Raw genomic sequence first — 57,082 nt, 5'->3', positions numbered from 1 at the left:
TGCACATCGAAGGAGCCGATGTAGATGACGGCAATCAGCGCGATGTTCAAGACGATGTTGACGAGCGGCAGCAGACAGGCAATGAGCAGGAGGACGCGCAGCTGCGCCGCCGCGAGGTCCTCGTTGGCCGCGCCGAAGCGCTCGTTCTCGCGCGCCTCCTGCCCGTATCCCTTGATGACGCGCGCTCCCTGGATGTCCTCCTGCATGACGTTGTTGAGCCCGTCAATTTTCTGCTGCACGAGCAGGAAGAGCGGGCTGCTGCGCCAGACGACGACAGCGACCTCGATGAGGATGACCGGCACGGCAAGCGCCGCGATCATGCTGAAGTGGATGTCGAGCGTCAAGAGTGCCGCCGTGCCCGCTATGAGGAAGGTCAGGCTGCGCACGACGCCGCGCAGCGCCGCACTGACCATCGTCTGGACCTGCGTCGTGTCGCTCGTGATGCGCGTGATCAAAGAGCCCGTGCGTAACGCATCGATCTGCTCCATCGACAGATGCATGATGCGCTGGAAGCAGTCCTTGCGGATGTCGTTGCCGAAATTCTGCGCGCAGAAATTGACACAGATGGCTCCCATGACGCCACAGAAGCCGCCGAGCAGGACAATCAGGATCATCGAGAGGCCTGTCTGCGCCACGAGTGGGAGGTCCGGCACGCCACCGTGATTCAGGCCCAGCACACCTTCATTGACGATGGACTCCATCAGGCGCGGCTGATAGAGGTCGACGAGGACCTCGCCGATCATGAAGGCGATCGTCATTACCGCGTAGATGCGGTACGGCTTGATGTATTGCAGCATAGCTCTCCCTCAGTATAGTCTCTCAAAAAAATCCTGCCGCCCGCAAGGGCTGACAGGATTTCCTTGCATCTCTCGTCACACGGTCATCTAGAAGTCTCACATGCTCGGCGGCAGGATCTCGATCCAGTAGCCATCCGGATCGCTGATGAAATAGATGCCCATCTCTTCATTCTCGAAGCAGATGCAGCCCATCGCCTTGTGCTTCTCATGAGCAGCCTCGAAGTCGTCCGTGCGCACCGCGAGATGGAATTCATTTTCGCCGAGATTGTACGGTTCCTTGCGGCCGTGGATCCAAGTGAGCTCGAGCTCGTGCTGTGTCTGGCCGCCATCGGAAAGATAGGCGAGCGTAAAGCCTGGCCCCTCGAGCTTGCGGGCCGACTTGAAGCCGAGTGCCTCTTCATAGAATTTCAGGCTGCGCTCGAGATCGAGCACATTGAAGTTGTTGTGGGCAAACTGGAATTTCATGGTCGTGTTCCTTTCTGTCAATACCCCAGATTTTCGCGGATCAGGATCAGCTCACATCGCTCTACCTGCATGGGCTTCTCCCAGATGATGTTGAGCGTGCAGCAGATGCGCTCCGGACTCTTGCAGTCATAGCAGCGGTCTGCCTTGACGGCACACGGCGTCTTGCGATGCAGGCGCTGCGCATTGAGCGGACTCGCTACATTGCGCGCACGATGGATGGCACTGTGGAGATCCGGGGCCATCTTGTTCTCACCGACGACGAAATAGACACACTCGTGTTTCGTCAGCGTGGCAGCGACGCGGTTGCCGCTGCCGTCAATGTTGACGAGCTCGCCCGTCTCTGCGACACCGTTGAGCGACGTGATGTAGACATCTGCCGTATACGCTTTCGCCTTCGCCTCGTCGCCCGTCATCTCCTGGCGCCAGTGCCAGTAAAGCGTGTTCGCCGGCTTGAGTTTCTCATAGAGGCCCATCTCCTCCAGCGTCATCGAGCCGCCAAAACCGACGGTCTTGCCCTTGATTGCCTGCGTCAGGTACGAAGCCGCCTCCTCCTTCGTATCGAACACCTTGAGCACAATGCCGCGCTTCCTGAGATTTGCCTCAAACGCTTCCGTATCCATAATACCCCTCCTATCGTACACACTGTCCATATCTCTTTCCTCTCCAGTATAGCAGATTTATGCCATCAGACAAGTGCGCACTTTTTCCTCTCCATGGCCCGCGCGCCGTGACTTTTCAGATGAACACTTTGCGCGTATAATGAAGACGCAATAACGACACAAGAAAACGAGGGATTCATCATGGAAAAGCATTTTGATATCAACGAGCAGGGGCTCAGCATCCGCTGCAAGCTCATCTGCAGCGCAAGCGACAAGACGGCGCGGTCCTTCGACCACATCGCCATCGTCACGCATGGCTTCGGCAGCAACAAGGAAACGGCCGGCACGGCGAACTTCGGCGAGCACCTGACTTCCAAGTACAAGGGCTGGGGCGTCATCGCCTTTGACTGGCCCTGCCACGGCATGGACGCGCGCAAGAAATTGACGGTCGGCGAATGCCTGACCTACTTGACCATCGTCACCGAATACGCCAAGCGCGAGCTGCAGGCAAAAGACGTCTGCATCTACTCGACGAGCCTCGGCGGCTACCTGACGCTGCGCTACCTCATCGAAGTCGGCAACCCCTTCCGCAAGATTGCGCTGCGCTGCCCGGCCATCCACATGTATGAGACGATGTACAGCCGCATCCCAGACGCCGACAAGACAAAGCTCGCGAAGGGCAAGGAAGTCCAGGTCGGCTTCGAGCGCAAGATGAAAGTCGACCAGGCCTTCTTCGACGACCTCAAGTCCTTCTGCCCGCTCGACCACGAGTACTTCGACTTCGCCGACGATATGCTGATCCTGCACGGCACGAAAGACGAGATGGTCCCCTTCGAAGACGCCAAAACGTTCGCCGAGAACAACGTCATCGAGTTCATCCCCGTCGAGGGAGCCAATCACCCGTTCCAGAACCCCAACCACATGGCACTCGCCATCCACAAGATCATCGAGTTCTTCCACGAAGACTGAACTGCCCGCTAGAAGTCATACAAGTGGTTTCTCCCCCAGCCGTTCGAGCAGCAGATTCGCATCAATGACATTAAGATGATGCTCTAAGGCATACCAGATGATACTATCAAAGGAGTTGCGGGCGTAAAGTGCCTCACAGCCTGCATAGTACAGCAGATGCTGTGCTTCCTTGACTGTCAATCCCATTGCCAAGGCCAACAGCAGGACCTTGCTGCGCGCCGGATGCTTCTTGTGCCCGTCAAAGATATGATAACCGTACGTCGGCTCCATCCCCGTCCGGCGGATTACATCGGCTTTCTTGAGCTGTTTCTCCTCGAGCAATCCCTGCAAGAACACTGCCAGCGACATATCCCGAAGCTCATGCCGGTTCTCCTCCAGATAATGCTCGACCGCCTTCGCCTTCTCAATCTCATGTTCCAGTTCCTCGGTATCTTTTTTTATCATCACAATCTCCCCTTGCAGAAGTGAATTTTTCTCTCTATACTCAAAACTATAGAGGATTTACAGAGAATCGGCAAGGGGGGTGACATCGATGGCAATGGAAAAGACAGAGGAAGCAGGAAAGCGGGCCAGTCAGCTCGTTGCAGACTACTTAGCGAGCCGTTACCATACGCTGCGCATCATCAAGGAATCCCCGCATGGCACGATTTCTCTCGTCGAAGATACGATGGCAGACCAATCGCACGGCAGGCCCATCTTTGTCAAGAAGAGCCTCCAAGCCATGGGGCTTCCCTACAAAGAACTGCAGGACATCGGTTGCGAGGTCTTCCCCAAGGTATTCTACACGGCAGAACTGCCGCCTGCCGGCACGACCATTGTCATCGAAGAATTCATTGCCGGAGAACCGCTGTCCAACCGGCTCGAGCAGAAGCATTACCTGACGCCTCAAGAGGCCACTCGCCTGATCTTGACCTTATGCAGCGGCCTGACACTCCTGCACCAGCACGGCATCCTCCATCGCGACATCAAGCCATCGAACATCATGGAGCCGCCCGGCGCGAGCTCAAGCGGCCTCTACCGGCTCATCGACTTCGATGCCGCGCGGACCGTAAAAGAAGGACACGAAGAAGACACGCGGCTGCTCGGCACAAAAGGCTATGCGCCGCCGGAGCAGTATGGCAGCGCCCAGACCGATGCGCGCAGTGATTTATACGCACTCGGCGTCACCGTCCGCGAACTTCTGGGCCCCGGCTACCACGGTCCGCTGCGCCCCATCCTTGCAAAATGCACGGAACAGGACCCCGCTCGCCGCTACCAGAGCGCCGCCAAGCTCGCCCGCGCCGTGCGCCACGCGAAGCTCTTTTACTATGGCAGGCGCGCACTCATCCTGGCAGGCATCGCATTCTGCTCTCTTGCCGCCATCCTGCTCTGGCATCGCTTCCGCTATCCCGAACAGCCTCTGCCCGGTCATGACGAACTGAAAAATTTCAGCCATGAGGTAAAAAAAGCCGTCAAGAACAAAGAGCAGTCTCTCAAAAATAGCGTCGAACAGGCAAAAAAACAGCTCGATCCACCTGCAAAACTGCCGGCTTCATCCGCACCAGCAAAAGACAGCACGGCTACAGCCCCACAAGCAGCACCCACATCCCAAGCTGCGCCAACTGCAACAAGATCTGCCACCACAGGCGAAGAGGCCCCAGCTCCCAACCGCGTGCGCGTCCGCCTCTACTGCAACGGCGACCGCCTCAACGCCTGGATGGACCAATGGGACACCCCTATCTCAAATGGTGGTGCCATGCAGATTGTCCCCGCCGCCGTCTGGCAGAGCGGCTCACTGTCCGCCTACAGTATCACAGCCAAGATAACGAATGAAAGCGACGAGATCTTTGCCTCCCCCATCCTTACCGTCTCCGACGGCAGCAATCAGGAGACTACCACCGCCGGTGCCATTGTCCCCGGCGCCACAGCCGAGCTCACCATCCCGCTCGGCAGCTTCCCCACACGCGGCGGCGGCACCCATCTCACCGTCACCACCACCGGCATGGGGCCACAGGTCATCTCCACCCCGACCTTCGCACTTGACTTCCGCGCAAAATGATACCGTTCCAGTAAGACAAAATGTCCCCGCAGGACAACAAATCCTGCGGGGACATTTGTATAATGAAAAAAGGAGTCAATGTCTGTCTGTCGGTGCTTCGCCTGCAACAGTCGGACTCTTTGGAGCAGCCGCCGTATTCTTCACACGCGGGCGGCTGCTTTCAGTCGACGATACATCATTGCTCTCACGTGCATATACTGCATCAAGCGTGATGTCTACGATATCCTTTCCTTCGTCGCTCAGATTCAGGTACTTGCGGAGATGACTGCTCGTCCGCGCATCCGCTTCGCGCAGCTTCTCCGCCAGTGCATCCTCCTCCCCGAGGATGTAATCCGTCGAGACATGATAGAGCTGAGCGAGTTCGCGCAACTTTCGCGACGGCGCGCTCGCGCCACTCTCGTACTTGTTGTAAGCCGTCCTCGTGATGCCGAGAATCCTCGCGACCTCCGTCTGCGATAGTCCTTCCCGCTTGCGCAGCGCACGCAGCCGTTGAGCCGTCAGGTTCATCCTGCCCCCTCCTTTCCTACCATATAGTATAGGTAGAAAGAAAGACTCACAAAAGCCGTGAATTTTTTTTGACATAATTAGCAGGAATTTAGAACAATATGTAGAAATAGTGAGTTATAATCACTGATAGTGTGTTTCTCTCTACTGAAGTACATAATATCCATCAAAGGAGGTTCGCGTATGCAATACATAGAAAAGGCAATATGTTTTCAGAAAATAGAGAGTAAACAGTCACTCTTACCTATCAAAAAATAGAAAGAAGGCATTGATATGGGATGGTTCAAAAAATAAAAAAATCTAGGAGCGATATCCTGCATGATATATCTGCTCCTATTCGTCGTCCTCGCCGGCGGGTGTTCTAAAAAAGACAAATACGTCCAAACTTTCAAGAAAGATCACATGAATATATTTTCCGATCGATACATCGGCAAAGCATTGGAAAATTTCTTTGTCGACCTGAAATAGAAGTCTTTTGAAGCCGACAACGGTCAACGCATCGTTGAATTTATGAGCATCAATGATAATCCCATGACCATAATCGAGTCAGCCACTATTATGAAAAATTATGGATAAAGATTCATCATTTTCTTAAGTACAATATTTCAGGAATTTAGAACAAAATTAGCTTAGAAGATAGTATCTAGATAATATGATACCATCTGAGTTAAGCAAAATGAAACAAACTATATTCTTTTTTACACATTTAGGAGGTATTATTATGAGTTATTGTAAAAATTGTGGTACAAAATTAGATTATAACGAGAAATTTTGTCCAAAATGTGGTGCTTCATTAGACACAGAGGAAGTAGGAAGTATACCTCAAAAACCTGCTTCGATAGTAAACCAGACAGAATCTATAGTTCCATCATCCAATCAACCGATTATGCAAAATCAGACCTATGGCAATCCGTCAGCCTCCTTCATTTCTCCTGATGTACAGAATACCGTTTATGTGGCTCAACTTGAAAAAATGAGTTTACTCTCTCTCATTCTTCTATCGATAGTCACACTAGGCCTTTATGGTCTTTATTATCCCATTCGTTTAGAAAAAGATGTATCCAGTATGTTGGGACGACACACGACCTCCAGCGGCTTCCAGATTGTACTATTTTCTATTTTTTCCTTCGGAATATATCCGATTTGGTTCTTTAATAAGATGGCTGCTGCTCTCGATGAAGCAATGGACAAGCGACATATGATTGGTGACCGCATCGGGTCTGGAGCTGGTTTTGTTATCATGCTCCTAATTCCTTTCGTGGGGCTTTTAGCATTATACAAAATCATTAATGCACATAACTCTATCATTGATTTCGACAGATATGCGCTGATGGCAAACCAGAGCAAATAAACTATATTGATGAGCAACTTACAGCAACTGTACAGAAGGGAGGATTATCTATGTTTTGTACAAACTGTGGCAAAGAACTCAGTCCAGAAGAAAATTTTTACACCAGATGCGGGCATAAAGCACCTGTACTTGCAAGTCAGTCATCTGATTCCATAGCTGCTCAGAAAGAGCTGACAACAGCCCAGAGCATGATGGCTGCAGTAAACTTGCCAGACTTGCAAGCTGTCTATGCCCATTTGGACAAAGCTGCCAAATGCCAAGACCAAGCGCTTTTGCAACAATTGAAGGCTCTAGCTGATAAATATGCAGATATTGCAAATTTATCTAAGAATCTGTCCATGGCAACGACGCAGACAGTCAGTATGAATCCTTATCTAAAAACTGCTGCTGTCGGTGCTGTTGGCGCGGGAATCGGCACTATGGCCGCTGGTGCCATGAACGGAAGCGCTGGCGTAGCAACAGCTGAAGCTGCATCTTCGGTCGGCAGTTCCATACTTTCATCCAATGTAGGCGCTCAGTTAGCAGATCATCTCATTCGTGATAATCACGACACACTATCGGACGCTGCCAGCAACATTGCCGATACGGCAAGTGATGTTGCAGATGCAGCTAGCGATACTGTCGGTGACGTCATTGACTTTCTATCAGATATTTTGTAACCCAATTTCACATATCGACTAGTATATAGAATAACATAGAAAGAAGGAATAAATATGTCTATCTTCCCTAAAAAGAAAAAATGGAGATTTTTATTAGGTGCCATCATCATAGCTGTCATAGCTATCTTTGCTACCAGCAATGGTTCATCACCTCTTAATAAAAATATACAAATTGTTCAAAATGGCTACTTAGAGGCCATCCCTAATCAAAAAATTGGCCCAGCATTCAAAGAATTTTTCGGTGAGCCGAAATGGACCTCTTTTACGTCGACTGACAATAAAGAAGTTGTAGAGTTCACTGGTAAATGCAGATGGAATGGTGAGCCTGCCGATTTCAAAATGCAATTCATTATGCTAAAAGATGGAAACTTCCGAGTTGGTGCTATGAAAATCAATGATGAATCAATGAATATACTCGAATCCGCTGCAATAATGAAAAAAATCATTTCTGAAAAAGCATCATCGGGTTCGTAATTATATTTTATCTAGTCAGATAGAGTTCACTTTTAATCATGTATTGATAAATTTAAACGGCGAATTGTCAAGCTAAGTGCAACACCTTTGCTGCGTGGATAGCGCGGTAGATCGTCGGAACATTGACGAGACGGCAGCCATGCTCCAACTGGATCCGTCCGACAATCTCCTCTGGCGACCAGTGGTACTCCACGACACAGGTTTGGATGTAAGCGCGTGCAGTGGCGCATAGGCCAAGCGTTTATGAGGGCGACAGGCTTCTCTGCGTTGCTTGTAGAGTGCTTGTGCAGTCAACGGGCAGTACGACATAGGTTGGGCAGCTGGAGCCGCATTGCGGCGAAACTCACGCGAGATGGTCGACTTGCTCCGGTTCAGCAGATGGGCAATCTCCGTGATAGATTTGCCCTCAGCAAGAAAAAAAGTATCTTTATCTCGCTCAAATGGTGTAAGATGTGTGTAGTGGCACATAGGTCATCCTTTGCTGTAGGTAGTTCTTTTCAAACACCATTATAGCAGAGAGGTCTATGTGTCATTTTAATTTGGTTGTCTAGGAGCTGTTGCACTTAGATTGTAAATCCATCGATGAACAGCGTATAATGAATACGCAATAACCACACAAGAAAACGAGGGATTCAATCAGGGAAAAGCATTTTGATATCAACGAGCAGGGGCTCAGCATCCGCTGCAAGCTCATCTGCAGCGCAAGCGACTTTCCAGAACCCCAACCACATGGCGCTCGCCATCCACAAGATCATCGAGTTCTTCCACGAGGACTGAGATCCAAATGATACATGCGGGCGGCTGTTCGCCGTCCGCATGTATCATTTTTTATCTTCCCATGGTTTCTCAGGCCTTCCGGACCGCGATGGGTCAACAAACGCATACCTTTTGGGTTCTTTCCCAATCGTTCTAAAATAGGCCTTGATGTCTGCCTCGTGGCCGATATCATTCGGCTCATATATCCGTTCTTCACGAATCGCATCAGGAAGATACTGCTGCTCCACCCAGTGATTCGGATAATTATGCGCATACTTGTAACCAATACCCCGTCCGAGCTTTTTGGCACCTTTATAACTAGAGTCCTGCAGGTAGGAAGGAATCGGGAGATTGCCCGTCTTCCGGACAATTGACAAGGCCTTCTCAATGCCAAGATAAGCAGAATTGGATTTTGGGGCGGAAGCGATATAGGCGGCCGCCTGTGCCAAAATGATTCTCCCCTCCGGCATGCCAACGCGCTCTACACCGATTGCCGCCGATGCTGCAACACAGATTGCCATCGGGTCGGCATTACCAACTTCTTCAGATGCAGCTACCAGCATTCTGCGTGCAATATACTTCACATCCTCGCCCGCTTCCAGCATCCGAGCCAGATAATAGAGGGCCGCATCCGGATCCGAACCGCACATGGACTCAATAAATGCAGCGATTGTATCGTAATGATGATCCCCGGTCTTATCGTAGCGGATTGCCTTCTTCTGTATGCATTCCTCTGCCACTTCCAGTGTGACATGTATCGTTCCATCACTTCCCGGATCTGTCGTAAGCACAGCAAGTTCTATAGCGTTTAGCGCGGCGCGGGCATCGCCATCTGCGATATCGGCCAGAAAATCTGCCGCATCCTCCGTGATATCAGCATGATATGTTTTTAGTCCCCGTTCCGAAGCGAACGCTCTGTGGATCAAAGTCAGGACATTCTGCTTCGAGAGCGGCTTCAGTTCAAAAATTCTCGATCTCGAAAGAAGCGCACCATTCACTTCAAAATACGGATTCTCTGTTGTTGCACCAATCAGAATCACCGTGCCGTCTTCCACATATGGCAGCAAATAGTCCTGCTGTGCCTTATTGAACCGATGGATCTCATCAATAAAAAGAATCGTTTTTCTTCCGTAACCGCCCAGATTCTCTTTAGCTCTTGCGACAACTTCCTCAAGATCTTTCTTTCCTGCAATCGTTGCGTTCACCTGATGAAAATCAGCGGACGTAGTACCAGCGATCACACGTGCGAGGGTTGTTTTCCCCACGCCAGGCGGTCCATAAAAGATAACCGAGCTGATCCGGTCCGCTTTAATCGCACGGTAAAGAAGCTTTCCCTTCCCTACAATGTTCTCCTGACCAACCACCTCTTCTAAAGTCTGCGGACGCATCCTGGCAGCAAGGGGAGCCTCCTTTTCTTTCCGGCGCTCAGCCGCATATTCAAAAAGATCCATCTGCTGTTATACCACCTTTACCTATCTTCCGTATCACAATGCCGCCTGGACGCACAGGCGCTGTGATACATGTTTTCAAATGTTGACAAACGATCTTCCAGCAATCTTATAACGCTCCGGAGTACCTTTGACCTCGAAACTCCTGACTGAAAATCGTCAAGCCCCGCCCTTTGGAATAATTGCTAATTCATCGCGACATGGGCTTTCATAATTCCGTACTTCATATTCCGGACAAAAGAAGGGCCTGCTCAAAGCGAGCAGGCCCTTCCTTTGATACTGATATGGCTCTTATTCGAATTCGATCGTTGCGGGCGGTTTGCCGGTGCAGTCGTAGAGCACGCGGTTGACGCCCTTGACTTCGTTGACAATGCGGCTCGTGGTCTTCTGCAGGACTTCCCACGGCAGCTGGGCGCTCTCGGCCGTCATGAAGTCGCTCGTCATGACAGCGCGCAGGGCGATGGCGTAGTCGTAGGTGCGGCCATCGCCCATGACGCCGACGCTGCGCATGTTCGTCAGCGCGGCGAAGTACTGGCCGAGGCCCTCGACGCCAGCCTTGGCGACTTCCTCGCGGTAAATGGCGTCTGCTTCCTGGACGATCTTGACCTTCTCGGCCGTGACCTCGCCGATGATGCGGATGCCGAGGCCCGGGCCCGGGAACGGCTGGCGGTTCACGAGGTACTCAGGCAGGCCGAGCTCGCGGCCGGCAGCGCGCACTTCATCCTTGAAGAGCAGGCGCAGCGGCTCGACGATCTCCTTGAAATCGACGAAGTCGGGCAGGCCGCCGACATTGTGGTGGCTCTTGATGACGGCCGACTTGCCGAGGCCGCTCTCGATGACATCCGGGTAAATCGTGCCCTGGACGAGGTAGTCGACAGCACCGATCTTCTTGGCCTCTTCCTCGAAGACGCGGATGAATTCCTCGCCGATGATCTTGCGCTTCTTCTCCGGCTCCGTCACGCCCTTGAGCTTCTCGTAGAAGCGGTCCTTCGCATTGACGCGGATGAAGTTGAGGTCGTACGGGCCTTCCGGGCCGAAGACGGCTTCGACCTGGTCGCCCTCGTCCTTGCGCAGCAGGCCGTGGTCGACAAAGACGCAGGTCAGCTGCTTGCCGATGGCCTTGGAGAGCAGCACGGCTGCGACGGACGAGTCGACGCCGCCCGACAGCGCGCAGAGTGCCTTGCCCTTGCCGATCTTGGCCTTGAGCTCCTCGATGGTCGTCTTGACGAAGGAGTCCATCTTCCAGTCGCCCTTGCACGCACAGACATTGTAGACGAAGTTGTGGAGCATCTCCTTGCCCTGTTCCGTGTGCATGACTTCCGGATGGAACTGCGTCGCGTAGAGGCGGCGCTCGGCGTTCTCCATCGCGGCGACCGGGCAGACCGACGTGAAGGCCGTGACCGTGAAGCCCTCCGGTGCCTTGGCGATGTAGTCCGTGTGACTCATCCAGCAGATGCTCTTCTCGCGCACGCCTGCAAAGAGCTTCGATGCCTTGCCCGCCTCATTGAGCGTGACTTCCGTCTTGCCGTATTCGCTCGTCGGTGCCGTCTCGACCTTGCCGCCGAGAAGATGGGCCATGAGCTGGGAGCCGTAGCAGATACCGAGCACGGGGATGCCGAGCTTGAAGATCTCCGGGCTGCAGGTCACAGCGTCTTCCGTGTAGACGCTGTTCGGGCCGCCCGTCAGGATGATGCCCTTCGGCGCCATCTCGCGGATCTTCTCCAGCGAAAGCGACTGCGGATGGACTTCGCAGTAGACATGGTTTTCACGCACGCGGCGCGCGATGAGCTGATTGTACTGGCCACCGAAGTCCAGTACGAGAATCATTTCATTTACAGGCTTACTCAATTTTGTTCCTCCCAAATCAAAAACCTACTTTTTCAAATTATATCATAGATATCATGGCAGAGCAAAAAGAAACGCCGCAGATGCGGCGTTTCCTGGTTCACTTGATTCATCTCTTCTGCAGCGGATCATCACCGTACTGGTTTGGGCCGCGCTTGCCGCGGATCATCATGAGGCAGACGATCAGCAGCATCGTGAAGAGGTTGAGCCCCTGCACGACCTGTGCCTCCATGCTGTCATCAGGAAGCTCTGCGATCAGGCGGAAGAAGAACGGCTGCAGGATGGCGATGACGAGGTAGAGGACGGCCAGCGGCTGTCCCATGCCGAGGTCGTGGAGCCGGCGCACGACGAGTGTGTAGATGGCGACGACCTCGACGATGGAGATGACGATAGCCGCGCCGTCGGCGACCTGCTTGCTGCCGAGCAGACTGTAGAAGAGCGTGTAGAAGATCATCGCCACGATCGTGGAGACGACTATGACGCCGAACAGCCGCATGATGAACGGCTTGCGGTTCAATCTGCCCCGGCAATTGAAAAATTTCTCGCGCAGTTCCTGCGCATCAAGACGAACGTTGAATCGTTCCATGAAATCCCTCATTTCTTATCGTATCCGCACGTCATGAGCAGTGCGGCAGTGGAAGCATGTCCGTGTCAGGCCTCTCCATCTCCGGCGCCCTGACTCCTGTATAGTTCGACAGCATCCCTTGCCGTTCCTGCTTCAAATCCCTTCTGGTAGAGATTGGCCATCATCTTCTGGCGGTCCGCATTGTGGGGGTACTTGAGGGCGAGCACGCGCAGGGCGGCCTGCTTCTCGCGCTCATAGGTGTCCTTTGGCTTGCAGGCGTCGATGTCCCCTTTGGTAAAGCCCCGCTGGCGGAGCTTGAGACAGATCTGGCGCACGGAATTGCGGCTCTCCGTGTAGAGAAAGGCGAACTGGCGCGCACACGCTTCGGCGTCGTTGAGGTAGCGGCGCTCCTTGAGGCGCGCGATGGCGCCTTCGATCTCTTCGTCACGGTAGCCCTTGCGCGCGAGTTTCTCATAAAGCTTTGCTTCGCTGTACTCCTGGCGCGCGAGGATGTCGACGGCAGCTATGAGGGCCGTCTTCGCCGGTTTTGCCGGGGCTGCGGAAGCCTCCCCCTCCGTTATGCCCTCTGCCCGTCTCGTGCAATTGCGGCGGGCGCGGCGGCGCGGGCGCGGCGTCTCCTCATCCGAGGCGCCTGAGCCTGCGTGGTAGCTGCGGTACATCATGCTTCGTCATCGGCCGGAGCGCCCTCATTTGCCCGCTCGGCCTCTGCCTCCGCCTGCTTGAGCGAATCACCCGCCTCGGGATTCTCAAGCAGCTTGGCACGGATCTTGGCCTCGATCTCCTCGCAGATGGCCGGCTGATCGCGCAGGGACTGCTTGGCATTCTCCTTGCCCTGGCCGAGGCGCGTGCCGTTGTAGGAGAACCAGGCGCCGCTCTTGTCGACGATGTCGAGGTCGACGCCCATGTCGATGATGCTCGAGAGGCGCGAGACGCCCTCGCCGTACATGATATCGAACTCTGCCGTGCGGAACGGCGGCGCGACCTTGTTCTTGACGACCTTGATGCGCGTGCGGTTGCCGATGACGTCCTGGCCCTGCTTGAGCGTGTCGATCTTGCGGACGTCGAGGCGGACGGACGAGTAGAACTTCAGCGCGCGGCCGCCCGTCGTCGTCTCGGGGTTGCCGAACATAACGCCGACCTTCTCGCGGATCTGGTTGATGAAGATGGCCGCCGTGCGGGACTTCGCGATGATGCCCGTGAGCTTGCGCATGGCCTGGCTCATGAGACGAGCCTGCAAACCGACGTGACTATCGCCCATGTCGCCCTCAATCTCGGCCTTCGGCACGAGTGCGGCGACGGAGTCGACAACGATGATGTCGATGGCGCCGCTGCGCACAAGTGCATCGACGATGTCGAGTGCCTGCTCGCCCGTATCTGGCTGGGAGATCAGGAGATCATCGATGTTGACGCCGAGCTTGGCGGCATAGACCGGGTCGAGCGCGTGCTCGGCATCGATGAAGGCCGCGATGCCGCCGTTCTTCTGTGCTTCGGCGATCATGTGCAGCGTGACCGTCGTCTTACCGGAAGACTCCGGGCCGTAGACCTCGATGATGCGGCCGCGCGGAATGCCGCCGACGCCGAGTGCGATGTCGAGCGGCAGGATGCCCGTCGGGATGACCTCGATGTCCATGTGTGCCTTGGCATCGCCGAGGCGCATAATCGAACCCTTGCCGAAGTCCTTCTCGATCTTCTTCAGCGCATTCTCGAGCGCTTCCTGTTTACTTGCTGCTTCTTTCTTATCTGCTGCCATGTAGTTCTCTCCTTTCATGACAATCCATCGTGATTGACGCATCTATGTTGACTCATTCGATTTCAGCGCATAGGGGTCAGTATATTCTTAGTATACCAAAAAAGGCACCCTCCTGACAAGGAAGGTGCCTTTCTATGGATAGCACATCGACTCTGCGATGGCATTCTGGATCACATGTAATCGGCCGAGGATTTCTTACGCTCCTGCTTGACGAGGCCGAGCTTGGCGGCAATCCACTCCATGCCGACGAAGAACACGGGGATCAGGAAGATACCCATGGCCGTCGCGAAGAGCATGCCGCCGACGACGGCGACGCCCATGCCGTTACGCGCTGCAGCACCGGCACCCGTGGCGATGGCCAGCGGGATACAGCCGATGATGAAGGCAAACGAGGTCATGAGGATTGGGCGCAGGCGCAGGCCGGCCGCCTCGATTGCTGCCTTGACAGGCTCCATGCCGCGGTCGACGCGGACCTTCGCGAACTCGACGATCAGGATGGCGTTCTTGGCTGCAAGACCGATGATCGCGATGATACCGATCTGCATGTAGACGCTGTCCTGGAGGCCGGCGTTCTGATGGCCAAGCATCGCCTCGAGGATGGAGAGGCCGTACTCAGATGCCACCGCTCCGAAGATGCCTGTCGGCACCGTCAGAAGGACGGCGAACGGGACGCTCCAGCTCTCGTAGAGGGCTGCAAGGCAGAGGAAGACGAAGACGAGCGAGAGCACGAGGACCTGCATCGTCGAACTCGAAGCCTTGGCCTCCTCACGGCTCTGGCCAGACCACTCGATGTTGAAGCCCGTGCCAGCGTTCTGCTGGACGACTTCCTTGATGGCATTCATGGCCTGGCCAGAGGAATAGCCATTGCCCGTCTGGCCCGTGATCTGGATGGAACGCGTGCCGTTGAAGCGGGAGATGCTCGACGGGCCCGACGTGAGTTTCGGACGCAGCAGCGTGTCGAGCGGGACCATCGTGCCCTTGCTCGACTTGACAAAGATGAACTTCATCTGGTCAGTCGAGCTGCGGTAGTCGTTGTCGGCCTGCAGCATGACTTTGTAGCTGCGGCCGAAGCGGTTGAAGTCGTTGACCTGATAGCCGCCGTAGTTGACCTGCATTGCGGCAAAGACATCCGAGAGCTGGATGCCGAGGTTCTTGACCTTCTCGCGGTCGACCTCATACTGGACGACCGGCGAGCCGACAGAGTACGTCGAGCGCACACCGGCGAGCTCCGGTCGCTGGTTGGCCTCTGCGACAATCTTCTTGGTGATGTCGTTGAGTTCCGTCTCCGTGTGGCCCGTCATATCCTGCAGCTGGAGCGTCCAGCCGCCCGTCATGCCGAGGCCCGGCAGAGCCGGCGGGTTCATGGCGATGACCGTCGCCTCCGGCGCGACCTTGGCGCCAAGGCCAAATGTCGTGCGCACGGCCGCATTGATGGAAGAAGCTGCATCTTCACGCTGCGACCAGTCCTTCATGCCGACGACGATCATGCCGGCACTCGACGAGGAACCGCCAGAGAGCGGCGAGAAGCCTGTGATGGCCATCGTGCTCTGCAGGCCCTTGATATTTTCCATCATGGCCGCGTTGAGCTTGTCGACGACGGCCTGCGTGCGGTTGGCCGAAGTACCATCCGGCATCTCGACAGCTGCGAACATGTAGCCCTGGTCCTCGCTCGGGACGAAAGTCGACGGCAGGTTCTTGTAGATGATGCCGGCACAGCCCGAGACGATCAGCAGGAAGATGATGGCCAGGCGCGAGTGGCGGATGAAATTCGCCACGATGCCGACATAGCCGCGCTTCATGCGCTCGAACCAGTTGTTGAACTTGGCGAAGAAGCGGCCGAGCACGCCCTCGTCGTCCTTCTCCGTGTGCTGCTTGAGCATCATCGCGCAGAGCGCCGGCGTCAGCGTCAGGGCCACGAAGGCCGAGAGGCAGACCGAGACGGCGATCGTCAGGGCGAACTGCTTGTAAAGGACGCCCGTCATGCCGCCGAGGAAGGCGACCGGCACGAAGACGGCCGAGAGGACGATAGCGATGGCGATGACCGGGCCCTGGACTTCATCCATGGCGCGCTCCGTCGCATCGATAGGCGTCAAGCCCTCTTCCATGTGTTTCTCAACATTCTCGATGACGACGATAGCATCATCGACGACGAGGCCGATGGCAAGGACCATCGCGAAGAGCGTCAGCGTGTTGATCGTGAAGTCGAGCACAATGAAGGCGCCGAGCGTACCGATCAGGGAGACCGGCACGGCGAGCAGCGGGATGACCGTCGCGCGCCAGTTCTGCAGGAATACGAAGATGACGAAGACGACGAGCAGCAGGGCCTCGAAGAACGTCATGAGGACTTCTTCGATGGACGTGCTGATGTAGTTCGTCGAGTCGAAGATCGTCGACATCTGCATGCCCGGCGGCAGCGTCTCCTTCGCTTCATCGAAGACCTTGCGGACTTCGCTGATGGTCTTCATGGCATTGGCATCACTCGTCAGGTTGATGCCGAAGCCGACGGCCGGGTAGCCGTTGAACTTCGAGATGATGGCTTCCGACTGAGAGCCCGTCTCGATCTTCGCAACATCCTTGAGGCGGACGAACTGGCCGTCACCGTTCGACTTGATGATGACGTTGCCGAATTCCTCCGGCGTCGTCAGGCGGCCTTCGATCTTGCCGGACATCTGCTTTTCCTGGCCGTTGTTGACCGGCATGGCGCCGACCGTACCGGCCGGGGCCTGGACATTCTGCTCCTTGATGGCAGCCGAGACATCGGCGACCGTAAGGCCCAACTCTGCGAGCTTGTCTGGATTGAGCCAGACGCGCATCGCGTAGTCGGAGCCGAATACCTGGACATCGCCGACGCCGTTGATGCGCTTGAGCTTATCGAGCAGGTAGATCGTCGCGTAGTTCTTCATGAAGGCACGGTCATACGTGCCGTCCGGCGAATAGAATGACATCATGTACGCCATATCATTCGTCGATTTCTTGGTCGTGACACCGACCTGCTGGACCTCAGACGGTAGCTGGCTCGTCGCCGAAGCAACGTTGTTCTGCACCTTGACCGAGTCCATGTCGCCATCCGTGCCGACCTCGAACGTGACCGACAGGCTGTAGCGGCCCGTATCATCGGAGGTTGAGGACATGTAATCCATGCCCTGCGTGCCGTTGACCTGGTCCTCGACGATCTGCGCAACCGTCTGGTTGACGACGGCCGCACTCGCGCCCGTGTACGACGTGCTGACGCTGACCGTCGGCGGCGAGATCTGCGGATACTGCGCGATTGGCAGCTGCGTTGCCGCAATGGAGCCGGCGATGACGATGATCAGCGAGATGACGATGGCGAATATCGGGCGGTGGATAAAGAATTTAGACAAGACGCCGCCCCCTTAGCTGTTGCTGTCGCCGCTGTTTGCTTCCGAAGAAGTCATCGTGTCAAACGGCATCGTATCCTCATCGAACGAGAAGCCCATCTCCTCAGGCGTCACCATCGTGACGGCGAGGTCCTTGCCCTCCGTCAGACTCGAGAGGCCCTCGACGACGACCGTGTCACTGGCGGAGAGGCCGCTCTTGACGATGTAATAGCTGCCGATCTGCTGGCCGAGCTCAATACTGCGCGACTCCGACTTGCCATCAGCGCCGACGACCATGACAAACGTCTTGTCGAGCAGCTGCTGGACAGCGCGCTGCGGCACGAGGATGGCGTTCGGGATTGTCTCGCCCGTGAGCTTGACGCGCGCGAACATGCCCGGCAGCAGCAGGCCGTTCGGATTCGGGAAGAGAGCCTTGAACGTCAGCGTGCCCGTATTCTGGGCGAGCGCGCGGTCGGCCTGGACGATGCGTCCGTCCATCGGGTACGTCGAGCCGTCGGAGAGCTTGACCGTGACGTCAAGCGGATTGCCCGAACCGCTCTGCATGGACTGGATGTTGCGGAATTTCAGATACTCGGCCTCCGAGATACTGAACTGCACGAAGACAGGGTCGATCGTACCGATGGTCACGAGATTCGTGTTGCCGGCCGTGGCAAACGTGCCGACAGCGACATCGTCGACGGACACCTGCCCCGACATCGGCGCGTAGACGACCGTGTCATCGAGGTCCTGCTGTGCTTTCTGCACGAGCGCCTCGTTGGCGGCAGCCGCGGCCGAGTAGGCATTGACATTTGCCTGCTGCGTCGTCACCGTCTGCTCCGAGATGGCATCAGCGGCGAGCAGCGACTGGTCGCGGTAGAGATCGGTCTGCGCATTCGAGAGCGTCGCCTGTGACTGAGCAAGATTTGCCTGCGCCTGCAAGACTGCGGACTCATACTGGCGGGAGTCCAGGCGGTAGAGCGGCTGCCCGGCTTCTACATGGTCACCGCCATGGAAATACTTTTCGACAATCTTGCCGGACACCTTCGACTGGACCTTGACCTCATCCCGGCCGACAATCTGGCCAGCATACTCGCTGCTGACCGGCGCGTCCTGCTGCAGGACCTTCATGGCCTTGACCTGGGTTGCCCCCGCTGCCTGCTGCTGCTGCTTCGCGCCGCAGCCTGAGAGGAGCACCGTGGCCGAGAGCGCCAAGGTCAGCATGAGAGCCAGCGGTTTCTTGTTCTTCGCAAAAAACAAAGAGATAACCTCCTTTGACTTTGGTGATATCGGATGATACCTTCTTCACTGTTCGATTAGTAAATAAATGTTTACTATTAACGACTTTTATAGTATAGTATATCTATATAAAAGTCAAGAAAAACCGTCTTATATTTGTCTTTGAACCGTCTTATACCATTCTGATTGCAATTCTCTTATACGATTCTTAAAGGAGTGATGTCATGACGACGCCATCCCCGGAAGCCTCCACAGATATATCCTTCGCCTTCATCGAGACGCTCGTGCTCATCCACCGCAACTTCTACCGCAACCTGGCAACGCCGATACCGCTCAACCAGTTCGCGACGCTCATGACGCTACGCCTCGAGAAACAGGCCACCATCTCTGAGATTGGGCAACGCCTGAAGATCTCGAAGCAGCAGATGACGAACATCTGCGACAAGCTGATGCAGGCCGGACTCGTCACGAAGCAGCAGGACCGCGAGGACCGGCGCCGCATCCTCGTCTCGATGACATCCGCAGGCGAGAAGATGCTCGACGACCAGAATGAGATTGTGCGTCAGAAGTTCCTGAGCAGCTTGCAGGAATTCAGCGAGGAGGAGCGAGCAGAGCTTTACCACTCCATCACGGACCTCAATCACTACATCGAGAAGATGGGCCCGTCGCACAACGGCTGAACCAGCATCAAGTCGGCAGCCGCCAGGCAACAGCATACGACAGAAAAAGGAGAAGCATCATCCGCTTCTCCTTTTTTCATCCCCATTTCCCGTGTGACAGCCGCGCTCAGCCGAGATCGATCACGTCGAGATCGTCCGGCACGAAGACATTGCCGTGATAGTACTCTTTGGCCTCCGCTGTGTACGCCTGCTTGCGGCTCTCGATGCTCTTGTCCTCCGTGTGATAGAGCACGAGGTTCTTGACGCCGAGCGTCTCGGCGAGTTCGCTGGCCTCCTTGACCGTCGAGTGGTTCTTCTCATACGGCTTGAACTTATCGCGGTCGCCGTACTTGCAGAAAGCCTCGGCGAGCAGCCAGTCTGCACCCTTGGCGTAGACCTCGTCGTGCTCGTTGTAGGGCTCGTCACCTAGGCAGGTGAAGCGCATGTCATCAGGGAAGCGCAGCTCATAGCCGAACTGCTTCGCCTTTGTCGAGAGGATATCGAAGGCCGTGAGCTGGAGCCCCTCGAAGTTGACGACCGTGCCGTCCTTGACCTCGTGCAGGAAGATGCTCGTGCCCACGCGTGCGAAATCCTTCTTCTTTAGCGTCATCTTCGTCATCGCGAGCAGCATGTCGCGCACGACATCATGGCAGTAGATGTGGAACTCGCCCTCATACTTGCCCTTGTTCATGAGGTCCGCGACCTTGCGCATGACCCAGATGACGCCGAGCACGTGGTCCGTGTGGCCATGCGTCACGAACATATGATGGCACTTCTGGTAGTCGAAGCCCGCGAGCTCAAGCTGGCGCAGGATGCCGTTGCCGCCGCCTGCGTCCGTCAGGAACAGCGCACCATTCTCAAGCGTCACATAGAAGCATGTGTTGTAGCATTTCGTCACCATGGCATTGCCCGTGCCGAGCATCGTAAGTTTTCTCATGAAAACATCTCCCATCCACTATCTCATTTATCTCATTTGACTACAATTTAATTATAAAACAAAGGTGCCGACCTTGTCAGCACCCTTGCTCTATATTACAGCGCTGCTCAGCGCTTTTTCTGCGTATGCGGGGCGATTTTCTCGAGTGCAGCGCGGGCAGCGTGCTGCTCCGCTTCTTTCTTGCTGTGGCCTGTGCCCTCGCCCATGACTGTTCCCGTCACGCGCACGCGGAACGTGAACTCCTTGGCGTGGTCGGGGCCGGACTCGGAGACGAGCTCATACGTGATGCTCTGCCCGTCCTTGCGGAAGACAATCTCCTGCAGGATGGTCTTGTAGTCCTTGAGAATGGCACCGTGCTCGGCGTTCTCGAACTCGCCGCGTAGCTGGCGCACGACGTAAGCCTGCGCCGCCTCCCAGCCCTGGTCGAGGTAGACAGCACCGATGACGGCCTCGAAGACATCTTCGAGGTTCGTCTGGCGCGTGCGCCCGCCGCCCATCTCCTCACCGCGTCCCAGGAGCAGGTAGTCGCCGAGATGGAGTCCGGACGCGAGCTTGGCGAGCGTCGTCGAGCAGACAATGCTCGCACGCGTCTTCGTGAGCTCGCCTTCCGGCATCTCCGGGAAGTGCTCGTAGAGATAGGTGCTGGAGGCAAGCTCCAGCACAGCATCCCCCAAAAATTCGAGGCGTTCGTTATGGGGCGTGTTCCGCTTCGACTCATTGGCATACGAGGTATGCGTCAGAGCCTGGTCGAGGAGTGCGAGATCGTGGAAGGTCACGCCGAGGCGCTCCGAGAGCGCCAACAGCTGATCGCGGCGCTCTCCTCCTTCCTTCCGAACGTTTCTCATCGCATTACTCCGTGTACTTCTTCATGACGATGCACGCATTGTGACCGCCAAAGCCGAAGTTGTTCGAGATGGCCGCGCGTACTTTCTTCGCGCGCGCCTTGTTCGGCACGTAGTCGAGGTCGAGGCCCTCGTCCGGCGTCTCATAGTTGATCGTCGGCGGCATCATGTCGTTCTCGACCGTCAGCGCCGTGGCAACTGCCTCGATACCGCCGGCAGCGCCGAGCAGGTGGCCCGTCATCGACTTGATGGACGAGACGGAGACGTCCTTGGCATGCTCACCCCAGACGGCCTTGATGGCCAGCGACTCGCCCTCATCGTTGAGGTGCGTCGAGGTGCCGTGTGCATTGACGTAGTCGACGTCAGCGGCCTGCAGGCCAGCGTCGTCGATGGCGAGCTGCATGCACTTGGCCTGGTATTCGCCGCCCGGTGCCGGGCTCGTCATGTGGTAGGCATCCGAGTTTGCACCGTAGCCGGCGAGCTCTGCGTAGATGTGTGCGCCGCGCGCCTTGGCATGCTCGAGGCTCTCGAGGATGACGAGGCCAGCGCCTTCGCCCATGACGAAGCCGCTGCGGTTCTTGTCGAACGGGCGCGATGCGTGCTCCGGATCATCGTTGTGGTCCATGCAGAGTGCCTTCATCGCAGCAAAACCTGCGACAGCTGCCTGGCTGATGGCTGCTTCCGTGCCGCCAGCGACCATGACATCTGCCTTGCCTTCCTGGATGACGCGGAAGGCATCGCCGATGCAGTTCGTGCCCGTCGCGCAGGCCGTGACGACGCACGAAGACGGACCGTGGAGCTTGTAGGTGATGGCGACCTGGCCAGCGGCGAGGTTCGCGATCATCATCGGGATGAAGAACGGGCTGATGCGGTTCGGGCCCTTGTCAAAGAGCTTCTTGTACTGAGCGTGCATCGTCTCGATACCGCCGATGCCCGCGCCGATGTACGTGCCGATGCGGTCGCGGTCTTCCTTCTCGAGATCGAGACCTGCATCCTCGATTGCCAGCTTAGCCGCAGCGACAGCGAACTGTGCATAGCGGTCCATGCGCTTGGACTCCTTCTTGTCGATGTAGTCCGTCGGCTCGAAGCCCTTGACTTCGCCTGCAATCTGTGCACCGTATTCCGATGCATCGAAACGGGTGATCTTGCCGATGCCGTTCTTGCCTTCCATGAGGCCTTCCCAGAATGCGTCCTTGCCGATGCCAATTGGGGTGATGGCCCCCAGGCCCGTAATTACTACGCGTTTACTCAAAACAATGACTCCCCTCTAATATCTTGTATCTTGCTGTCCCCGTGCTCCCTGCGGCATCGGGGACTCAGTTGGCAGCTTCTGCTTCTTTCTTGAGCTGCTCGAAAATCTCGTGCACCGACATGATCTTGTCGATGCGCGGCATGTATTCGCCCGTGAAGACGAGGCCCGTCTCCACATCTCCCTGCTGCGCGCGGATCAGCGCGCGGATGATGCAGAAGTTATGCTTGCAGGCCTTGAGACATGCGTCGCACGTCTTCGGCGGCACAGGGCCCTCGAGGACGCGTGCCGAGAACGGCGTGCGCACGGCACGCCCTGGCAGCCCGACAGGGCTGTGGATGACGACGATGTCCTCCGGCTTTGATTTCAGGTAATATTCTTTGAGGGCCGGTGCCGCGTTGGATTCCTCCGAAGCCGCGAAGCGCGAGCCCATCTGGACGCCTGCTGCGCCCATCTTTATCAGATCAACGATGTCCTGGCCATGAAGGACGCCGCCGGCCGCGATGACCGGGACTTTGACTGCTGCACTGACATCCGAGATGAGATCACGTACCGACGTGTTCGTCCCGAGATGGCCGCCAGCTTCCTTGCCCTCCAGCACGATGGCTGCTGCGCCAAGACGCTCCGAGATTTTAGCTAATTTTACAGAGGAAACAATCGGAACGATCGGCGTTCCAGACTCCTTGCCAAGGCCAAACATATCGCGTGAAAAGCCTGCACCTGCTACAACGAGATCGATGCCCTCATCGATGGCCGTCTTGACAATGCCAGCAAAATCACGAGCTGCTACCATGATGTTGATGCCAATGATACCAGATGTGAGCGAACGTGCGAGCCTGATTTCATAACGCAGTTCGTCGTGGCTCATGCCAGATGCAGCAATGAGGCCGATACCGCCCTCGTTCGCAACGGCTGCGGCCAGACGGGCCGTTGACAAGCGGATTGCCATGCCGCCCTGCTGGATCGGTACACGCGCAATCTTGTTGCCAATCTTAAGCTCTGGAAGTTTCAATGTTACTCCTCCAATCATTTTACCTCTTAAGAAAATCCCGCGAAGCAACTTCACGGGATTCTCAAAAGGTAAGACGCTCAATCTTATTTGTCCTTGTGCTGGTCAATGTAGGTAACTACATCCTGAACAGTCTTGATCTTCTCAGCAGCCTCATCCGGAATCTCAATGTTGAATTCCTCTTCGAAAGCCATGATCAGCTCAACGATATCCAGGGAGTCAGCGCCCAAATCATCGATGAAGGTAGAATCGATTGCGACCTCGTCCGGCTCAACGCCCAGCTGCTCAACAACGATATCTCTAACTTTTTCAAAAGTCGACATGAAGTTTCACCTCCTTAAATTAGTATCCTATATAGTTATATCACATAACCATGCCGCCGTCTACATTGACGACCTGACCAGTGATATAGGATGAACAATCCGATGTGAGGAAAAGCACGGCATTGGCGACATCTTCCGGACGTCCCATCTTGCGCATGGGAATCTCCTGGACCATCGCTTCCTTGACTTTGTCCGAAAGGACTGCCGTCATATCCGTGTCGATAAAGCCCGGTGCAACCATGTTGACCGTGATGCCGCGTGCAGCGAGTTCCTTGGCTGCCGACTTCGAGAAGCCGAGCACGCCAGCCTTCGCTGCAGCGTAGTTCGTCTGGCCGGCATTGCCCATGAGACCAACGACCGAGCTCATGTTGACGATGCGGCCGCTGCGCTTCTTCATCATGATCTTCGCAGCTGCCTTCGTGCAGTAGAATACGCCCTTGAGGTTCGTATCGATGACCGCATCGAAATCTTCTTCTTTCATGCGAATCAGAAGTCCGTCACGCGTGATGCCGGCGTTGTTGACGAGGATGTCAACCGTGCCGAACGCCTCGACAACTTTTGCAAACATTTCTTCTACTGCAGCACTGTCTGCCACATTGGCCTTCACGAGGATTGCCTCGCCGCCATTCTTCTCGATCTCGCTCTTGACTTCCTCCGCTGCCTTCTGGTTGCCAGCGAAGTTGATGGCAATCTTGGCACCCTCAGAAGCGAGGCGGATAGCAATGGCACGGCCGATACCGCGCGACGCACCCGTTACGAGTGCGACCTTCCCATCTAAAAGCATATTAGCGAACCTCCTTCAAATAGTCAAGCGTTTTTTGCAAACTTTCAAGGTTTTCGACATTGAGACTCTTGATAGAACGGTCGATGCGGCGATTGAAACCGCAGAGCGTCTTGCCCGGACCGGCCTCGACGAACGTGTCAGCACCGAAGGCCTGCATCGTCTTGACGCAGGTGATCCAGCGGACCGGATGGTCAGCCTGTGCGACAAGGTTCGCCTTGATCTCCTCTGCTTTCGTCTCCAGTTCGCCCGTGTAATTCGAGACAACCGGGAAGGCAGCATCGTGGATTGCGACTTTCGCGAGCTCGTCTGCGAGCTTCTCGGCGGCCGGCTTCATGAGCGTCGAGTGGAACGGCGCAGAGACGGGCAGAATGACGGCCTTCTTGGCACCAGCTGCCTTGAGCTCCTCGACGGCCTTCTCCACGCCCTTCGTCGTGCCGGCGATGACCGTCTGGCCCGGGCAGTTGAAGTTGACGGGCTGGACCTCGCCAGCTTCCTTCGTCGCCTTCTCGCAGGCGGCGGCAATCGTCTCGTCGTCGAGGCCGATGATGGCGGCCATGCCGCCCTCACCGACGGGGACGGCCTCCTGCATGTACTGGCCGCGCTTGTGGACGAGCGCGACGGCATCCTTGAAAGAAAGGACGCCCGCTGCGACGAGAGCCGAGTACTCGCCGAGGCTGTGGCCGCCGGCGACATCCGGCTGTACGCCGTGTTCCTTGAGGATCTCGTTGACGATGACGCTGACCGTCAGGATAGCCGGCTGCGTGTTGGCCGTGAGCTTGAGGTCGTCTGCCGGCCCCTCGAAGCACATGTCCTTGATGGAATATCCAAGTGCCTCGTCGGCTTCGGCAAAGAGTCTCTTGGCGACGTCATACTGGTCGAAAAGGTCTTTGCCCATCCCGACAGCCTGTGCGCCCTGCCCCGGAAATACGAATGCGAGTTTATTCACCTTTCACTACCCCCTGTTCTAGATTCGCTCTTGCTTCTCTGTATTGCATGTATCTATGCTCTATTTATATATTAGATTTACTGTATTTATTTATGATAGCAACGTGCTTGACTTATCGTGATTATCTGCAGTCGTCCTGGATCGTCTCGATGACGCCTGGCAGGCCTGCGACGATGTCTTCGATGATTGCCTTGACCGGCTTGATGTCGTGAAGCATGCCCGAGATCTCGCCGATCATGACGGAACCGTTCTCGACATCGCCCTCATGCGTCGCGCGGTGCAGGGAGCCTACGCCGAGCTTCTCGAGCTCTTCTGCCGGAGCGCCTGCCGCCTCGAGTTCCTCATACTTGCGCGTGAGCTTGTTGTGGAGCACGCGTGCCGGATGGCCGAGCGTGCGGCCCGTGACGACCGTCGAGCGGTCTTTCGCCTTGAGGACCATCTTCTTGTAGTTCGGATGCGCGATGCACTCCTCACTCATGACAAAGCGGGAGCCCATCTGGACGGCCTGTGCGCCGAGCGCAAAGACAGCCGCCATGCCGCGCGAATCCGCGACGCCGCCCGCACCGATGACCGGCACGTCGACAGCGTCGACGATCTGCGGCACGAGTGCCATAGTCGTGATCTCGCCGATGTGGCCGCCCGACTCCGTGCCCTCTGCAATCAGGGCATCGACGCCAGAGCGCACGAGGCGCTTCGCGAGTGCGACCGATGCGACAACCGGGATGACCTTCGTGCCGATCTCCTTGAGGGCCGGCACGTATTCGCCCGGGTTGCCAGCGCCCGTCGTGACGACGGGGACCTTCTCCTCGAGCACGACCTGCATGACTTCCTTGACGTACGGGCTCATGAGCATGACATTGACGCCGAACGGCTTATCCGTCCAGCCCTTGCACTTCTGGATCTCTGCGCGCAGGATCTCCGGCGGCATGTGGCCGGCGCCGATGATGCCGAGGCCGCCGGCATTCGAGACGGCCGAAGCGAGCTCTGCCGTGCCGATCCAGGCCATGCCGCCCTGGAAGATCGGGTACTTTATGTTGAGTAACTTACAGATTGCATTGTTTTCAAACATCAGATTAGTCCTCCTTAGCCCATTTCATGATGCAGGATGCCCAGGTGAGTCCGGCACCAAAACCGGCCAGGGCAATGAGATCGCCTTTCTTGAAGCGGTGCGCCTGCACTGCCTCCGCCAGGGCAACCGGTATGGACGCCGCTGACATATTGCCATATTTCCCGATATCGACGATGACTTTCTCCGCCGGCAGTTCCAGGCGCTTCGCCGCTGCATCGATGATGCGCGTGTTGGCCTGATGCGGGACGAGCCAGTCAATCTCCGTCTTCTCGATGCCTGCGCGCTCCAGCGACTTCTCGACCGTCTCGCCTAGGATCTTGACTGCGAAGCGGAAGACCGCCCTGCCGTCCATGTGGATGCAGTTCTCGTGCATCAGCAGGGATTCTGCCGTCAGCGGCTTTTGACTGCCGCCTGCAGGGATGTCGAGCAGGTCGCCGCCCGCGCCATCGCTGCCGAGGTCGAAGCTCAAGAGGCCAAAGCCTTTGTCGACCGGGCCAAAGACAGCGGCACCGGCGCCGTCGCCGAACAGGATGCAGGTATTGCGGTCCGTCCAGTCCACGACCTTCGAGAGCGTCTCCGCGCCGACCACGAGGATGTGGCGGTAGACGCCCGTCTCGATGAACTGGCAGGCCGTCGCTGCCGCATAGGCAAAGCCTGAGCAGGCCGCCGAGAGATCGAAGGCACCGGCCTTCGAGGCCCCCAGTCTGTCCTGCAGGATGCAGGCCGTCGAGGGAATCGTGCGGTCCGGCGTCATCGTCGCGACGATGATGAGGTCGAGGTCTTCGGCACGCACGCCGGCATCTTCAAGGGCCATGCGGGCTGCGCGCTCCGCCAGGTCCGATACAGGCTGGTCCTCGCGCGCCACATGGCGCTCGTGTATGCCCGTGCGCTCGACGATCCACGCGTTATTCGTGTCGACCATCTGCTCGAGGTCCTCATTCGTGATGACCTTCTCGGGAACATACCAGCCTGTCCCGATGATACCAGCGCTATTTCTTGTCTCCATCATGCGTCAGTATATCCTCCTTTGCAAGTGTATCCTGGATGTGTGCGAGGACATCCCCCCGGACATAATCGTTCGCCACACCGATTGCACTGCAAATGGACTTGGCGTTCGACGAACCGTGACTGATGATGCAGCAGCCGTTGACGCCGAGGAGCGGCGCACCGCCGTACTCCGTGACATCGAGGCGCTTGCCGAGCTTCTTGAGCGTCGGCATCAGGAGAAGCGCACCGAGCTTGGCGAGGATGCCGCCGCCCTTGATGGCCTCTTTGATAAGCTTCAGGATTGTCTTTGCCAGTCCCTCTGCAAATTTTAGCACAACATTGCCAACAAATCCATCACAAATTACGACGTCGAAGTTGCCCTTCGGCACATCGCGCCCTTCGGCATTGCCGCAGAAGTTGATCGTGTGCATGTTCTTGAGCAGTGCGTACGTCGCCTTGGCCTGCTCATTTCCCTTCGTCTCCTCTTCACCGATATTGAGCAGTCCGACGCGCGGGTTCTTGATCTTGAAGACGTATTCGGCGTAGATTGAGCCCATGATGCCGCTCTGGACGAGGTGCTCCGGCTTCGAGTCCACGTTGGCCCCGGAGTCGAGAAGCAATGTGACACCCTTCGGTGTCGGCATTGGCGTCGCGATAGTCGGACGGCCGATGCCCTTGATGCGGCGCAGGATGAGCTGCGCTGCTGTCACGGCCGCGCCCGTGCTGCCAGCCGACAGCACAGCATCGCAGACGCCGTCCTTGACGAGGCGCGTCGCCACGACGATGGAGGCATCCTTCTTCGTGCGCACGGCATCGGCCGGATGCTCGCCCATCTCGATGACCTGCGAGGCGTGGTGGATGGAGATGCCGAGCTTCTCCCAGCCCGGCTCCTTCGACAGGACCTCGCGGATCTTCGCCTCGTCGCCGACGAGGACGATCTCACAATGGTATTTCTTGGCGGCGCGCACCGAACCGAAAACAATCTCGAGCGGTGCGTAATCGCCGCCCATGGCATCAACTGCAATCTTCATGCCAGAATTCCTCCTCACTCCTCTCCCCACGAAACCATGATGAATTTCGCACGGAATACTTCCTGGGTATCATTTCGCGTCTTGACCCAGACAAAATACTTATTGCCGCGTACCTTGACGATCTCCGCCTTGGCGATGAGCTTCTCGCCGACGTGCACCGGCACCTTGTACTTGACGTTTGCCACGCCGGTGACGGCCATCGGCGCATCGATGAGCGCGAGGGCCAGGGAATTGGCCTGCGAGAACATGTAGTAGCCCTTGGCGATCTTCGTCTTCGCGAAGACCATGTCATCGGTGATGCGCAGAAGAGAGATGCCGGAATGGCCGAGCTCGAGGTCGATGAGTTCACCGACAACATCACCGCTCTCGATGGACTTGACCTTGTTCTGCGCGCTCTCCGCCATCTTGCGGATGCGCCCGCGCAGCTCCGGTATGCCGAGCTCCAGCCGGTCGAGGCGGATGGTCTGCACGCTGACGCCGAGTTTCTGAGCGAGCTCCTCGTCGGTCAGGAACGGTTTCTCCTTGACCTGCTGCAAGAGGAGCTGCTGACGCTCCTTCTTCTTGACCCTTGCCATGCCTTCATCTCCTCCCCAATATTTAGTACCTGATATTACAACCTTATATCAGGATTCATTATACGGTGTTTGTCCTAAAAAAGCAAGCCTCTCATCGCGCAATCGGGAAAGTGGCAAAAAAAAAGAATAAGCAGGACTATGTCCTGCTCATCTATCGTTCTTATTCAGCTGCCTTGACAACCTCTTTGCCATCATAGTAGCCGCATTCCGGGCATACATGATGAGGCATCTTCGGTTCGTGGCACTGCGGGCAAGCTACGAAGCCAGGAGCCTCGAGCTTCCAGTTCGCACGGCGCTGGTCGCGGCGTGCCTTGGAAGTCTTGCGCTTTGGTACTGCCATCTCGGATACACCTCCTTACGAGTTCATTTCTTATTTTTCGCCAATAATTCCTGCAAGGCGGCCATGCGCGGGTCCGGTACAAACCGATCGCAGCCACAGTCTCCCTGATTGAGGTCTGCTCCACAGACGGGGCAGAGGCCCTTGCAATCGGGCTTGCAGAGCTTGCTGAGCGGCTGAGCCGCCAGGACGGTATCGCGGACAAGCTCCGTGATATCGATGAGGTCGCCGTCGAAGCGATTGACCTCTTCATCCTCAGCCATCTCACCCGTGCGGCGGAATTCTTCCGAGAAGGGATGTTCCTGCTCCTCTTGGCACGGTGCCAGGCAGCGGTCACACACAAAGGATTTCGTACAGCGAATGACGCCTTCCGCACGCCAGCAGCTTCCCGTGTGGACGATATGCCCCTCGACCGTCAGAGGTCCCACAAAGGCATAATCGTCCGCAACGGCGCCGATGGCTTCGGCCGTCGTCGTGAACGCAAACGGAATCTCCTGCATGAAGTCCGCATTCGATTCAGCAATGTTTATTTTCATATCAGCATCAACCTCCATACATTATAGCGATGTGCCCATTCCTTTGTCAAGTATCAACTGTCCTCGGGCATCCCTGCGCGCAGCGCCTGAGCCATGAGGACGGTCAGAGCACGCGCTGGATGTGGATGGCGAGCAGCGTCGTCTCCGCTGCCGCGACGGGCAGGCGCAGCTTCCTGGAAAGCGACACTGAAAGCTTTTCTGCGAGCGCATAGGCCTTAGGGTACATCTTGAGCACGTAATCGTCCATCTGGATGGGCACCACCTCCTGCGCGCGGATGCGCAGGATCATGTAGCAGATGTGGCTGACGAGGCGCGTGTACTTGAGCTCTGTGCGCCGCAGCGTCAGCCCGAGCTCTGCTTCAAGTTCCGCGATGCACTCGGCGGCCAGCCTGATGTTCGTCAGGCTGTCGCCCGCATTCTGCTCGCTGATGCCCGCATGGATGTGCAGGGAGAGGTAGCCCGCCTCCTCAGGCGGCAGCTCTACGCCATCTTCCCGCTCGATCGCGCGGATACCCTGCTCAGCGATGCGGTACTCGTCGGGAAACATCGCCATGATGTCGTGCTGCAGAGGATTGGGCAGGCGAATGCCGCGCCGGCAGCGCTCGAGCGCCATCGCGATGTGGTCCGCCATCGGCAGCAGGATATCATCGGCCATGTCAGGGAATGACTTGCGCGCCTCGTCGAGCACGCGCGCCGCGAACTCGACCGCATGCGCATCGATGCCGTTGATGCGCTGCAAGGCGCTGCTTTCCCCATCGGTGATGAGGTGGTAGACCTTGGCCTGCGGCAGGAGCCCGAGCCGCTCGCCGCTCTTCTTCCCGAAGCCGATGCCCTTGCCGAGCAGGATAACTTCCTTTCCTTCCTCCGTCAGCGCCAAGAGCCCGTTGTTGTTCAAAGGCTTTATGACACGAAACATAAAAAACCCCCTTATATGATGCTATCATTATAACCCATTTCCGAGGTCATATGCTATAGCCATACAAGGAGATTTTTTACGGTGATTATACGGTTATAATGATAGAATCTGCTCAGAACTTCGCGACTTCGTCAAGTGCCTTGACTGCGCCCGTCTTCTCCATCTCGATGGACTGGCCTTCCTGCAGGCCCGTGAAGATGACGAGGCAGGCATCCGACTTGGCATTCGCCTTGATGAACGCATCGTCGAAGTGCATGAGCTTGTCGCCCTTCTTGACCTTCTGGCCATTCTCGACGAAGACCTCGAAGCCCTTGCCGCCGAGATTGACGGTGTCGACGCCGATGTGCAGCAGGTACTCCGTGCCGTCAGCGGCCTTCATGCCGATGGCGTGCTTCGTGTCGAAGACGAAGACAACTTCGCCGTCGGACGGCGCGTAGACCGTCTCTTCCGTTGGGTAGACGAAGTAGCCGTCGCCCATCATCTTGCTCGCGAACGCCTCATCCGGCGCCTCAGCGATGGGGTGGACGTCGCCGGCGACAGGCGTGCAGAGCGAATGCGCAGCAGCCTGCGGTGCAGCAGCCTTTTTCTCTTCAGCCTTTGGTGCCTCTTCTGCCTGAGGCTCCTCTGCCGGGGCATCGAGTTCCGGCTCGACATCGGGAGCCGTCTCGAGGTACGTCTCGAGGTTGGCCTTGATGACGGCGACCTGCGGTCCGTAGATGACCTGGACGCCCGTTCCCTTTTTGATGACGCCGACAGCGCCCGTCGCTTTGAGGATCTTCTCGTTGACGAGCGAGGAATCCGCTACCGAGCAGCGCAGGCGCGTCGCGCAGCAGTCGACCGACGTGATGTTCCTCTTGCTGCCAAGGCCGCGCGCGATCATCGAGCTCTTGGCATCCTCGACGCTCTGCTGCGAGCCGCCGCTTGCGCCGGCGCCCTTCTTGGCCTGGTAGTCTGCTTTCGTGTAGAGCTTCGTCTCCTCGTCGTCGTCCTCGCGGCCCGGCGTCTTGAAGTCGAATTTCTTGATCATCCACGTGAAGATGAAGTAGTAGAGGAAGAAGTAGATGATGCCGACCGGGATGATGTACATCCAGCTCGTCTTCGCCTCGCCCTGCAGGATGCCGAAGATGAAGAGGTCGAGCAGGCCGCCCGAGAACGTCAGGCCGACAGCGATGTTGAGCATGTGCGCGATCATGTAAGCTGCGCCGGCGAGGACAACCTGAACGCCGAAGAGTGCCGGTGCGACGAAGAGGAAGGAGAACTCAATCGGCTCCGTGATACCCGTGAGCATCGAAGTAAGGGCTGCGGAGAGCAGCAGGCCCTTGGCCGCCGTCTTCTTCGACGGCTTCGCACAGCGGTACATGGCGAGCGCTGCACCCGGCAGGCCGAAGATCATGAAGATGAACTCACCGGAGAAGTAGCGCGTCGCGTCAGCGCTGAAGTGCGCGACATCCGGCGAGGCGAGCTGCGCGAAGAAGATGTTCTGGCCGCCCTGGACGAGCTGGCCGTCAATCATCATCGAACCACCGACGCCCGTCTGCCAGAACGGCAGGTAGAAGACGTGGTGCAGGCCGAACGGGATCAGGGCGCGCTTGATGATGCCGAAGATCAGCGTGCCGACATAGCCCGTGCCCGTGACGAGGCTGCCGAGCGCGAAGATGCCCTGCTGTGCCAGCGGCCAGACGAAGTAGAGGCCGATGCCGACGAAGAGGTAGACGACTGTCGAGATAATCGGCACGAAGCGCGAGCCGCCGAAGAACGACAGCGCGTTCGGCAAGATGATCTTGTGGAACTTATTGTGGAGGTACGCGACGCCGATACCGACGATGATGCCGCCGAAGACGCCCATCTGGTACGACATGATGCCGCAGGAGCTCGCGATCGTGCCCTCGAGCACGCCCGGCGCAATGGTGCCGTCCGGCAGGATCTGGCCGTTGAGCTTGAGCATGGCATTGCAGGCGCTGTGCATGACAAAGAAGGAGATCATGGCCGCGAGAGCCGCGACCTCGCGCTCCGCCTTGGCCATGCCGATGGCGACGCCGACGGCGAAGATGATCGGCAGGTTGCCGAAGATCGTGCTGCCCGCGCTGGCCATGATGGTCAGAAGACCGCCGAGAAGCGTGCCATCGCCAAAGATGGCTTCGAGACCATACGTCTTGATCGTCGTCGGGTTGGTGAACGACGCGCCGATACCGAGCAGGATACCGGCAATCGGCAGCACAGCGACCGGCAGCATGAAGCTGCGGCCGACGCGCTGCAGTACGCTGAAGATTTCGTCTTTCATGAGACCGTCCTTTCCCGCCGCGTGCAGGGACAAAAAAGGCATCAGCAAAAAGCAACTACAAAGATCCCCTTCCTCTAAAACGGGATCTGCTGCTCTTCGCTGATGCCTGCATGACCAGTAACACGCGAACCTTGTTACAACATATCTTGATTTCAACAGGACTCATTATACGACATCTTCATCGTGTTGTAAAGGACTCTTTTCGCATTTCAGCTCTTACTCTCTCGCAGTCCATCGCAGGCAAGCGCGGCGAGGGCCAGTCGCGCGGCCTCTTCCACCTGCTTCAGCGGCACACCTGCGCGGCGCGCCAATAAGCAGCAGTCCTCGTACTCCGGCTTGCTGTTGACGAGCGCCCCGTGCCAGAAGGCTCGCTTGCAGGCGACCTCGCCGTACGGCGTCGCGACGTGCACCGTCTCGCGCTCCGCCTCGATGCGCTGCGCCACCTTGCGGACGCGCAGGCCGATGCTCGTCGTCTCGCGCAAGATGACGGAGGCGCACGCATCCTTCGAGCCCGTGCGGCAGAGCACGGAGAGCATCGCGGCCGGCCGCGTCTTCTTCATGACGATGGGCGTCGTCCAGACGTCGAGAGCACCGACCGAGAAAAGGCGCTCGTAGAGATAGCCGTAGACCTGTGGGCTCATGTCGTCGATATTCGTCTCGAGCACCAGGAAATCCGTCCCCTGCCCGTTCTCCGCTGCCTCATCAAGCTGGCCGATATAGAGGCGCAGCACATTGGGGATGGCAAGATCCCAGGTACCGGCACCATAGGCGGCGCCAGCTGCGCGGAACCCCTCCGGCAGGCTCTCCGAGAAGGCAGCCTGGCTGCGCAGGAAGGCCGCGCCCGTCGGCGTCGTGAGCTCCTTCTCGGCGCCGGCATGATAGCTCGGCCAGTCGAGCAGGAGCTCGGCCACCGCTGGCGCGGGCACTGGCATAAGGCCGTGCGCGCAGTGCACGAAGCCCGAGCCCGTGTTGACCTTTGAGGCGAAGACACGCTCGATGCCCAGGTAGTCGAGGCAGATGGCCGCGCCGACGATGTCGAGGATGGAGTCGACCGCACCGACCTCGTGGAACGCCACCGTGTCGGCGGGGCGCGCGTGCACCTTGCCCTCCGCCTCCGCAAGCGTCTGGAAGATGGCCAGGCTGCGCGCCTTGACCGCCTCCGACAGCGCGGATGCTTCAATCAGCGCGCGGATATCCGCCATCGTGCGATGCTCGTGCCCATGTTCCCCATCATGATGGTCATCATGATGGGGAAGCCTGACATCGACATAGCAGGCGGCGATGCCATTCTTCATGACGGGCTCCACCTTCATCACATAGCTGCCCTCAAGTGGCAGTTTCGCGAGCTCTGCGCGAAGATACGCCTCCGGCACGCCTGCCTGCAGGAAGGCCCCGAGCAGCATGTTGCCGCTGATGCCCGAAAAACAGTCGAGATAAATCGCTTTCATAAATGCATCTCCTCTATCTTCTCCGCCTTTTCAGCGCAGATGGTTGATCCTGCTCGCGAGCACGCCCGCGCCAAAGCCGTTGTCGATGTTGACGACGCTGACACCCGCGGCACAACTGCTGAGCATTGCTAGGAGTGCTGTGACGCCGTGGAAGGCCGCGCCGTAGCCGACACTCGTCGGCACGGCGATGACCGGCTTGTCCGTCAGTCCGCCGACGACGCTCGTGAGCGCGCCTTCCATGCCGGCGACAACGATGATGACGTTGGCCGCCTCGATGTCCGCCCTGTGGGCGAAGAGCCGGTGGATGCCCGCTACGCCGCAGTCGTAGTGCACCTTGACCACGTTGCCATAGAGGTGCGCTGTGAGGCGCGCTTCCTCCGCCACGGGGATGTCGCTCGTGCCGGCCGACAGGATGAGGACCATGTGCGCTGCGTCGCGTCTGGCAGGCCGCTCGATGTAGAGGATACGTGAAACCGCATCATACTCAGCCTCCGGCAGTCTTTCCTGCACAAAGGCGGCCTTCTCCGCGCTCATGCGCGTCGCCATGACGCTGCCTGCACTGCTCTTCGCGAGCGATTCCATGATGGCGAGCACCTGCTCCCCCGTCTTGCCCTCGCCGTAGATGACCTCCGGGAAGCCCTGGCGCCTTTCGCGCGCATGGTCGACCTCCGCAAAACCGAGTTCCTCGACCGAAGACTTCTCCAAGTATGCCACGGCCTCCCGCTCCGAGAGACGCCCGTCTTTATAGCGGCGAAGCATCGCCACGATCTCCGCATCCGTCATGCGCTCCTCATCCTCCTGTCAAGAATCAAAAAGGCCCATGATCTTCATCATAGGCCATCATTTGCATGCATTCTCACGCACTCATTCTTCTGCCGGCTTCTCCTCTGCCGCGGTCTGGGCCTGCGCCGGTGCCGACTGTGCAGGAAGGGGCGGCTGTGGCTGATTGAGCCCCGCCTTGGCCGTCTGCAGGACCTGCAATGCCTGCTGGAGTCCCTGCGTGACCTGCTGGACACCTGCGGCGGCCTGCTGCACGCCGTTCTGCGCCTGTTGGACGCCGTCAAACGTCCGCGAGACATGCGCGATCAGCTGCTCGAAGACCTGGTTTGCGTAGGCGTCCACATTGTTCTGGAGCTCCCGCGCCTGCGCTTCTGCGGCCTGGACCATCGCCGTCTCCTTCTGCTGTGTCTCCTGCAGGATCTCCTTGCCGCGCTGCTTCGACTTCAAGACGATCTCGCTGTTCTCCACCATCGCTGCAGCCTGGCGCTCCGCCTCCGTGCGGATGTGCTCCGCCTCGCGCCGCGCGTCCTCGATGATCTGGTCGCGCTCCTTCATGATGACCTCTGCCTTATCGAGTTCCTTCGGCAGGTCATTGCGCAGTTCCTCGACGTAGTGGACGAGGTCGTTATCGTTGATGAGGATGTGGCCCGTGAACGGGAAGGTCTTGGCCGTGGCCACCATGTTCTCGATCTTATTTAAAGTCTCGCGTACTCCCATATTCCGCTTACTCCCTTTCTTGTCCTAGAATCTGGATTGCCTGCTCCACGCAGGGTGGTACCAGGCCGTGCACATCACCGTGGAAACGGATGAGCTCCCGGATCCCCGAGGAACTCACGAATGAATACTCCGGCCGCGTCAAGAGGAAGACCGTGTCGATATCGGGCTCCAGATGGCGGATCATATAGGCTTCGTTCTGCTCGTACTCGAGGTCCTTGATGGAGCGGACGCCGCGCACGATGACATGTGCCTCATGCGCCTTCATGTAGTCCGTGATGAGCCCCGAGAACGAGTCGACCCTGACATTCTCGATGTGCGCGGTCGCCTCGCGCAGGAAGCGCACGCGCTCCTCGACCGGGAAGAACGCCTGCTTGTTCACATTGTGGAACACGCAGATAATGATCTCGTCAAACATCGTGCTGGCGCGCTCGAAGATATCGATGTGGCCATTCGTCACGGGGTCGAAACTGCCTGAACAAACGGCTCGCCTCATTGCTCCGCCTCCTCTATCTCTTTCAGGTACGCTTTGCGCTGGAAGAAGCTCAGCTGCGTCGTGCGGCCGTAGCGGCGGTTCAGCACACAGCGAAGCTCCGAGAGCTCCGGCATATCGTTCTCATCCGCGCCGTGCTCGACGACGAGGATGCCGGCGTGAGCGAGCACCGTGCTCTCGTCGAAAAACGTCAGTGCCCGCCAGGCGAGGCCCTTGTGGTAGGGCGGATCGCAGAAGATCAGGTCAAAGGACTCCCCGCCCTGCGCAAAGCGCGAGAGCTGCGCGAAGACATCGCAGCCGTGCACGGCAGCCTTGTCCTGCAGGCGCGTGTGCACCGCATTCTCGCGGATCAGCGCCGCCGTCGCCTGGTCGACGAAGCAGGCCGACGCTGCGCCGCGCGACAGCGCCTCGAGCCCGAGATTCCCTGTGCCCGCAAAGATGTCGAGCACCTTGCGCCCGTACACCTTCGGGCCGAGGATGTTGAACAGGGACTCCTTGATCCGGTCCGACGTCGGCCGTGTCGCCTGGCCCTTCGGCGTCTTGAGGCGACAGCCCCGCGCCGACCCCGTTATGATTCTCATATATTCCACTCCAAATCAAAAGCCTATAAACAGATTCATTATACCATCCATATCAACTAGCGTAAATAGCATGAAATAGGATTCCACGCGGCACGATGATTTTAGCGTAATACAGGTAAGAATTGAAATGAGAAGAAATAAAATTAAATGACGTTCCACGTTGAAGATGTAGGCAAATCGTAGACAAGCGTCGGCAACTCGTTAAGAAGCCTTACACGCAAAAAGAGGGCCGCCCGCAGGACAGCCCTCTCAGACAGATTGCAAGATGTTGTTACCACGTGTATATCATCTTGACATATGCTTTGTTGCTATCGAAATTGTAGGATGCTCCTACACCTAAATATTTGCCGTCGCGGGATACCTTGTGCGAAACGCTGTAGCCGACTTCTGCGACACCGCGCCCGCCGTCGATGTCCGGCGACACCTCGACCGTGTGCAGCACTTTCTTATATGCTTGCACGTTGTACTGGTTCAGCTCGACCGGCTTGTCTTTGCTGATTGATGCGACGTCAGCCTTCTCGCCATCGTCCGACGCGACGATCGAGAAGTCAGCGCCAGCACGCTCCTGCGCGGCCTGTGCCTGCCTCTCTACGTCTCCCCCCGTCGTGACGATGGTGTATTCCGGCTTCGTGTCATGCTCGTATATATAGTGTATCTCCTGCGCTGCATCCTGCGCCTGCTGGCGGCTGACTGGTACTTGTGCATTGTCAGCCGCTTTCTCGACGCCTGCCTCACTCTGCGCCTGTGTCTGTGGCTCGACGGTTACTTTCTGCGGCTCCGTCTTACAGCCACGAAAAAGCAGCACAGCGACGATGACAGCGAGGATTCCGAATAAAATGCCGCTTACGATGCGGCGGTGAGCGTACACCCATGTTTTCACCTGCTCCATATGAGTCATCCTTTCTTACGCATATTGCCAGTTGACACTCCCCATGGATAAATCTTATACATGATGCTTCTCGTCAACTCCTTTCATTGGCATGATTTTAGAATACGGTGGCGGTTCTCCAACTGGACTATTGTACTGACTATCGATGGATAGTTTTGTCCAAGCTGCCTTTCCTAGGCCAACAACACCGGCAATGCCCGTTCCGACAACTGTAATGCCAGTCCAGCAAGACGCCAGCTCGAAGCGCGTGCCGGAGAGTGCGTTGCTCCAGTAGCCGTAGAGCCACGAGAACATCACGGCGCAGAGAAAAAGCATCATGAGCACGGACAAGAAGATGACGAGGGCGAGCCAATTCTTCTGCGCCCATGCTGAAAACCTGACGATCTTGTCTTTCATCGCCTATCCCCCTTCCATTCGTCAACGATACGGTCAAGGCGGTCGATGCGATGGTGTGCCGAGCTGCAAGATGACTCGACTTCCGCAATCTTCACGCGGTCATTAGAAATCATGTCGGATTGCTCGTCGATGAGCCGTGACAATTTATCAATGCTCCTCTCCAGTGGAGAGAGGCAGGCTTTATAGAAGATGCCTCCGCACGTCGCCGTGATCGAGACAATCATAGCTGCATCATTCACTGTCATGTTTATACCTCGTATAGTAGATAAGATATGCGGCCGGTATGCCTGGCGGGTCTTTATTCATGCTTACCTCCATTATAGAAAAAGAGCAACGTGCAAAAATTGCAAATTGCTCTTGATGTAGTGTGTTATTGGCCCATGACTTTCCTGACAACAGAGAGCCGCCGCTGCTGATAGCCGAGCTGCTTCTGCTCACGGACGCCCGAATCCATCTTCGGGTCATCAATAGCTGCGCGTTCCTGCTTGTTGATTTTGGACAGCTCCTGCTGTGCCTTTGTCATGCGCTTGTAGAGCGATGGGTCATAGCCATCCGGCTTTTTCTTTGTGAGCTTGAATTCCTCGTTGAGGCGCTGCTGTTCGTCGAACTTATCATAGAAGTCGTTGACCGTCTTGCTCTGCTTGTACGGTATAGCCGTGAAGCCGCTGATAACAGGCGCTTCGTTCAGATTCGTGTTAAGGCTCTGGTTGCCGACGATAGTATCATACACGCCAAGCAATCCTTTGCCCATATTGCCAGTGTAGCCGAACAGGACGTGCTCGACCTTACGCGGCGATACGCCGATGACCTTGCCAACAAACTTCGCAAAGCTGGAAGTCTCGTTGCCGAACTGGAGATAAGCAGGCAGCTTCTCTTGATACTTCGGTACGATCGGAGCACCTGTGAAATAGCTGTGATTTGCCGTTGCTTCAATGATAGGCAAGAGGGCCGTTGGAATCATGTCTGGCAGTGAATCCCAAACAGGTCTGAAGTAGTCGCCAGCTTTATGCTTGCTCCTATCCATTGCTTTCTCAATGAGATTCGAGAAGAAGCGCAGACCGATATCCTGTCCTTTCGGGATGCGGATGATCGTATTGCCGACCTTGCCGAGAATCCAGTTCGTCTCTTTCTGCCAGTCCGGCAGCTCTTCCCACCAGTCATCGCCGGAATGGATGCCAGCAAGCAGCAGAGCGGGCAGCATGCCGCAGAGGAAGAGACGTGCGAGCGCCTTCATGGATTCCTTGCGATACGGCTTGCGGAAGTCGAACGTGCGGAAGAATTTGTCGAAGCCCTGAATGGACGCATTGGCGAAGACAACAACGTTGTTCAGGTAGCGACTGCCACGCCCGCCGCGCGCGAAGTCCATCAAATCGCGGCTCTCAAACGCCGACGAAACGAGGTCATAAGCTGCTGGGTGTGGGCCGTTCTCGCCCGCCAGCGTTTTCTTTACTCGCTCATAGGCAGCGATGCGTGTGCCGTACTCAGAATACTCACCGACCATCTGCATACCTTCGAGGATGGCTGGCAGGAACTTTTTTGAAAGCAGCCGTTCTTTCCATGTCTTCGACATCTGGTTCAGCGTAGCCTGCGTGTAGTCGCGGTCAAGCGAGATAGCGCTGGCCTGCGCTGCTCCAGAAGACAGCCATTCGTAGAACAGCTCGTCGCGATGAACAGCGTGCAGGAAGCCTCGCACAAAGTCCCAAGGCTTGAAGCCGTACTTACTATAGATAGTAGCATCCGTCGAATCGCGAATGAGGTTGCGGAGCGCGAACGACGGGTTGATCGTCGTGAAGCAAGCACGGGCAATCTTTGACGGACCATGAAGCAGGCGAAGCACCCAGTTGCTCTCCTCGCGCCCCATGTTGTTAACAGCTTTCACGATATCCGGGTCAGTCTGCAAATACTTGCGTTCGCCGTTCTCGTAGAAAGTGATTGTCGTCTTGTCGTTCGGCTTTGAGTTATCGACTTCTTCGATGTACTCGCCGACATCAGAGATGCGCGTGAGGTTAGCCAGGAGCTGACGAGCCTTGTTCTTCTCAGCCTTCTTGACGAAGTCATACGTGTTGCGGATGATGGAGTCAAGAGGATTGATGATGCGGCGCGTCGAGCCGTGCATATGCTTGAGGCTGTCGCCGAAATCCACCTCTTCATTGTCCTCGAATACACGGAACATTGGGATGTAGTTTGGCCATCTCTCTTGCAGCTCCTTGTAGCGTTTCTTGCTGATGACGCCTGCATCATAGAGGATAGAAGTCGTTACCTTTGAGAAATGGACAAGGTCTTGCTGTGCCTCGCCGTATTCCTTCATGTACTTCATCATGACCTTGTTGCACCGATCTTCCGTAAGGGAAAGGCCGTCTTCGGTACGAGGAACCTCCATGATGGTCTTCTCAGCTTTGTCAATCTTCGCCTGGTATCCTTCAATCTCTTTTTGATAGGCCTCTCTTTGCTCTTGATACTTATCATCAACCTTCTTATCGCTTTCAATAAGCTGCTGATACTCAGGGAGATTATTGATTTTATCGTTCAAGTCAGCAATTTTGTCGCGAAGACGCTGCTGGCTCTTGCGGATACGGTTGTTGAGTGTATGGATGTCCTTTACATGGCAAGCCAATGCAAAGGCGAGGAAATCCTTCATGCGCTTTTCGTTATGGAGAGCGCCGCACTCGTCCAGAATCATATGCAAGGTCTTGAAGCCGTTGAAGTTGACGCCCGGGTAATTCGTCTGGAGCGCCTTGACAGCAGCCTCGCTCTGCCCTTCAATCATCGTCATAGCGCGTCCAGCGTTGCCACGGAAGAGACGGAGTGCGATATACGGGTTGACCGACGCCGCGAGTTCCTGCCCGCTCTTCTCCTGCACACGCTTCACCATTCGCTTGACAGGGCCGAGCTCTTCAATCATCTCGTCGTAGAACGTTTCCCATGCTTTCGTGAGTGTTGTGCGCTCTTTCGGCTTTTCGTACTGGATAGCATCGCGCACGACTTCATCCGCTTCACGGTTGTTGCGTTCATTGAAGAGAGTTTTCAGGTCAACGAGCTGATCGCTGAGAACCGGGTCGTTCTTGAGTGCCGCCGCAAAGTCGCTCGCTTCCTGACTGGTATCATTCGTTGCCTCGTCGAGAAGCCACTTCGCGATGTAGTTGTTCATGTCCTCGCTAGGCTTCAGGTTGAGCCTATCTGCAATGGCACGCCCTGCCTCCGGCAGCACCTTCTCCCACTCGTTCGCATTGCGAGCGCGGATGACGCCCTCGAACTTCTTGAACACGGTCTCTGTTTTCGGGTCAAGTTTGCCGAAGCGGATCCGCATCTTCGTGATGTCTTCGAGCATCGCCTTGACGTTCTTGTCATGCGACGCAGCATTCTTGCGGCCAGTGAGATGGTTGTACGCACGCGTGAAGAGTGACGGCTTGCTGTTGTCGTTCGCGTCAAGGGAATACCGGATAGGTTCGCCCGGACGGATGGCAAACAGGTCTGCACTGTTTCTCACATCGCTAGGGCTGCCTCCCTGCTCTTCACCGTTGTGGAAGATACGGGTATCGTAGTTCAGCGAGTCGTCCTTATTCACATAAAGATGACCTTCTCTGTCCTTGACACCTTTGAGAAGTTCTGCTATAGTGAGCGTAGATGGAGCTCCTTCATGTTTATAGTGGCGCAGGACGCCGCTCTCTTGAAGGGCTCCATCTTTTATTATGTCATAAAACTTTGCCTCGCCAATACGAAACGCATGGCTATCTTTATTCCCTTCCTTTGCCACAATGCGGAATCGTACAAGCCTGTTCCCATCTTTTACAACTGAGAACATTTCAATGTATGATTGCTTCGTACCGTGTTTAAGATCACCGTGCTTCTCGATATATACACAGTTTCCAAGAATCTTTTCTGCAACAGAAAGTGCCTTTCTACGTGTTTTATCGAAGCGCACTGGATTATTAGATGAATGTACAAAATGCGTCCCGTCACTTACAGATGCAATCTTGCCATACCCATCCGAGCCAATAATGCGGAATGTTTTTCCGATCATGCTACGCGCTATGTCAGCCGCAGCATGATGATTATTGACATTCACCTTTGGCTCGTCTGTTACATCAATGATAGGCACTTCTGTATCTGGACGTATCTGATCATTCGTAACAAGGTAACGGTTGCCGCTGTCCTTAGAGTTGAGCTGGCGCTCCCATACCTCGCCGCTTCCCACTTTGCGGAAAACGTCGCGTGCATTGTCAGCACTGCGGATGAGATGGAGCAATCTTATTACGGCACTCTTGACCTTCTGCCAGAGCTTGCCAAACAGCGTATGCTGCCCTTTCTGTTGGGCAAGCATCCAGTCGCGGTACTTATCTGCCATGACTTCATAGACGTCGCGCCCTTTGGCTTTCGCTTCTTTGTCGTAAGCCTTGTGGAGCGCGGCTTTTTCTTCGTTTGTCAGGCACATGTCGTAGACGGCATGGAACGCTTCGTGATAAGCCGTACCCTTCCTGCCAAGCTGAGAGAGCTCGATGAGGGCAGTCCTGCCGACTGTGCGTTCTCCGCCATTGATTTTGATGCGAACATCGTCCTTGAGGCCATGCGCCGCGCGTGCCCTGCCGGCTTCCTCATTGTTGACTTCGATAGACGGCACGACGTTTATCTGCACTTCTGCACCGTTTGGCATATCCATAGAGATATGTCCGCCGTCCTGTCGAATATTCTTCACATTGGGGAAAGCCTTTTTCGCTTCGTCCACTACAGCCTGTAGAGAACGTTTCACTTGAGCATCATTCTGCTTTGCAGAATACCGGATATCATCTATTGCTTGAGTGGTGTTTTCTTTTGCCTTTGTAGGCGCTTCCTGCACATCAGCAAAGAGGTCAGCACTTGACGTACCATTGCTCGCTACACGCGCCGAAGTCTTGATGATCTCGCCGAGCGTTGCGCGGCCGCCGTCCATGAGAGAGGCCTGGTTCGGGCTCCCCTGCTCCAAGATAGAGCGGGCCATGTCGTTGAGGAAGATACCGATTTTCTTTCCGCTGCGCTTGTTCTCATCGAGGAACCGCAGCACCTCGCGCACCTCGTCCGTGTCCTGATACTCGCTGAACATGCTCTGCTCGTTGAGATAATCCTTGACCGGTTTGCCCTCGCGGCGTAGCGCGTCGAGATGCTTGACGGCGTCCGAGATGGTCTTTGCGGCGTCGTACTCATACGCCTGCCCATCCTTGACGGCAAGATTGACACGAGCAAAAGCAGGGGCCGCACTCATCAAGCCGCGCGAGACGTTGCGGATATTGTCATCCGTGCTCTCAGCCATCTTGTCAATGAGGCCGTCATCGTCATAGGCCAGCGAGAAAAGCGCACGCTTGACGCGCTGGATACCGTCGGCATTGACGTTCCCGTGCTCATCCGTGTATGCGTTGCGCTCGTTCTTGCTGACGATGCGATAGAGGATACCCGCCACAAAATCCTGATTTGCCGCCGTTGTCAGGTCTCCCTGCTCGTTATCGACATAGCGTTCCAGATCACGCGGCTTGATTTTCTTCGCGTCCGCCTTTGCCTGCTCGCTCGCGCCCATGCGGGAACCGCCAGTTGTACTGCCGATGATATCCTGCATCGTGTCCGCGTCGATATCGTCTACCACCTCGCGGACAAGCATATACTTGCGCACCTGAGCAAGGTTCACCCTTGAAAGGCCAAACTCTTTCGAGTGCTCGAAGATGTATTTTCGGTAGGCTGTTGCCTTGTCGCCGCCCGCCGCCGTAGCCTTCTGGATAGCCATAGCACGGCCATTTCCGTTGAGTACGACGCCATCCTTGCGGATGATAGGTGCACCCTGATTGAGGTTGCGGCCTGCGCCGAGATCGGCAGGGCGAAGCTCGTTTGCCATCGACGTGACCTGCTCCTGCATGGATACGCGCTGACGATCACGCGGCTGTAATTCCTGCGGATATGCCTTGTTCGGCGTCATCGTCTCCGCATTGTGCGACGTGATGACACGCGATGCCGGGACAACGAGATACCGCACGCGGATTTCCTTGCCGCTATCCGTGACGACCGTCGTCTCAGTGCCCTTGATGCCGTGGATAGGCTCGCCCATTGCAGGAACCTTGCCTGTATCAAGATTCTTGGTGCCTTCTTTCTGCTCATGTGGTATAATATGAGTAGAAGAAGACGATTCGTCAGCGTAGGCAGAGCTAGGCTGTTTACCCTTTGTGGGGCGAACTGTCTGGCCCTCGGAGGAATCAGCCCTAGCATGGTTCAACTCCGAGGGCTTTTCTAGTGCCTCTAATTCGATGGAATAGATTTTATGCCCATTCTGCTTCGTTTCCTTAACTGTGATTTTGGCTGTAGCTGGATTCCCATCTACCGTCGTCATGTTTGTACGGAAACGTTTAATTGACAAGATATTAGGAGATTTATCTCGTATACCCAATATGGTCTCTATTGACGCCCACACATTCCGTGTACCTATCGTCGGACGTGTCGCAGCTGGCAGGCCGATTGTAGCAGATGAGGAAATTGTCGGCTATGAGTACATCGACAAAAAGTATTCCAAGGACGGCCACGAATACTTCGGCCTGCGCATCGTCGGCAAGTCAATGGAGCCAACCATCATGGACGGCGATATCGTCATCGTGCGCCGCCAGAACTACGTTGAGAATGGTGAGATAGCTATTGTACTGATAGATGGAGAAGAAGCAACGGCAAAGGAAGTTAAGGAAAGCGCGGACGGTATCACGCTGATAGGGCACAACACCGCCGTGTACACGCCGCACTTCTACAGCGCACAAGAAGTGAAGAACTTGCCCGTGCAGATTATCGGACGTGTCGTTCAATCTATTAGAAAGTTCTGATAGATAACGATAGAACGCACTCGATGGATATATACAGTTAAAGTCGCAATATTGAGATAATTATAGGAAGGCGGTTGTCACGATGGTATGTAGAGATTGTGGGAAAGAGCTTGATGAGACAAACATGGTCGTCGGTACTAGCCAAGAGACTGGAGAGAAGGTGTATTTTTGCACCGAGTGCTTCGAGAAAAGGAATGGTGTTTCCATTGATACATACGAACGCCGGAAACTCATAATGAAGATCGTGCCGTTTATTGCTTTACTTGCAACTTACATCCTCATCAGCAACGTCTATGTCGATATGATTGTTTATTTCTTCTTGTCGATGATCGTTGTAGAAGGGTTCGCTGAATCTCTCGGCAATGACTTGATAAAGCTGATAGCCATCTTCATCATGCCGTTCGCGTTCAATCACTTCTCGCTCGCCTACCATATATTCCTGTTCGGTTTCTTGTTGCAGCTCATGGGATTCGATGAACGCAAGGTTTTCGATATGAGCGCATTAAGAAGAAAGTATGGCATTTTCTTTACTGTAATCGGCTTCGCTTTGATGATAGCCGGGGCAATTATGGGAGCTTATAACCTTTTGAAATAAAAGGAGCGTTTGAGTATGACTAGATGGAAATACATTGGTGCTACAGTACTGCTATTCATTGCCCTGATATTAAACAGAATATTGATAGAAGGAAAATATACAACGTCCAGTTCGCTTGGCGTACTGGCGCTCATACTCTTCTTTGTTGCTTCATGGAAAAGAGCGCGTTTTCTTGGATACAGCACGGGCAAGTGTATATCTGCCATCATCGCTATGTTCCTGCCACTCGTATCATTCATTATGGTTATCATACTGATTTGCAGTAGTAAAAAGGAGAGCGTGGAAAATATGGACGATAACGATAAGCAAAAACTCTCAAAACAATCAACGAGTAAATTCAATGAGAGAAAAGGAAAAATTTTAAACTTCATGCACTCGTATCCCATGAAGTTCTGGGCGTTGATATTCTGCGTCATATCACTGATATCACTACTGTTCTTTGTGCCATACAAAACAAGCATCCCTGCAACGTACCTAAAAAACCATCATTCCTATGAAACAATGAATGGCACTGTGAACTATGGCACATTCTCTAGCAAGCCCAATATAAGCAAAGACCTCAAGCAATATACCGACATATCCTATGGGCGGCTCGGCTTGCAGGAAGTCATTATAGCAGTTGTATGTGCAGGCGGCTTCATCATAACGTCAAAACGGCAATAAAAAAGAGGTGAATAACATGAAGAACGAACACGTCATTATAGCCGCCCTCGCCATCGCTCTGGCAGGCACAGGCTACTACGCTTACACACAGCACCAGCAGGTGCAGGCTTTGCATGAACAAGTAGACAGCAAGGATAACCAAGTGTACCAGTCACAGAAAAAGATTATGGACTTGCTGGCAACAGTACAAGACTTGAAGAACGAGAACGCTGACCTACAAGATCGAGTAGACAGCCAGCCCGCGCCAGCCGCAGCACAGGGCGACGTCAGCGTAAGCGACATCATGCGGCAGATGGATGAGGACGACCTGCGACAGAAAGAAAGCGACTACCTCGACAAGCAGAGTGAGTACCTAGACAAGGTAAACCGCAAGCTGGATGATGAATATTGGAGTCAAGATGTAAAGATGAAAGACTTCTCGAAATGAAAAAGCCGCCCGAAGGCGGCAGGGGGAACTATGAAACTTGACTATGATCTGATTCGAGAGATTCTGCTGATTACTGAGGAACACAGCAATGGCAAGAATCACATACTCGATTCGTTTTATCAGAAGCAGATATCGCCTATACCATCAAACGCCACGATACGCACCAACATTGAATACCTTCGGATGTCAGGATATGTCCAATGCAAGCTGACTAACAAAGGAGTCTATCGAATCGTTGACCTGACGCCAAAAGGGAGAGACTACCTAGACAACATACGAAGTGAGAAGGTATGGAAAAAGGTCAAAGAGATGATAAGAGAAAACGCTGGTACTATGTCGATGGACATCGTAAAGAATATAGCGGTAAAGGTAGCCGAAGAAATTATTTTCCCCTCGTAGTCTCATCAGGGATGCATGGATAGATTTCTTCACTGACAGAATCCTTGTTTACCTGCACATAGGTACTGATATTATCAAGTATCTCGTCCATGATATCCTTGAGCCGATAATACTTGACGTTGTGTTTTCGGATTGCATCGAGGATATCACGTTGCAGTAAATCTTCTTCACGGTCAGCAAGGATTCTCCTCACCTTTTCTTCATCCGTTATGTGTTCCACAATCATAATTACACCTCCAAATCGAACAATTTATTGACGTCAACAAAACGATAAAGAGCAGGCAGCCTCCTCAGGCTCCTGCTCCGTTGTCGCATTGGCCGTGACCGCCCCCGCTCTCAATTCTCTCGTCACCGTGGTCTGTGGATGAGGATGGCGTGAGCAGGTACGCCGCTTCCAGAGATTACTCTTATATTATACCACATACCCGCGCGAAAAGTCGCGGAGAAGGGAGAAAAAATATGGCGACGATACGCACCCGCAGGCGCGGGAAAACATGGTCGTACTCATTTGAGATTGGCAAAAATCCGGAGACCGGGCGCCGCAGGATAAAAGAGAAAGGCGGCTTTGCCACGCAGGATGAAGCATATGACGCAGGCGTTGAAGCATATGCCGACTGGAAGCATGGAAACATCGGGATCACAAGTAGTAAAGTATTACTTGATGACTTTTTTAAGAGTTGGCTGGAAAACATCGTGAAGCCAAATGTGAAGCGCGGGACATATCTGCAATACGCTAGCCGTTACCGCTCGTGCATCAAGCCGCGCATGGCAGGCATATACTTGCAGAATGTCAAGCCGCGTGACATAGACACGCTAGTACGCAGTCTGGCCGCAGATGGTAAGAGTCGTGAGACGATAGCTGGAACACTTTCAATCTTGAAGAGTATGTTTCGCTATGCTGTGTATCCCGCTGAGATGATTGCAACGAACCCCGCTGCTTGTATCTCTATCCCGCGTTCCGCGCCGAAATCTGTACTACAGAGACGCATTATCTCGCCTGAAGAGTTTACGCAGATCGTGAAGTTTTTGAATGAAAAAGAGCGCACAAAATACCTGCTGACGCCGATCATGCTTGGATACTATGCAGGGCTGAGAATCGGCGAAGCACTTGGCCTATGTTGGACGGATATAGACTTTGAGAAGAAGAAGATACACGTCGTCCGGCAGCTCCGCCCCGGAAGATTACGGAGCGAGAGTTTCTTTGCACCGCCAAAGACCGCAACGAGCACGCGCACCATATGCGTGAGTGACAAGCTACTAACATATCTGCGAGACTGGCGCAAGGAACAGGCTGCCGAAAGGCTGAGACTCGGCGCAGCGTATCAGGTAGCATATGCGCAAGGGAACGAGAAAACACTGCTCGTCCTGCCTGCCGCTGACCATCCGAAGAACGTGCATGAAATGCCCATTGTCTGTACCTGCAAGTTCGGTTTGCCTATCACACGCGAGAAGATCATGTACAGCCTGCACAAAGTTGACCTGAATTTCCACAGCTTGAGACACACGCACGCGACGAGACTGATAGAAGCCGGAGCGAAGCCAGTTGACGTAGCTGCCCGCCTTGGCCATGCTGATGTATCCATCACGGAAAACCTCTACTCGCACGACACGGAAAAGATGGCCCGTGAGACGGCCGAACTTGTAGACAAAGTGATGTAGACAATGCGTTTTGTCGACAAATTGTAGGCAAATCAAGAAGAGGAAAAGCTAGAGCCGTTTATATATAAAGGTTCTAGCTTTATTTATGATAAACAGATTCATTCTACCATACTTTGCCGCTTTCGTGAACCTTTATGGTATAATTAACTGACGTGTATCAAACATCTGTAGAGAAAGGATGGACATCTCTTTGGAACGATATCGAAAGCGCCGCGCTCTCCTGATTCTCATGCTCGTGCCGCTCCTCGCGCTCGGTCTCTGGAATCTGCGGGCCCTGCGCCATCCGGCCGGCACGCCTGTCTCGCCGCAGGAAACGACGGCGCATCATGTCATCCTCGTGCCGCTCGACGGCCGCCCGCCATGCCGCCAGTTCGTCATCGACGCGGGCCGCATCGGCGGCACGGAGGTCGTGACGCCGCCACACGAGCTGCAGGACTACTACTCGCAGCCTGGCGACACGAAGGCCATGCGCCGCTGGCTGCTCGAGGAAGTGGCCAAGGGAACGACCGACGCCGTCTTCCTCTCCGTCGACCAGCTGCTCTACGGCGGCCTGCTGACGGCCCGCGAGAAGCAGGCCACATCTGCAGAGGTCGAGGAGTTCCTCGCCTTCCTGCGCGAGCTCCACGAAGCCAATCCCGCCGTGCCCATCTACGCCTTCAGCATCCTGCCGCGACTGACGCCGCAGGACACGATCGACGGCTACGACGAGAGGCGCGACATCATGGCCTACTCGCGCCTCGCCGGCCGACAGGCTGCAGGGCTGCCCGTCGACGAAACGAAACTCGCCGCCCTCAAGGCGAAGATCCCGCCCGCAAGCCTGGAGCGCTACCTCGCACACTTCCGGGAGAACGCCACACTCAACGAACGGCTCATCGACCTCACGCACGAGGGCACGCTGACGCGCCTCGTGCTCGGTCAGGACGACGGCGAGGAGTACGGCATCCCAAACATCGAGAAGTATGCGCTCCTGGACTACATCAAGAGCCTCGGCCTCTCTGACCGCCAGGTCTTCCTGACGCACGGCGCCGATGAGATTGCCCTGTCGCTGCTCGCCGCCTGGCACAACGAGCAGACTGGTTATGCGCCGAAGATCTTCGTCGCCTACAACGACCCCGGCGCGCGCGACCGCGTCATGCCCTACATGGCCGTCTCGACGGGCGTCTGCACCGAGGAGAAGATACGCCTGACGGGCGGCTCACTCGCCGCCTCGCCGGAAGAGGCCGACTTCACGCTGCTCGTCTCGACGAACGACACCGACAAGGACACGCTCTGGAGCCGCGGTGCCTGCGTGCGCCTGCTCGAAGACAACCTCGCCAAGGGGCAGCCGACGGCACTCGTCGACCTCAGCAAGCACTTCAACGCCGATGAGACAGTCCTGCCACAGCTCATCGCGGCCGCCTTCCCTGTCAACCATCTGCTCGCCTACGCAGGCTGGAACACGACGAGCAACGCCCTCGGCACGGCGATTGCCCAGGCCTGCCTCTACCGTTCCTCGCTGGAAACAGTGAGCGGCGAGGATGAAGCCATCGGCCTCGCCGCCGCGCAGGTCCGCTTCCTCGAGAACCGCATCCTCGAGGATTACTTCTACCTCAAGGAAGATATCGACACCATCAACGGCACGCTCAAGAAGGCCGGCTACACCAACACAGCCGACCTCGACCTCGACCACAACTACCGCTGGGCCAACCTCATGCTGCGCACCTCGATGACGCGCCACCTGCTCGTCTACAAGAACACGGCCGCCTTCCGCGCGCCCTTCCCCGTCGCTGCGCCCTCGGGCACCATCTATCTGCAGCTCCACGACATGCAGGCCGACATGAGCTTCCCGTGGCCGCGCACCTTCGAGATCTACCTCGAGACGACACCATTCATGAGCCGCGTCTCATGACAAAAAGAGCGAGATATCACCTCGCTCTTTTTTGTTGCAGTACCCTTATATTCCATTCAGGATTCAGATATAGATCTCACAGTCGTCCTCGACCTTCTTGCATGCCGTGCGCACGCGCGGCATGACTTCTTTTGGATCGGCATCCGGCTCAAATTCGACCTTCATCTCCTGCATCATAAAGTTGATGGCAGCATGACGGATGCCCGGCACCTTGTTTGCCGCCTGCTCCATGAGGTTCGCACAGTTGGCGCAGTCCACTTCGATGCGGTAGGAATGATGCGGCACAGATCCTGCCTCCTTCACGGGCTCACTCTCTGCAGCAGCCTGGGGAACGGGAATCGTCTCGACAGCCGCGCCCGACGGCAGTACCTCTTCGCGGACAGCGGCCGCGGAGGGAGTCTCTGGCAGCTGGCCGCTCGCAAAGAGCGCCCGCATGGCATTGAGAACGGCCAGCACCATGACGCCGACATCGGCGAAGATGGCCGCCCACATATTGGCGAGGCCGACGGCGCCGAGCACGAGCACGACAGCCTTGACGCCGATTGAGAAGACGATGTTCTCGCGAACGATGCGCATCGTCTTGCGCGCGATGCGCTGTGCCACCGCGATCTTGAGTGGATCGTCGTCCATCAGCACGACATCGGCAGCTTCGATGGCTGCATCAGAGCCCATCGCGCCCATCGCGATGCCGACGTCGGCACGCGAGAGCACGGGTGCATCGTTGATGCCGTCGCCGACGAAGGCCAGCTTGCCGCCCTGCTCCTGCCGCAGCAGCGCTTCAACCTTCGCGACCTTGTCCTGCGGCAGCAGCTCACTGTAGACTTCATCGAGAGAGAGCTCCGCCGCGACCTGGTCGGCGACAGATTTCGCATCGCCCGTCAGCATGACCGTGCGCCGGATGCCGTTCTTGTGCAGCGCGTCAATGGCTGCAGCCGCATTCGCCTTGATGACATCCGAGATGACGATGTGGCCCGCGTAGACGCCATCGATGGATACGTGGATGATTGTGCCCTTCCTCTCGCAAGGATGCCAGGCCGCACCGATGGACTCCATCATCTTCGCATTGCCGACGCAGATACTATGGCCGTTGACCGTGGCGCGCACGCCGTGGCCGGCGACCTCCTCGACCGCCTTGACACGGCAGTCGTCCGCCTCATGCGCGTACGCCGCGCGCAGCGAGACGGCGATCGGGTGCGTCGAGTAGCGCTCGACATGTGACGCGAGGTGCAAGAGCTCTTCTGGCTCGATCGTCTCGGGGTGGATGGCCGTGACCTCGAACACGCCCTTCGTCAGCGTGCCCGTCTTGTCAAAGACGACTGTGTCAACAGAGGCGAGCGTCTCCATGTAGTTGGAGCCCTTGATGAGCACGCCGGCGCGACTCGCCCCGCCGATGCCGGCGAAAAACGAGAGAGGGATGCTGATGACGAGCGCGCACGGGCAGCTGATGACGAGGAAGACAAGCGCCCTGTAGGCCCACGTCCCCCAAGCAGGCTCCATGCCGCCGAGGAGGGCGACAGTCGGCGGCACGACGGCCAGCACGGCAGCAGCGCCGACGACAATCGGCGTGTAGATGCGCGCGAATTTCGCGATGAAGTGCTCCGACTTCGACTTGCGGGAGCTCGCCTCCTCGACGAGCTGCAGGATGCGCGAGACAGTCGACTCCGCGAAGCGCTTCGTCGTGCGGATGGTCAGCAGGCCGTCCGCATTGATGCAACCGCTGATGACCGCATCGCCCGTCTTGACGCGGCGCGGCAGGCTCTCGCCCGTCAGCGCGATCGTATTGAGGCTCGACTCGCCGTCCACGACCACGCCGTCTAAGGGGATCTTCTCGCCAGGCTTGACGAGGATCGTCGAGCCGACGCCCACGGAGTCGGGGCCGACGCGGTGCACGCCGTCCGGCTCGACGAGATTAGCGTAGTCGGGGCGTATGTCCATGAGCTCCGAGATATTGCGGCGGCTGCGGCCGACTGCATACGACTGGAACCACTCGCCGACCTGATAGAAGAGCATGACGGCGATGCCCTCCGTGTAGTCGCCGTCCTCGTAGACGGCGAGCGCCATCGCGCCGACTGTCGCCACGGCCATGAGCAGGCACTCGTCGAGCGGCTGGCGGCGCCAGACGCCCTTGGCCGCCTTGATGAGGATGTCGTAGCCGACGACGAAGTACGGCACGAGGTACGCGAGGAAGCGCGCCGTGCCAGAGAGCGGCACATAGGCCAGCACGACCATGAGCGCGGCCGCGGTGATGATGCGGATGAGGTTCTTCTTCTGCCTTTGATTCATTTTGGCCTCCATTTAAATATATGAACAGTCATTCATTCGTTATCTAGATTATAGCAGATTTCCGCGATAAGGCAAGCGAGAAATCAAAAACTCTCTGCAAAAATTTTTGATTTCCCGCTTGACAACAGGTCCCCTCATCCGTATAATATATAAATGTCGAAAGACACAGGGGTATCGCCAAGTTGGTAAGGCACGGGTCTCTGAATCCCGCATGCGTTGGTTCGAGTCCAGCTACCCCTGCCATATGAATGCAGAGCCAGTCCGCAAGGGCTGGCTTTTTTGATGCCTGCGTCACCATGCAAGTCATGGACCGTACAAGAAAAAGGGCTGCCGCACGACTCTCCCGTGCGGCAGCCCTTTTGCCTTACTTCTTGTTCTTCTTGTCTTTCTTATCTTTCTTGACGTTCTTGACTTTCTTGTCCTTGCTGCTCATGAGCTGCTTGCCGTCGACATCCTTCAGAGTCGTGATGCCCTTCTGGAAGGCGGCGAGCGACGATTCGCGCAGGTCCGGGTTGTCGATGAGCTCAACGCCGTAGCGATTGCCCTTCTCCGTGCGGAAGAAAGCGACGGCCATCTGCGTATCGGCCTTGGCCACGCCGTCAATCTGGCCGTCACCGTTCTCGTCGATCTCGATTTCCTTGGCCGTCACGGCGTAGATGGCCTTGTTCTTCGCGTTGAGATTGACGAGCATGATGCCCTCGTAGCCGTTGCTGCCCATGATCCCCGAGAGCAGTTTCTCGGCATCTGCTTCCTTGAGCTTGTTGAGATCTGGCACGCTCTTGTTGTCAAAAGCGTCCGTCAGCACGATCCAGGCGTACTTGATGTTGTAGCCGTCGTTGTCGAAGATAAGGACATCGCCCTTCCTGTCCTCGTAGAGCGCGCTGGCCGGAATGACGCCGACCGGCTTCTGCGGACACTGTATCGTGTAGCCGTACTGCTGGCTCGTGTAAGTGTAGGGCAGCGCGGCTTCGGCTGCCTGCGAGGCTGCCGCCGGTGCCTGCTCTGCGGCAAAGGCCGGCATAGCCGGCATCAGGAGCAGCGATGCACCGAGTGCCGCCGCTGCCATATAAGAATGGAAACGCATAGTATCTCTTCCTCTCTTCTTGTCAGGCTTGTTCCCGTTTCAGCTGTTCAAGATACGCGCGGGTCATCTCGAGGGCCGTGTCGGTCGTCTGGCGCTTGATCTCCGTGCGCGCGCCGCTGAAGTGATTTTCTTTGACCATCGTACCCCTCGGACCTGAAACGGCGATGAAAACGAGTCCGACGGGTTTCTGCTTCGTGCCGCCGCCCGGGCCGGCGATGCCAGTGATGCCGACGCCGATATCCGTCCCGACGGCGCGCGCGATGCCCTCTGCCATCTCGCGCGCCGTCTCCTCTGAGACTGCCCCGTGCGAAAGCAGCGTCTCGTGACGCACGCCGACGAGCGATTCCTTGATGCGGTTCGTGTACGAGACGACCGAGCCCATGACGTAGGCCGAGCTGCCGGCGATATCTGTCAGGCGGCTCGTCAAGAGGCCGCCCGTACACGACTCGGCGCAGGCAATCGTGAGCCCCTGCGCGAGGAGTTCCTTTCCTACGCTTTCTTCAAGAAGCTTCTTGCTCATTCCGCTGCCTTCTTCCCCTTCTCTGCGCCGTCAATGCGCTCGCCGACGACGTCGTAAGTGAAGCCCTGCAGGACGCGCACGCGCACGATGTCGCCCGGCTTGCTGTCCGCATCGTTCTCGACGTAGACCTGGCCATCGACCTCGGGCGCCTCGCGGTAGGAGCGGCCGACCGAGATGTTCGGCTGCTCCTCGTCGCGACCCTCGATGAGGACATCGAGTTCCTTGCCTTCGAGCGACTGGTTGATCTCCTCGGAGATCTTGCACTGCAGGCTCATGAGGTCGTGATAGCGCTCCTGCATGATCTCCTCCGGCACCTGGTTCGGCATATCGTAGGCCGGCGTGCCCTCTTCGCGCGAGTACGTGAAGACGCCGACCTTGTCGAGGCGCATCTCCTCGAGGAAGTTGCGCAAGGTCTGATACTGGGCATCCGTCTCGCCCGGGAAGCCGACGATGAAGGTCGAGCGGATCGTCACGCCGGGGATGCGCTCGCGCAGCTTGTGGATGAGCGCGCGCATCTCCTCCTGCGTGTCAGGACGGCGCATGCTGCGCAGCACGGCATCATGCGCGTGCTGCAGCGGCAGGTCGACGTACTTGCAGATCTTCGGCTCGCTGGCGATCGTCTCGATGAGCTCGTCGCTGAAGTACTTCGGGTAGCTGTAGAGCGTGCGCACCCACTTGAGCTTCGGCACCTTGACGATCTCGCGCAGGAGCTTTGCGAGCTTCGGCTGGCCGTAGAGGTCGCGGCCGTACTCCGTCGAGTCCTGAGCGATCAGCACGACTTCGCGCACGCCGTTCTCCGTCAGGTGGCGGATCTCATCGCAGATGTCCTCGATGCGGCGGCTGCGGTAGTCGCCACGGATGTACGGGATGGCGCAGAAGGCGCAGCGGTTGTTGCAGCCCTCCGCAATCTTGACGTAAGCCGTGTATGAAGGCGTCGTCGTGATGCGCGGCGTGTGCTCGTCGTAGAGCGCTTCGTCCTTGCCGGCAATGACAAGGCGATGGCCCTTGAGCGTCTCCTCGACGGCCTCCATGATGCGGCCCCAGGCGCCCGTGCCGATGATGGCGTCGGCTTCGGGAATCTCGTCTAAGAGCTCCTGCTTGTAGCGCTGGCCGAGGCAGCCCGCGACGATCAGGCTGCGGCAGCGACCGCTCTCCTTGTACTCGGCCATGTTGAGGATGGTCGTGATCGACTCCTCCTTGGCCGACTGGATGAAGGCGCAGGTGTTGACGATCAGGATGTCGGCCTCGGCCGGGTTGGCCGTGAGCTCAATGCCGTGCTGCTGGAGGATGCCGAGCATGACCTCCGTGTCAACGAGATTCTTGGAACAGCCAAGACTGATGAAACCAGCTTTCACTGAAATACCTGCTACTAAAAACATAGAATAACATAGAAATTATCTATGCCTAGAAATATTCCTTTTTCATCGTGTATGCTTTTGTCCAGGCAAGCCTGAGACTACTCACAAGTTCTTGTACACTCCAAAGGCGTCGGCCATATTCCCTGCGCGGCAGGGCAACGGCCTGTTTCCGACTAGCCATCGGTACATTTATGAAATGCGCGAGCGTGAATCAGGCGATGCGATAGTCCTTCGTATCGCGCAGATTCAGCGCTGCATTCAAATCGCGGTCTTCCTTGTAGCCGCATGCAGGACAGACGTAAGTGCGGTCTTTGAGTTTCAGGCCGCTATGCACATGCCCGCAGGCGTGGCAGGTCTTGGAACTCGGGTAGAAGCGGTCCGCGATGCGGAATTCAATCCCGATGATCTCTGCCTTGCGCCGCAGCTTCTCGCGGAAGGAATAGAAGCGCTGCTCTGACACTGCCTTCGAGAGATGGCGGTTCTTCATCATGCCGGTCACGTTGAGGTCTTCCACTGTGATGAAGCGTGGTTTTTGCTCCACCAGTGCATGGATGACTTGATTCTCGTGATTGCGGCGCAGATTCGCCAACCGCTGATGCAATCTCTGTACCGATAATTTCTTTTTCTCTATGTTTGCAGAGGCAGTAGCAGTGCTCCCACCTTTCTTCTTTCGCATCTCGTACTTGCAGCTGAGACGCCTCTGCTCTCTTCTCAGCCGTTTCTCGAGCCGTCTGGCTCGGGAAGACATATTGATATTCTCAAAAATCCTGCCATCGCTGACGATA

General features: G+C 56.4%; 56 protein-coding genes, 1 tRNA gene and 2 pseudogenes (2 of these 59 cut by a window edge). 15 read left to right on the top strand and 44 right to left on the bottom strand.

Annotated elements, in window-relative coordinates:
• The 3 genes from QDI87_RS10235 to QDI87_RS10225 form a co-directional block, all read right to left on the bottom strand.
• Positions 1–797 carry the beginning of an ABC transporter ATP-binding protein gene (locus tag QDI87_RS10235; RefSeq protein ID WP_055161633.1) on the bottom strand. Its footprint begins 973 nt before the window's first position, so the window shows 797 of its 1,770 coding nt (coding positions 1–797); the start codon lies at positions 795–797; the stop codon falls past the left edge of the window.
• Positions 798–893: 96 nt separating this feature from the next.
• Entirely contained in the window at positions 894–1,262 is a 369-nt protein-coding gene (locus QDI87_RS10230; RefSeq protein WP_055161631.1) for a VOC family protein, read from the bottom strand.
• Positions 1,263–1,279: 17 nt separating this feature from the next.
• Positions 1,280–1,882: a lactate utilization protein gene (locus QDI87_RS10225; protein ID WP_055161628.1), complete on the bottom strand. Its 603-nt coding sequence runs from the start codon at positions 1,880–1,882 to the stop codon at positions 1,280–1,282.
• A gap of 180 nt (positions 1,883–2,062) precedes the next feature.
• Between QDI87_RS10225 and QDI87_RS10220 the strand changes: the two genes are divergently transcribed.
• Positions 2,063–2,830, top strand: a complete 768-nt coding sequence (locus tag QDI87_RS10220; protein ID WP_055161625.1) for an alpha/beta hydrolase — start codon at positions 2,063–2,065, stop codon at positions 2,828–2,830.
• Between the two features lie 15 nt (positions 2,831–2,845).
• Here QDI87_RS10220 and QDI87_RS10215 read toward each other — a convergent pair whose 3' ends face one another.
• Positions 2,846–3,274, bottom strand: coding sequence for a hypothetical protein (locus QDI87_RS10215; protein WP_070099907.1), 429 nt, complete (start codon positions 3,272–3,274; stop codon positions 2,846–2,848).
• A gap of 88 nt (positions 3,275–3,362) precedes the next feature.
• Here QDI87_RS10215 and QDI87_RS10210 point away from each other — a divergent pair, with 88 nt between their 5' ends.
• Positions 3,363–4,868, top strand: a complete 1,506-nt coding sequence (locus QDI87_RS10210; protein ID WP_055161623.1) for a protein kinase domain-containing protein — start codon at positions 3,363–3,365, stop codon at positions 4,866–4,868.
• A gap of 75 nt (positions 4,869–4,943) precedes the next feature.
• On the opposite strand, the gene QDI87_RS10205 is transcribed toward QDI87_RS10210, so the two are convergent.
• Entirely contained in the window at positions 4,944–5,375 is a 432-nt protein-coding gene (locus QDI87_RS10205; protein WP_055161620.1) for a helix-turn-helix domain-containing protein, read from the bottom strand.
• Between the two features lie 718 nt (positions 5,376–6,093).
• Here QDI87_RS10205 and QDI87_RS10200 point away from each other — a divergent pair.
• Genes QDI87_RS10200 through QDI87_RS10190 form a run of 3 tightly spaced genes read left to right on the top strand, consistent with a single transcriptional unit; the run spans position 6,094 to position 7,856 of the window.
• On the top strand, positions 6,094–6,723 hold the full coding sequence (locus QDI87_RS10200; protein ID WP_255240864.1) for a DUF4234 domain-containing protein: 630 nt from the start codon (positions 6,094–6,096) through the stop codon (positions 6,721–6,723).
• 50 nt (positions 6,724–6,773) lie between these two features.
• Complete coding sequence (locus tag QDI87_RS10195; RefSeq protein WP_278743207.1) at positions 6,774–7,382, top strand: zinc ribbon domain-containing protein; 609 nt, start codon at positions 6,774–6,776, stop codon at positions 7,380–7,382.
• 54 nt (positions 7,383–7,436) lie between these two features.
• Complete coding sequence (locus tag QDI87_RS10190; protein WP_255240866.1) at positions 7,437–7,856, top strand: hypothetical protein; 420 nt, start codon at positions 7,437–7,439, stop codon at positions 7,854–7,856.
• A 91-nt stretch (positions 7,857–7,947) separates the two neighbouring features.
• Here QDI87_RS10190 and QDI87_RS10185 read toward each other — a convergent pair.
• A pseudogene (locus tag QDI87_RS10185) lies at positions 7,948–8,324 on the bottom strand (transposase); the annotation flags it as partial.
• A gap of 183 nt (positions 8,325–8,507) precedes the next feature.
• Here QDI87_RS10185 and QDI87_RS10180 point away from each other — a divergent pair.
• A complete protein-coding gene (locus QDI87_RS10180) occupies positions 8,508–8,633 on the top strand; it encodes a hypothetical protein (protein ID WP_255240965.1) in 126 nt (41 codons plus the stop codon).
• Between the two features lie 44 nt (positions 8,634–8,677).
• Here QDI87_RS10180 and QDI87_RS10175 read toward each other — a convergent pair whose 3' ends face one another.
• The 7 genes from QDI87_RS10175 to QDI87_RS10145 form a co-directional block, all read right to left on the bottom strand.
• Positions 8,678–10,063, bottom strand: coding sequence for a replication-associated recombination protein A (locus tag QDI87_RS10175; protein WP_255240964.1), 1,386 nt, complete (start codon positions 10,061–10,063; stop codon positions 8,678–8,680).
• Positions 10,064–10,351: 288 nt separating this feature from the next.
• Positions 10,352–11,887 (bottom strand): glutamine-hydrolyzing GMP synthase, encoded by a 1,536-nt coding sequence (gene guaA / locus QDI87_RS10170; protein ID WP_278743389.1) that lies wholly within the window; start codon positions 11,885–11,887, stop codon positions 10,352–10,354.
• A 127-nt stretch (positions 11,888–12,014) separates the two neighbouring features.
• On the bottom strand, positions 12,015–12,491 hold the full coding sequence (locus tag QDI87_RS10165) for a DUF805 domain-containing protein (protein WP_278743205.1): 477 nt from the start codon (positions 12,489–12,491) through the stop codon (positions 12,015–12,017).
• Between the two features lie 65 nt (positions 12,492–12,556).
• Entirely contained in the window at positions 12,557–13,153 is a 597-nt protein-coding gene (locus QDI87_RS10160) for a regulatory protein RecX (protein WP_278743204.1), read from the bottom strand.
• The gene (gene recA / locus QDI87_RS10155; RefSeq protein WP_244881883.1) at positions 13,150–14,241 is read right to left on the bottom strand and encodes a recombinase RecA; all 1,092 of its coding nucleotides are present in this window, start codon (positions 14,239–14,241) and stop codon (positions 13,150–13,152) included. The genes QDI87_RS10160 and recA overlap by 4 nt, the downstream gene beginning before the upstream one ends.
• A gap of 170 nt (positions 14,242–14,411) precedes the next feature.
• Positions 14,412–17,603 carry an efflux RND transporter permease subunit gene (locus tag QDI87_RS10150; RefSeq protein ID WP_278743202.1) on the bottom strand — a complete coding sequence of 1,064 codons (3,192 nt, stop codon included), beginning with the start codon at positions 17,601–17,603 and terminating at the stop codon, positions 14,412–14,414.
• 12 nt (positions 17,604–17,615) lie between these two features.
• Positions 17,616–18,836: an efflux RND transporter periplasmic adaptor subunit gene (locus QDI87_RS10145; RefSeq protein ID WP_278743200.1), complete on the bottom strand. Its 1,221-nt coding sequence runs from the start codon at positions 18,834–18,836 to the stop codon at positions 17,616–17,618.
• Between the two features lie 203 nt (positions 18,837–19,039).
• On the opposite strand from QDI87_RS10145, the gene QDI87_RS10140 reads away from it, so the two are divergent.
• Positions 19,040–19,495, top strand: a complete 456-nt coding sequence (locus tag QDI87_RS10140; protein WP_055161544.1) for a MarR family winged helix-turn-helix transcriptional regulator — start codon at positions 19,040–19,042, stop codon at positions 19,493–19,495.
• 106 nt (positions 19,496–19,601) lie between these two features.
• Here the strand turns inward: QDI87_RS10140 and QDI87_RS10135 are convergent, their stop codons facing one another.
• The 24 genes from QDI87_RS10135 to QDI87_RS10020 form a co-directional block, all read right to left on the bottom strand.
• Positions 19,602–20,411 (bottom strand): MBL fold metallo-hydrolase, encoded by an 810-nt coding sequence (locus QDI87_RS10135; RefSeq protein WP_055161541.1) that lies wholly within the window; start codon positions 20,409–20,411, stop codon positions 19,602–19,604.
• A gap of 107 nt (positions 20,412–20,518) precedes the next feature.
• Positions 20,519–21,256, bottom strand: coding sequence for a ribonuclease III (rnc, locus tag QDI87_RS10130; protein ID WP_255240961.1), 738 nt, complete (start codon positions 21,254–21,256; stop codon positions 20,519–20,521).
• A gap of 4 nt (positions 21,257–21,260) precedes the next feature.
• The gene (gene fabF, locus QDI87_RS10125) at positions 21,261–22,505 is read right to left on the bottom strand and encodes a beta-ketoacyl-ACP synthase II (protein ID WP_055161535.1); all 1,245 of its coding nucleotides are present in this window, start codon (positions 22,503–22,505) and stop codon (positions 21,261–21,263) included.
• Positions 22,506–22,569: 64 nt separating this feature from the next.
• Positions 22,570–23,514, bottom strand: coding sequence for an NAD(P)H-dependent flavin oxidoreductase (locus QDI87_RS10120; RefSeq protein WP_055161532.1), 945 nt, complete (start codon positions 23,512–23,514; stop codon positions 22,570–22,572).
• An 83-nt stretch (positions 23,515–23,597) separates the two neighbouring features.
• On the bottom strand, positions 23,598–23,834 hold the full coding sequence (locus QDI87_RS10115) for an acyl carrier protein (RefSeq protein ID WP_005842646.1): 237 nt from the start codon (positions 23,832–23,834) through the stop codon (positions 23,598–23,600).
• A 40-nt stretch (positions 23,835–23,874) separates the two neighbouring features.
• Positions 23,875–24,618 carry a 3-oxoacyl-[acyl-carrier-protein] reductase gene (gene fabG, locus QDI87_RS10110; RefSeq protein ID WP_255240960.1) on the bottom strand — a complete coding sequence of 248 codons (744 nt, stop codon included), beginning with the start codon at positions 24,616–24,618 and terminating at the stop codon, positions 23,875–23,877.
• 1 nt (position 24,619) lies between these two features.
• Positions 24,620–25,564 (bottom strand): ACP S-malonyltransferase, encoded by a 945-nt coding sequence (gene fabD, locus QDI87_RS10105; RefSeq protein WP_055161526.1) that lies wholly within the window; start codon positions 25,562–25,564, stop codon positions 24,620–24,622.
• 121 nt (positions 25,565–25,685) lie between these two features.
• Entirely contained in the window at positions 25,686–26,633 is a 948-nt protein-coding gene (fabK, locus tag QDI87_RS10100) for an enoyl-[acyl-carrier-protein] reductase FabK (RefSeq protein ID WP_055161523.1), read from the bottom strand.
• Positions 26,634–26,637: 4 nt separating this feature from the next.
• Positions 26,638–27,642 carry a beta-ketoacyl-ACP synthase III gene (locus QDI87_RS10095; protein WP_255240959.1) on the bottom strand — a complete coding sequence of 335 codons (1,005 nt, stop codon included), beginning with the start codon at positions 27,640–27,642 and terminating at the stop codon, positions 26,638–26,640.
• On the bottom strand, positions 27,623–28,651 hold the full coding sequence (gene plsX, locus QDI87_RS10090; RefSeq protein WP_255240958.1) for a phosphate acyltransferase PlsX: 1,029 nt from the start codon (positions 28,649–28,651) through the stop codon (positions 27,623–27,625). Before plsX ends, QDI87_RS10095 begins: the two co-directional genes overlap by 20 nt.
• Before the next feature lie 14 nt (positions 28,652–28,665).
• Positions 28,666–29,226 carry a transcription factor FapR gene (gene fapR, locus QDI87_RS10085; protein ID WP_055161515.1) on the bottom strand — a complete coding sequence of 187 codons (561 nt, stop codon included), beginning with the start codon at positions 29,224–29,226 and terminating at the stop codon, positions 28,666–28,668.
• Between the two features lie 160 nt (positions 29,227–29,386).
• Positions 29,387–29,566: a 50S ribosomal protein L32 gene (gene rpmF, locus QDI87_RS10080; RefSeq protein WP_005842638.1), complete on the bottom strand. Its 180-nt coding sequence runs from the start codon at positions 29,564–29,566 to the stop codon at positions 29,387–29,389.
• Between the two features lie 23 nt (positions 29,567–29,589).
• On the bottom strand, positions 29,590–30,099 hold the full coding sequence (locus QDI87_RS10075; RefSeq protein ID WP_036375985.1) for a YceD family protein: 510 nt from the start codon (positions 30,097–30,099) through the stop codon (positions 29,590–29,592).
• Positions 30,100–30,202: 103 nt separating this feature from the next.
• Complete coding sequence (locus tag QDI87_RS10070; protein WP_278743197.1) at positions 30,203–31,015, bottom strand: PRD domain-containing protein; 813 nt, start codon at positions 31,013–31,015, stop codon at positions 30,203–30,205.
• A gap of 112 nt (positions 31,016–31,127) precedes the next feature.
• Positions 31,128–33,296 (bottom strand): PTS transporter subunit IIABC, encoded by a 2,169-nt coding sequence (locus QDI87_RS10065; RefSeq protein WP_255241015.1) that lies wholly within the window; start codon positions 33,294–33,296, stop codon positions 31,128–31,130.
• A gap of 209 nt (positions 33,297–33,505) precedes the next feature.
• Positions 33,506–34,744 (bottom strand): nickel pincer cofactor biosynthesis protein LarC, encoded by a 1,239-nt coding sequence (gene larC, locus QDI87_RS10060; protein WP_036375979.1) that lies wholly within the window; start codon positions 34,742–34,744, stop codon positions 33,506–33,508.
• 30 nt (positions 34,745–34,774) lie between these two features.
• Positions 34,775–35,527 (bottom strand): nickel pincer cofactor biosynthesis protein LarB, encoded by a 753-nt coding sequence (gene larB / locus QDI87_RS10055; protein WP_036375976.1) that lies wholly within the window; start codon positions 35,525–35,527, stop codon positions 34,775–34,777.
• Between the two features lie 81 nt (positions 35,528–35,608).
• A complete protein-coding gene (locus QDI87_RS10050) occupies positions 35,609–36,241 on the bottom strand; it encodes an ATPase (protein WP_036375973.1) in 633 nt (210 codons plus the stop codon).
• A gap of 7 nt (positions 36,242–36,248) precedes the next feature.
• Positions 36,249–36,734, bottom strand: a complete 486-nt coding sequence (gene coaD / locus QDI87_RS10045; protein ID WP_036375971.1) for a pantetheine-phosphate adenylyltransferase — start codon at positions 36,732–36,734, stop codon at positions 36,249–36,251.
• Positions 36,731–37,312 (bottom strand): 16S rRNA (guanine(966)-N(2))-methyltransferase RsmD, encoded by a 582-nt coding sequence (gene rsmD, locus QDI87_RS10040; RefSeq protein WP_036375968.1) that lies wholly within the window; start codon positions 37,310–37,312, stop codon positions 36,731–36,733. Before rsmD ends, coaD begins: the two co-directional genes overlap by 4 nt.
• 271 nt (positions 37,313–37,583) lie before the next feature.
• Positions 37,584–38,201 carry a hypothetical protein gene (locus QDI87_RS10035; protein WP_278743195.1) on the bottom strand — a complete coding sequence of 206 codons (618 nt, stop codon included), beginning with the start codon at positions 38,199–38,201 and terminating at the stop codon, positions 37,584–37,586.
• Positions 38,202–38,255: 54 nt separating this feature from the next.
• Complete coding sequence (locus QDI87_RS10030) at positions 38,256–38,597, bottom strand: hypothetical protein (RefSeq protein WP_278743194.1); 342 nt, start codon at positions 38,595–38,597, stop codon at positions 38,256–38,258.
• Positions 38,594–38,842: a hypothetical protein gene (locus tag QDI87_RS10025; protein ID WP_278743193.1), complete on the bottom strand. Its 249-nt coding sequence runs from the start codon at positions 38,840–38,842 to the stop codon at positions 38,594–38,596. The genes QDI87_RS10030 and QDI87_RS10025 overlap by 4 nt, the downstream gene beginning before the upstream one ends.
• Before the next feature lie 125 nt (positions 38,843–38,967).
• Positions 38,968–44,664, bottom strand: a complete 5,697-nt coding sequence (locus tag QDI87_RS10020) for an LPD38 domain-containing protein (protein WP_278743191.1) — start codon at positions 44,662–44,664, stop codon at positions 38,968–38,970.
• A 244-nt stretch (positions 44,665–44,908) separates the two neighbouring features.
• Between QDI87_RS10020 and QDI87_RS10015 the strand changes: the two genes are divergently transcribed.
• The 5 genes from QDI87_RS10015 to QDI87_RS09995 all read left to right on the top strand — a co-directional run bounded on the left by QDI87_RS10015 (position 44,909) and on the right by QDI87_RS09995 (position 47,505).
• A complete protein-coding gene (locus QDI87_RS10015; RefSeq protein WP_278743190.1) occupies positions 44,909–45,421 on the top strand; it encodes a LexA family protein in 513 nt (170 codons plus the stop codon).
• A gap of 124 nt (positions 45,422–45,545) precedes the next feature.
• Positions 45,546–46,016, top strand: a complete 471-nt coding sequence (locus QDI87_RS10010) for a hypothetical protein (RefSeq protein ID WP_278743189.1) — start codon at positions 45,546–45,548, stop codon at positions 46,014–46,016.
• A 15-nt stretch (positions 46,017–46,031) separates the two neighbouring features.
• The gene (locus tag QDI87_RS10005) at positions 46,032–46,679 is read left to right on the top strand and encodes a hypothetical protein (RefSeq protein WP_278743188.1); all 648 of its coding nucleotides are present in this window, start codon (positions 46,032–46,034) and stop codon (positions 46,677–46,679) included.
• Between the two features lie 16 nt (positions 46,680–46,695).
• Positions 46,696–47,106, top strand: coding sequence for a hypothetical protein (locus tag QDI87_RS10000; protein WP_278743186.1), 411 nt, complete (start codon positions 46,696–46,698; stop codon positions 47,104–47,106).
• A 30-nt stretch (positions 47,107–47,136) separates the two neighbouring features.
• On the top strand, positions 47,137–47,505 hold the full coding sequence (locus QDI87_RS09995) for a DUF2513 domain-containing protein (RefSeq protein WP_278743185.1): 369 nt from the start codon (positions 47,137–47,139) through the stop codon (positions 47,503–47,505).
• On the opposite strand, the gene QDI87_RS09990 is transcribed toward QDI87_RS09995, so the two are convergent.
• A complete protein-coding gene (locus QDI87_RS09990) occupies positions 47,489–47,731 on the bottom strand; it encodes a hypothetical protein (RefSeq protein WP_278743183.1) in 243 nt (80 codons plus the stop codon). The two genes, QDI87_RS09995 and QDI87_RS09990, sit on opposite strands and share 17 nt — an antisense overlap.
• Before the next feature lie 233 nt (positions 47,732–47,964).
• On the opposite strand from QDI87_RS09990, the gene QDI87_RS09985 reads away from it, so the two are divergent.
• Positions 47,965–49,164 (top strand): tyrosine-type recombinase/integrase, encoded by a 1,200-nt coding sequence (locus QDI87_RS09985; protein WP_278743181.1) that lies wholly within the window; start codon positions 47,965–47,967, stop codon positions 49,162–49,164.
• 190 nt (positions 49,165–49,354) lie between these two features.
• Positions 49,355–51,052: a DUF4127 family protein gene (locus QDI87_RS09980; RefSeq protein WP_244881882.1), complete on the top strand. Its 1,698-nt coding sequence runs from the start codon at positions 49,355–49,357 to the stop codon at positions 51,050–51,052.
• A 63-nt stretch (positions 51,053–51,115) separates the two neighbouring features.
• Here the strand turns inward: QDI87_RS09980 and QDI87_RS11710 are convergent, their stop codons facing one another.
• Positions 51,116–51,487: a cation transporter gene (locus QDI87_RS11710; protein WP_255241017.1), complete on the bottom strand. Its 372-nt coding sequence runs from the start codon at positions 51,485–51,487 to the stop codon at positions 51,116–51,118.
• Positions 51,473–53,335: pseudogene (locus QDI87_RS09975) on the bottom strand (heavy metal translocating P-type ATPase); the annotation flags it as partial. The pseudogene QDI87_RS09975 and the gene QDI87_RS11710, both read right to left, overlap by 15 nt.
• Before the next feature lie 167 nt (positions 53,336–53,502).
• Here QDI87_RS09975 and QDI87_RS09970 point away from each other — a divergent pair.
• Positions 53,503–53,578, top strand: a tRNA-Gln gene (locus QDI87_RS09970).
• Between the two features lie 121 nt (positions 53,579–53,699).
• On the opposite strand, the gene QDI87_RS09965 is transcribed toward QDI87_RS09970, so the two are convergent.
• From QDI87_RS09965 to QDI87_RS09950, 4 genes are all read right to left on the bottom strand, one after another.
• The gene (locus tag QDI87_RS09965; protein WP_036375962.1) at positions 53,700–54,419 is read right to left on the bottom strand and encodes a hypothetical protein; all 720 of its coding nucleotides are present in this window, start codon (positions 54,417–54,419) and stop codon (positions 53,700–53,702) included.
• 22 nt (positions 54,420–54,441) lie between these two features.
• Complete coding sequence (locus QDI87_RS09960; protein WP_036375958.1) at positions 54,442–54,939, bottom strand: CinA family protein; 498 nt, start codon at positions 54,937–54,939, stop codon at positions 54,442–54,444.
• The gene (rimO, locus tag QDI87_RS09955) at positions 54,936–56,294 is read right to left on the bottom strand and encodes a 30S ribosomal protein S12 methylthiotransferase RimO (RefSeq protein WP_036375955.1); all 1,359 of its coding nucleotides are present in this window, start codon (positions 56,292–56,294) and stop codon (positions 54,936–54,938) included. The genes QDI87_RS09960 and rimO overlap by 4 nt, the downstream gene beginning before the upstream one ends.
• A 214-nt stretch (positions 56,295–56,508) precedes the next feature.
• Positions 56,509–57,082 carry the 3' end of an RNA-guided endonuclease InsQ/TnpB family protein gene (locus QDI87_RS09950; RefSeq protein WP_081828417.1) on the bottom strand. The gene runs 635 nt beyond the window's last position, so 574 of the gene's 1,209 nt are visible here — the last part of the coding sequence; its start codon lies off the right edge, out of view — the gene reads right to left on this strand; it ends in the stop codon at positions 56,509–56,511.

Origin of the sequence: Mitsuokella jalaludinii, assembly GCF_928722185.1 — a bacterium.
Classification (GTDB): Bacteria; Bacillota; Negativicutes; order Selenomonadales; family Selenomonadaceae; genus Mitsuokella; species Mitsuokella jalaludinii.
The sequence above is the reverse complement of the archived record's forward strand: the minus strand, read 5'-3'. Positions and strand labels throughout refer to the sequence as shown.

Coding starts and splice junctions, on each gene's coding strand:
- QDI87_RS10230 (WP_055161631.1), bottom strand. CDS start 1,262: ATGAAATTCCAGTTTGCCCACAACAACTTCAATGTGCTCGATCTCGAG.
- QDI87_RS10225 (WP_055161628.1), bottom strand. CDS start 1,882: ATGGATACGGAAGCGTTTGAGGCAAATCTCAGGAAGCGCGGCATTGTG.
- QDI87_RS10220 (WP_055161625.1), top strand. CDS start 2,063: ATGGAAAAGCATTTTGATATCAACGAGCAGGGGCTCAGCATCCGCTGC.
- QDI87_RS10215 (WP_070099907.1), bottom strand. CDS start 3,274: ATGATAAAAAAAGATACCGAGGAACTGGAACATGAGATTGAGAAGGCG.
- QDI87_RS10210 (WP_055161623.1), top strand. CDS start 3,363: ATGGCAATGGAAAAGACAGAGGAAGCAGGAAAGCGGGCCAGTCAGCTC.
- QDI87_RS10205 (WP_055161620.1), bottom strand. CDS start 5,375: ATGAACCTGACGGCTCAACGGCTGCGTGCGCTGCGCAAGCGGGAAGGA.
- QDI87_RS10200 (WP_255240864.1), top strand. CDS start 6,094: ATGAGTTATTGTAAAAATTGTGGTACAAAATTAGATTATAACGAGAAA.
- QDI87_RS10195 (WP_278743207.1), top strand. CDS start 6,774: ATGTTTTGTACAAACTGTGGCAAAGAACTCAGTCCAGAAGAAAATTTT.
- QDI87_RS10190 (WP_255240866.1), top strand. CDS start 7,437: ATGTCTATCTTCCCTAAAAAGAAAAAATGGAGATTTTTATTAGGTGCC.
- QDI87_RS10175 (WP_255240964.1), bottom strand. CDS start 10,063: ATGGATCTTTTTGAATATGCGGCTGAGCGCCGGAAAGAAAAGGAGGCT.
- guaA (WP_278743389.1), bottom strand. CDS start 11,887: ATGATTCTCGTACTGGACTTCGGTGGCCAGTACAATCAGCTCATCGCG.
- QDI87_RS10165 (WP_278743205.1), bottom strand. CDS start 12,491: ATGGAACGATTCAACGTTCGTCTTGATGCGCAGGAACTGCGCGAGAAA.
- QDI87_RS10160 (WP_278743204.1), bottom strand. CDS start 13,153: ATGATGTACCGCAGCTACCACGCAGGCTCAGGCGCCTCGGATGAGGAG.
- recA (WP_244881883.1), bottom strand. CDS start 14,241: ATGGCAGCAGATAAGAAAGAAGCAGCAAGTAAACAGGAAGCGCTCGAG.
- QDI87_RS10140 (WP_055161544.1), top strand. CDS start 19,040: ATGACGACGCCATCCCCGGAAGCCTCCACAGATATATCCTTCGCCTTC.
- QDI87_RS10135 (WP_055161541.1), bottom strand. CDS start 20,411: ATGAGAAAACTTACGATGCTCGGCACGGGCAATGCCATGGTGACGAAA.
- rnc (WP_255240961.1), bottom strand. CDS start 21,256: ATGAGAAACGTTCGGAAGGAAGGAGGAGAGCGCCGCGATCAGCTGTTG.
- QDI87_RS10115 (WP_005842646.1), bottom strand. CDS start 23,834: ATGTCGACTTTTGAAAAAGTTAGAGATATCGTTGTTGAGCAGCTGGGC.
- fabG (WP_255240960.1), bottom strand. CDS start 24,618: ATGCTTTTAGATGGGAAGGTCGCACTCGTAACGGGTGCGTCGCGCGGT.
- fabK (WP_055161523.1), bottom strand. CDS start 26,633: ATGTTTGAAAACAATGCAATCTGTAAGTTACTCAACATAAAGTACCCG.
- QDI87_RS10095 (WP_255240959.1), bottom strand. CDS start 27,642: ATGATGGAGACAAGAAATAGCGCTGGTATCATCGGGACAGGCTGGTAT.
- plsX (WP_255240958.1), bottom strand. CDS start 28,651: ATGAAGATTGCAGTTGATGCCATGGGCGGCGATTACGCACCGCTCGAG.
- fapR (WP_055161515.1), bottom strand. CDS start 29,226: ATGGCAAGGGTCAAGAAGAAGGAGCGTCAGCAGCTCCTCTTGCAGCAG.
- rpmF (WP_005842638.1), bottom strand. CDS start 29,566: ATGGCAGTACCAAAGCGCAAGACTTCCAAGGCACGCCGCGACCAGCGC.
- QDI87_RS10075 (WP_036375985.1), bottom strand. CDS start 30,099: ATGAAAATAAACATTGCTGAATCGAATGCGGACTTCATGCAGGAGATT.
- QDI87_RS10070 (WP_278743197.1), bottom strand. CDS start 31,015: ATGTTTCGTGTCATAAAGCCTTTGAACAACAACGGGCTCTTGGCGCTG.
- QDI87_RS10065 (WP_255241015.1), bottom strand. CDS start 33,296: ATGAAAGACGAAATCTTCAGCGTACTGCAGCGCGTCGGCCGCAGCTTC.
- larC (WP_036375979.1), bottom strand. CDS start 34,744: ATGAAAGCGATTTATCTCGACTGTTTTTCGGGCATCAGCGGCAACATG.
- larB (WP_036375976.1), bottom strand. CDS start 35,527: ATGACGGATGCGGAGATCGTGGCGATGCTTCGCCGCTATAAAGACGGG.
- QDI87_RS10050 (WP_036375973.1), bottom strand. CDS start 36,241: ATGGGAGTACGCGAGACTTTAAATAAGATCGAGAACATGGTGGCCACG.
- coaD (WP_036375971.1), bottom strand. CDS start 36,734: ATGAGGCGAGCCGTTTGTTCAGGCAGTTTCGACCCCGTGACGAATGGC.
- rsmD (WP_036375968.1), bottom strand. CDS start 37,312: ATGAGAATCATAACGGGGTCGGCGCGGGGCTGTCGCCTCAAGACGCCG.
- QDI87_RS10035 (WP_278743195.1), bottom strand. CDS start 38,201: ATGGAGCAGGTGAAAACATGGGTGTACGCTCACCGCCGCATCGTAAGC.
- QDI87_RS10030 (WP_278743194.1), bottom strand. CDS start 38,597: ATGAAAGACAAGATCGTCAGGTTTTCAGCATGGGCGCAGAAGAATTGG.
- QDI87_RS10025 (WP_278743193.1), bottom strand. CDS start 38,842: ATGACAGTGAATGATGCAGCTATGATTGTCTCGATCACGGCGACGTGC.
- QDI87_RS10020 (WP_278743191.1), bottom strand. CDS start 44,664: ATGGGCGAGCCTATCCACGGCATCAAGGGCACTGAGACGACGGTCGTC.
- QDI87_RS10010 (WP_278743189.1), top strand. CDS start 45,546: ATGGTCGTCGGTACTAGCCAAGAGACTGGAGAGAAGGTGTATTTTTGC.
- QDI87_RS10005 (WP_278743188.1), top strand. CDS start 46,032: ATGACTAGATGGAAATACATTGGTGCTACAGTACTGCTATTCATTGCC.
- QDI87_RS10000 (WP_278743186.1), top strand. CDS start 46,696: ATGAAGAACGAACACGTCATTATAGCCGCCCTCGCCATCGCTCTGGCA.
- QDI87_RS09995 (WP_278743185.1), top strand. CDS start 47,137: ATGAAACTTGACTATGATCTGATTCGAGAGATTCTGCTGATTACTGAG.
- QDI87_RS09990 (WP_278743183.1), bottom strand. CDS start 47,731: ATGATTGTGGAACACATAACGGATGAAGAAAAGGTGAGGAGAATCCTT.
- QDI87_RS09985 (WP_278743181.1), top strand. CDS start 47,965: ATGGCGACGATACGCACCCGCAGGCGCGGGAAAACATGGTCGTACTCA.
- QDI87_RS11710 (WP_255241017.1), bottom strand. CDS start 51,487: ATGCGGGCGCTCTTTGCGAGCGGCCAGCTGCCAGAGACTCCCTCCGCG.
- QDI87_RS09965 (WP_036375962.1), bottom strand. CDS start 54,419: ATGCGTTTCCATTCTTATATGGCAGCGGCGGCACTCGGTGCATCGCTG.
- QDI87_RS09960 (WP_036375958.1), bottom strand. CDS start 54,939: ATGAGCAAGAAGCTTCTTGAAGAAAGCGTAGGAAAGGAACTCCTCGCG.